The following is a 57,671-nucleotide window of genomic DNA, read 5'->3' as shown; positions in this document are numbered from 1 at the left end:
CATATATGGCAATCCACTCACAGTGACAGATGGTCGCGGGAATACCACGACTCTCACCCATGATGCCTATGATCGTCTCACGAAAACCCTCACTCCAGAAGGGATTATGAGTGAGCTCGTCTACGATGCGAATAACAACAAGACGAAGTCTACTACAACTATTGAAAGTGGGGTACAAGTAGTCGCAGATACCATCTACAATCTCCTCGACAAGCCAACTACTCTCACAGCAGATATCGATGTGAACCAGAGAGCCACGCTCACGTATGCCTATGATGCGAATGAGAATCTCCTCACGACGACCTATCCGAATGGCCAAGTAGAACAGAGAACCTATGATGCCCTGGATCGCCTCACCAAGAAGGAAGTCATCGGAAGTACAACGCATACAACTCTCTATACCTATGATGCGAATGGGAATATCATCACAGAGAATCGAGACGGACAAACATCTACTTTCACCTATGATGGATATGATCGTCTCATCACTTCTCTGGATGCGAATGGTACGAGCACGAGCATCATCTATGATCAGTGAGGTAATATCATCGAGACGAATCAGAAAAATAATACTGGGCTTCTTCTCACAAAAACCGTATATACCTATGATATTCTCGGACGTGTCACGAAGACGAGTCTCTCAGAAGATATCTCACGAGATACACTCTACACCTATGATGCAGGGGACAATCTCCTCACAGAAACTGATGCCAATGGTCATACTACCACTTCTACCTATGATGCACTCGGTCGACTGAAGCTCACGACTCTTGCGAATGGGCTCATATCTGAGAATTTCTATGATGCCAACGGCAACCTCGTAGAAACACAGATAAAAAACGGGGATAAAATCATCACGACTCGGGCAACATATGATAAAGATAATAGAAAAGTAGCGACACTCGATGCTAATGGTAATACTACGAGATATGTCTACAACAAGCTCGGACAAATAATCACTGTCACTGACCCAAGTGGTATACCAACATACTATACCTATGATTATCGTGGAAAGGTGAAAACAGAGACACGAGCAGGGAAGACTATCTCGAAGTCCTATGACACGATGGGCAATCTCACGAGTCTCACGGACGCAAACAACAATACTACAACCTACACTTACAATACCAATAACGAGCTCACACAAGAGTTTCTTCCTGATGGCAACAAGACGAGCTATACCTACGACACAAGAGGAAATATCCATACGAAGACGGATCCGAATGGTACTATCACGACCTACACCTACGACAACCTCGATCGTATCACGAGAAAGGACTATGCTCTTGCTCCAGGAGTAGGAGGAGTGACCTATGAGACTTATGTCTATGATGCGCTCGGTCACCTCACAGCGACCAACAATTCTGACAACAATCAGACGAGCTATACCTATGATACTCTCGGCAATCTCATGAGTGAAACGAGTGGCGGCAAGACAAGTACCTACACGTATGATGCGGTGGGGAACAAGTTCGGAATACATACTCCAAATGGCAGAAATCTCACATATATCTACGACAATCAGAATCGTCTCACAAGCGTACGAGAGGGAACTACTACCATAGCGAGCTATACCTACGACTCCCTCAATCTCATGAGTGAAACACTCGGCAATGGTGTCACGACCAACTATGGATATGATTCTGGCAATCGTCTGGATTCTCTCCAGTCTCCAGCACAATCCAACACTCTCACCTACGATGCCAACTCCAATATCACGAGTAAGGGGATAGAATCCTACACCTACGACTCATACAACCAACTCATCGAGGCGATGTATCGAAATACGAGATTCGGTACAGGTATCCAGGGAAATGCCTACGAATATGATCTCATGGGAAATAGACAGAATGAGCAGAATATCCGTATCATCACCAAGACCAACAAGAAAACAGGAACCACCACAGAAGTCCAGAGAAACAAGATCTGGAACTATACGACCAACTCACTAAATCAATACACAGATATCCTTGCTCAGAGTGGAACAGTTCTCATCAGTACTGGAAATACCACGAATACAGGAATAATGACAAATACTGATACCACGAATACATGAACAACAATCAACACGGGAACAACCGATACAGGAATCACCAGTACAGGAGTCACCAGTACGGGAAGCGTGGATACAGGTACAGGAAAGACATATCTGGATATCGTGAATCTCTCCGAAACAGGAATATCTCTCTCTGGAAGTACGAGTGATTCTGGTATGTCACTTGAGCCTGAGAAAGTGGTCGATACAGGATCGACACTAGCAACACTCACAAGTACAGGAGAATTCTCAACTACAGACTCTACAGATACAGGATCCACAAGTTCTGGAATCACGCTTACTCTCACCTGAGCGACAGATGGAGCTACAGATACGGGCACTATCCTCATTGCCAGTGAAGTTCTCCTCGTAGATTCTGGAACTACTACTGACACCTGAACTCTCACAGATACCTGAGCGACAGATATTCCAGTAGACACCTGAGCTCTCCAGTGACGTCTCCTCTATGACAAAAACGGCAACCTCATCGGAAATACTATCAACAACAAGAGACAATTCGAATATGTGTATGATGCACAAAATAGGCTCATAAATGTCAGTAGGTATAATGAAGTCAACCAGAAGGAAGTATTGATTAGCTTCAGTTATGATGCTCTCGGTCGCAGAACGAGCAAAAGAGTAGTAAATCAACTCACAGAATATATCTACTCAGGAAATGATGTCATAGAGGAAACTCAGAGTAACATCAATGCCACTACAGGAGCGAAGATCAAGAAAGAAAGTAGAGAATATACCTATGGTGCAAGATGAACCGATGATATAGTATCTGTACGATTCAATAAGTACACTCGACAGAATAAACAAGATGTACTCACCACTACAGGAGATTATTACTACGAGAAAGACCACCTCTGAAGCGTAGTTCGCATAACCTCAAGTACATGAGTTACTATAGATGAATATAGCTATACTGTCTTCGGTAAACCGTATCGCAAGAACCTTAACTGACTCTATAAGCCTGTAGCATGAGCAAACGATTCTCCAATAGGAAATACGAGACTCTACACAGGTAGAGAATACGACAAAGAAATCTCTCTCTACTATCTCCGTGCACGTTACTATGATGCTGGACTAGGTAGATTCGTGAGCAGAGATCCTATTGGGATGGAGGATGATGTGAATCTATATAGATATGTGAAGAATAGTCCCATTATGCATACTGACCCAAGTGGATTAACAGAAAAACCATTTCTCTTTACTGTTTGAAGTTTCTTGAGTCGCGGAAATGTTAGCGCAAACATGACGTTATCAATGGATTATATACTGAAACATAAGGAGAATGCCCTAATTATTTATAGTATTATTTATGAAGAACAATCTCACTTAATGCCACCAGTTATTGAAGATTTGTTATGAGGAAATACCTATGGACTCTCTCAAATCAGTATTCATCCAACAAAAAGTGACCGCGAACACTTTGGTTTTTCGGATCTAAATAAAGAAGATTTACTGAATCCAGAAAAACATATTGAGATTATGAATGATAGAATTAATACAATTCGATGAGTTTTGAGTGATAATAATATTGAAATCACACCAGAGTCTATATGAAATGTATGGAATGGATGATATCAATGTGCAGTTCCTGGAGGTGAATGTAGTTCACATGCAATTCAATACGGTAAGAGAGTTCAAGAATATGCAACAGATTCGGCTAGTTATATATCCTTACTAATTAATAATTATGAATAATACCACCAAACTCATAAATAAGATAATAAACTGATTACTGCCAGTCTCATCTATTTACTCATTTCTAGGCTATTTTTTATACTTGATACACTCATTCTCAAATGAATATTATCGTTATATCTATGAAGATGAACGACAATTTAGATTACTCTTCATTATTTCTTGTTTCTTTGTCATTTATTTAGTATCTAATCTATTCTATGCTATTAACGAAAGAAAATTAAATTTGATTTTTACTTTCTGATTCGTGGCTATTGTAGTCAATATTTACATGCTTCTTTATAATCCGTATTATTTTTCCAATTATACGGGATGGATATATTTTTCCTGCTATTTATTACAATTTATATTAAATGCTTGCTCATTAATATTTGTATTTTTTCATTTCAAGAAATAGTTGATTGGTAAATCTATTTTGCTCCATTCAGAGCCAGAACTTTACGACTCATCATCAGACAGATTCCTTCAGAAGGATCCTATCGGTATGAGAGATAACATCAACCTCTACACCTATGTAGCGAACTCTCCAGTGATGTATGTTGACCCATTTGGGAAGGAAAAGAAGTTTGTCCAAGCCCATGATGCTACAACTCTATTAAAGAAAGATATGATGGATATTAGGAGAGATAATTTCTTCCAAAAAGTATCTAAATCAGGATTTTTAGATGACTCATATAATCCAAAGATGAGAAGTGATTATAGGGATATAGCATTTGAACCAATTACTAAAGAAAATTGTGCATGAGAAAGCTATTCTGCAAATTGTGTTGTATATTTTGAATGACAAGAATATAAGCTTGATCAATTGGGTAATATGCTTATATGATATGGTTATACGTATTCATATATGCCAAGTACTTTAATATACTCTGCCTGATTTTCAGTTGAAGTTTTTAAAAATGATTTCAATTTAATTAAGGCAAATATAAATGAAATAGATGACAGACCTTATTATGATAAGGGCATTGAATTGGCAATTAATGAAATTACTTCAACAATTGAAGTATTGATAAAAGTTTTAAATCAAGAATATCCTATAATATTTTAATTCTTTTTATGACTTATTCAAAGAACTTGTTTTTTATATTAAAAACCGCTTTAAAATTTTCTAGCACACATGTGATTATTTTGATATTATTGTTGTGAATCTTTTATTGAATCACAGGTATCCCTTTATATTATGCATATGACTCATGATTAAAATGAATTGAGATATATCTTTTATATTTAATATACTCAGTTATTATCTTTCCGATAAATATATTTATTCTTAATAAGAAAATGAAGGAAGTCCAATACAATAAGAATGTATATCAGATTAAGATATATACAGCATATATCTTATTGTTTCCAGCATTCTTGATAATTATATTGTCTCTTTTATTCGGCATTTTAGTATAAATTAAATCTTATTCTTTTATGACTCTATTTCTAGGATTTGATCTTACCAATTTTCTTATCATATTTGATGCTGTCATTCTCAATACTATAATTAGGTTTATCTCGTATAAGTCTAAAGATAAATTAGTATAGCATGGGTGTATGGATGTAGTTTTGTATTTTATACTTCACCTTTTTCTGTTAACTTCGATAAGAAAGACTTGTTGGTATGGGGGATGTTTGAGTTGATAGTGTAATATTGGACACTATTTTCTCTCGCATCTCTTCCATCTCGTGTTTCTGGACATCGGAGAGAGAAAACTGGTGACCGCAATTCGGACAGGTGATGAGATTTTGGGAGGACATATTAGTTTCTAGGGGTTAATTCGAGAAGTTTAATAACAATTCATATAGCATTATTTATTATTTCTATCTCCTTTGGAGTTGTTCTGGGGGTATCTCATCTTTCAGTTTGTTGATGTCTGAAGTTTATAAAATCAAAAAAAGATTGTAGCCGATCATCATCAGGAATAATACCTTTATTGATTAACTGAGAAATTCTGAGAGAAATTCATCAAAATACGCTTGTTCGACATTTGTAGAGATGATAATTCGGATCTCATGGTTGTAGGATGTTTTCCGGTAATTCAGATAGATAAGCATCTCTATACTCTCTGAATCTTTCTAATTCATTTTTCATAGTTTTATGAGTTGGATGAAGTATAATAAAAAAATCCATGGCGTCCATGGATTTTGAAAAACTGCTGACCGCAATTCGGACAGGTGATGAGATTTTGATGATTAGTCATAGATTTAGTTGATTCAATGAAGTCTGAGGATATCTTCAGCTACTTTGTGGAGTTGCCGACTAGAAAGTGCGTTTGCCGGATGAATAGTATCTTCTAACAATGTCTGAACAACTTCAGGAACAGGAGCTCCATTTCAAGTCGATATTCTAGGACATTGATGTTGTTGACGAGGAAATGGATATCAAGCAACCGCTCGACCTAGAGCTTCAAAAGGTCACATATCAAAAGGTCACATATAAGAAAAGTAATAAAAATATAAACTACTTCAAGTATAACAAAAAAATCCATGGAGTCCATGGATTTTAGAATTTCAAATCTTTTCCTGGGTTCGCGAGACACCAAGCATGGACTGCCTCACATCGATCAATAACTTCTTGGATATTCCCCATATCTCATCTCATTGACGGTCTATTGGGCTGTTCTATTACTGGTAGCTTTGCTAAGATATCATGATGATATCGGCTTCATGAGATTCAAAGATTGATGGATTGATACATATGGGTAATTTTATGAGTTTGTATGAACATATTAATATGTATATATAGAATGTCAAATGCAGTTTTATGTCTTAGGATATGGGGAATGTGAGGATATTCTTTACTCATAAACTTTTTTCGCTATACTTCGTGCCAGTATGTCTCATCACCATAGCGATATCATCTCGTTCGATCTCCAGGCAGGCAAGGGAAGTATGCTCGATATTGCGAGTATGTTCCCGATTTCGAGCGTGCATGCGATTCGTTCGACGAAGCCGATTCTCGATACACTCGCGAAATGACGTGGTGTGACGCATGATTTCTCACTCTCACACAAGCTCTCTATTAAGCGATTTCGCACGATATCAACACTCGATCTCTCGACATCTGAGTTCTGGCAACCGTCCCTTCTCACGACCAAGATTCTCCAGATTCGCCCACGATTCCATACCATCGATCTCGTTCCTCCACTCGAGATTCCATTCGGTTCGCTCGATATTCGGCGCGAGATTCCGATCCTTTCTGAGCAAAAATACGGAGACATCTATCGCAGAAAACTCCCTGCTTCACTCCACTTGCGCCGCGAATGGAAGAATACGCGCACACTCCTGAAGCGAAAACGGAAATCGATCTTCGCAACTTTATTTATCCTCGTGTCACTCTCGATTCCCACGCTTCTCTATACGAAATTCCTCGTCGAGGATGGGCTCCATGAACTCGTGGCACTCAGGAATATTTCTGACAAAATAACGCTATTGCAATCGATTCATGCATCACGTGGAGATTTTGAACGTGCGAATATCCTCTTCATGCCGTTCCGATGGATTCCGCAGGATCAATTCCGACTCGCGTCGATCGCGATCGATGGCGGACTGGCGCTGACTCGTGGTATGGATGCAGTGGTGAATACGATTCCGACAGGAAGTGGCGAGACGTTTTCTGGTTCGATTATTCATGATTCCATCGACAATTCTTCTTTGCCGAGTTTTCGAGCCAAGGCACGAGATATCACACTTTTCGCGCCACTGGGTATCGATACGCCGACCGATTGGCTCACACAGAATCAAGATGCGATTCGTATTCTGACAACAGCGCTGCATGATGCGAGCATGGCTTTCGATCGCGCGAGAAATATTTCTGATAGCCGAAAAGACGAACTGATTCATATCGGAAAAACTTTCGAACAACTCGGATGAATACTCGGATTCTATGAGTCTCACGAGAAAAATATCCTCCAAATGCTCGGACATGATGAACCGCAACGATATATCATCTTCAATCAGAATCGTGATGAGATTCGCGCCAATGGTGGATTCCCTGGAAGTGTCATCACCTTCACTCTCTACAAGGGAAATGTCCTCGACTATCGCACGGATGATGTGTATTATTATGATTGGAATCTCTATCCGTACAAGGAAGTGCCACCTCCTGGTGTCGCGCTCCTCACGGATAACTATGGACTGCGTGATGTGAACTATTATCCTGATTTTCGTGACACTCTCGAAAAAGCGAATGCCTTCATCGAACGTTCGGGCGATGCGACGCTCACGACAGGAATCGCGATTCACCAAGGAATCGTCGAAGATATTTTGAAGGAAGTGTGACCAGTTACACTTTCTGGCGTGACCGAGCCATTCACGAGTGAGAATTTTTCTCCACTGATGTCGACACTCGTCGAGGCACGTCACGGGGAAGTGAATACACCGAAAGATACACTGTTCCGATTTATTTCTGCGCTGGCTGCAAAAATTAATGAGAAACGAGCCTATGATACGGTTCTCACACTGCTCGAAGAAGAACTCAGAAATGGAGAAATCCTTTTTGCTTCGCGCGATGTTCAGGTAGATGATTTTCTCTCGACTTTCCGAAAAGAACTTCCATGGCAGTGCGGATGAGCAAATAACAATGAACAATGAACAATGAACAATGAACAATGAATAATGAATAATACAGGAGCAAACGATTGTCCGCGGAACTGGGCGTATCCAGTGCTGACTTCGGTATCTGGGAACAAGAGTGATCGCTTCATGAAGCGACTCTATGAGTCTGATACTTTCCCTGTCGGCAGTTGCCAATATCAGAACAAGATGACATTCACCCACACGCATTCGTACGAGAAATCCGATAGTACAACGCTCGAGAAATATCTCGACTTTCTCGGTATCAAAGATCAGAAAATCCGTGAGAAAATGCTCTTCGTCCAAGGAAACGGAGCGAATCGAACCTATATGCGACTCTATACTCCGAAGGGTTCCGTATTGACTGGTTCTACGATTGGTATCGAGACGGTAGAGAAAGATGATAGCACTGTATTCACCTGGCTTATGGAGACTCCAGTGGGTGCGAGTGCTTCGAAAACAATTCGCTATACTACTCCGATTGCTGACTGTCAGACATTCACAGGTGGGCTCACTTGGTATCGTCAGCCAGGACTTCAGAATACGATGATGAAATAGTTTCTCCCATAATTCTTCATGCATATTTCCACTTTTTCTCATCGTCGATTTCTCATTTCTCTTTTTCTTTTGGTGATTGGACTTTTTCTCCTTGGATTCAGTCTAGGGCAAAAAGAATCAAACACAGGAAATGATACCATATGGATCGTCGATAACTCGATGAGTATGGCAGTCGAAGATATCGCGGATAGTGTACAGAATCTGAATCATAGCCGCCTCGAAGTAGCGCGTTCGCTCGTGATGAGTGGAGTCCATGAGCTCTCGGGGAATCATGGAGTGCTCATCTATGCGCGGAGTCCATGAGTGCTTGTACCACTGACCTCTGACAAGAACATTCTCGATACCAATGTTGCCAATATCGCTCCAGTCATGGACAATGGTGGAAGTGATATGAAGAGTGTTTTCGGATTGCTCGCATCACTCTATAGCACGCGCAAAACTCCCCTGAACGTGATTCTTCTCTCTGATGGTGGCGATACGGGAATTTCTGATTTTCCACCGCTTCCTGAGGGAGTCCGACTGCAGATCGTCGGAATCGGGACGGAATCTGGCTGACCCATCTCTCTCGGCTATGACGCGCTCGGACAGCGACGATACAAGATATATCAGGGCAAGGAAGTGAATGTTGCATACGAGCAATCGAATATCGAGAAACTCGCCAAGATATATAGTGCCACAGTTTCTACGATAGAAAATACACGACAAATTCCTGAAGTGCTTGAGGCTATTACACCAAAAATAGAAATACAAAAACCAGAATCACTCCTCTTCATACTCCGCATCATCGGTTCGCTTTTTATCCTCTTGGCTCTGATCTTCCCTCCGTATGTCTCACTGAGAAAGAACTAACATCACCGAAAAAAAGTGGAAAAAAATACTTCTCGAAAGTATGATTTTTCTTGGGCTTTGGTTGATATTGTTCATGGTTTTCTCATGGAGAATACTTGTCGAGAATTTCTCTCTCCTCTCAGGGATCTCTCAGGATATGCCCGAGTCACGATACAATACAGCACTCGCATTCGCGAAAGAGAAGCGATATGATGAAGCTCGTGTTATTCTCGAAAGACTCGTACAATCGAATCCAGAAATCACCGCGAGAGAACGAGTCTATGAGCTCTATGGTGATGTTCTCTATCTCTCCAGTGGTTCGAAGGATGATGTGAAGAAGCTCTACATCCTCGCTCGTGATATTCGTCCGAATGATATGCTCCTCGAGAAGATCGCATTGCTCGATGGTCAATCTTCTTCGAATTCTGAGAATGCCTCTGGAACGGTCTCGAATACAGGAAATATAGCTTTTCCTTCAGGAAGTGGTTCAGGTACGAGTTCTCTCCAGTCAGCGCTTGATTCACTCGCTAAGACGGAATCCGAAAAACAAAAATACCTCTATCCGCTCAATACTACTCCAGAAAATCTCTCAGATACACGGAAATTCCTCGATGAATGAGTCGAGCGAGTGGATTGGTAATCTCTCTTTATGATCAAAAAAACTCTCATCTTCATCGTCCGTCAATATCAGAAATACCTCTCGCCCGATCATTCTGTCTGGGCAAAGTCACTGAACCGACCGCCATATTGCAAGCATATTCCATCCTGTAGCGACTATATGATAGAATCTCTCGAAAAAAAATGAGTCATCATCTGACTCATCAAGTGAACTGGGAGAATCCTTCGGTGTAATCCGTGGTCGAAGGGCGGGTATAATCCTGTAGAGAAAAGTTCGAAGTAATTATGCGGCGAGAAGAGTATAGACTTTCTTTTCTATAGTAGACCTTTTTCCTAGAACTTGGTTGAGGAGTTTGTTGCTCAGATATTTGAGGATCTCATCTATGAAATCTCTGATATCTTCTTGTGATTCTCATGTCATTTGAATAAATCGAGATATATCGCGAATTTCTTTACTCGTTTTTTGATTGATTCCCATGCGCTCGATTTGATGGATGCCTCACTCTGATGGGTTATCCAAGTACGTGCAAATACTTATACATATTCCTCTTCCATGTTCTCTTCCTTGAGAATCATTTTCGATGATTCTATAGAAGAGCGAAGAAAGCATATTATAGATTTCTTGTTTCTCTTGAGAATATCGAATTCTCATGGCATCCGCGAGTTGAAAATCTTCCATATTCTTTTTTAAGAAGATTTGATTATAGGATATTTTTATAATAGTCAATACTTATTCTGAAAATACGAAAATTCACTCGGAAATCTTTACTTTCTCAGCCTTTTCCATACTATCAGAGCATGACTGTACCACATTTTCTCGAACATGACCGCGATGTTTGATTCATTTCTGCATTCAAGACTCCTGCAAAATCTCGATATTTTTTCGATATCACAGAACGGGATCATGTGATGTTATTGCCGATGGTTTATACATTTGCACGCGAACAGGGGATTCCGATAATGATAGTGGGTGGTGGTTCGAATTGCCTTTTCGCATTCGATGAATATGACGGCATCATCGTCCGCAATCGCTATGCAGGATACAGTGAACCGTTCGATCAACATGGGCGAACTTATGTCCGCGTACATAGTGGTGAGATGAGTACGGTTTTCGCACTTGCACTCTACCAGCACTATGGAATCTCTGTCCTTGTGCCTTGGACTGGACTGCCTGGGACAATCGGTGGTGCTTGTGTCGGCAATGCTGGATGCTTTGGTATCGAGACAGCCGATATATTCGTCGAGGCGGAAGTGCTCGAGCTCGAGAGCAGTATCATCCACACCTACACGCATGATGATATGGAATACCGATATCGTGGCAGTATCCTGAAGTGAGATGAGCGGTTTTTCGTCGTGTCGATGCTCCTCGATGTCTCTCCGTTCGAGAACAAGGATTATGGACAATTCACACCTGCAGATATTCAGGCGATTCGCAAAGTGAAGCAACCACCAGGATTCTCGTGTGGAAGTTTTTTTAAGAATCCTCCAGGAATGTCAGCAGGGAAAATGATCGACGAATCAGGACTGAAGGGGACACGAGTCGGTGGGGTGAAAGTGAGTGAACAGCATGGGAACTTCTTCATCAACGATCAGAAATGAACCTGGCAGGATGTCATATGACTTCGTGACCTCGTGAAGGATACTATCCGTGAGAAATACGGTGTCGAGCTCGAAGAAGAAGTACGAATCGTGACAAATAACAATGAACAAATAACAATGAACAAATAACAATGAACAAATAACAATGAACAAATAACAATTACCGTCATGTTTTCTTACCAGATTCTGAATCATCCCGAAAAATTCACACTCGATACATCTCGGATTCAGATGATTTTTGAACGTATCGACGAGATGGTCGATATTCCTCAGAAGGGAATCCTGGATATTGCATTTCTCTCGGATACAGAAATACAGGCACTGAACCGTGATCATCGTGGTATCGACAAGACGACGGATGTGCTCTCATTTCACTATTTCGAAGATTTCACCGATGTAGCGGATGATGATATCGCGGGAGAGATTATCCTCTCGGAGTCTCGGATTCTCACACAGGCAGAGGAGTACGGACACACTGCAGAAAAGGAATTCGAAACTCTTGTCATTCATTCGATCCTCCATATAATCGGTTTTGATCACGAGACGGACGAAGACTATGAAGCTATGTGGAGCTATGAAGAACCGCTTCGGAAAGAAATATTAATATAACTTCTTTATTATGAATGCATCATTAAAGGTAGTTGATGGATGAATAAAATCTTGAGAGTTATCTTCGCAAGAACGGATAATAAGACTAGAACAAGAATATAAAGATATACTTCAGTTGCTTATCTGACATTTGCATGCTCTCTTTCCTAATCTCAAAAAATCAAATTCTTCATATTTTCGGATGATTGAAAATGGAATGGTATGCGCGGTCTATGGTGCTATGCATATCCGATTTCCTGTCGATATAAAGCTTGAAGAAGTCAGTATTCCTGTAGAATCGATGTGAAGCTGGGAAATTACTCTTAGTAATTCTCCTTGCCAGTCAGTAGCAAATATCCTCTCATCGAAAAATAAGCACGAGAGAACCATTGGACAATCTGTTCATACCATCTCCTTGAAGAGAAAAAGTATAAAAATAGGAGAAAATGACGAGTAAAACTTGCTTTTTCAAATTTCTCCATATAATCGCACTCACTCACCACGGCGGGGTAGCTCAGTGGTAGAGCAGAGGCCTGAAAAGCCTTGTGTCGGTGGTTCAATTCCACTCCTCGCCACCATTTCAGAAACAGCAGTAAGGTTTAATTTCTCATTATGAGGAGTTAAACCTTTTTCTTTGTTCGTAGGGTCTCCATTTGGGGTATCTTCCTGATTATCACCTCATCATCACTCATCGTCCTCAAAAATATAATAAACATCTATATTGTCAGTATTGATTACAATTTTTTTGATGAGAAGATTTAGGAGATTTATTTGCTCTTCTCGTGTAAATGAATAGATATCTTTTCCTTTCATTTTTTCAGAAAATCTAAGTACTTCTTTTGAGTTTTCTATTTTATCTAGTTGGCTTTTTATAAGCTCTGATAATTCCATATTTCGTTTTTCTAATACTTCGATCCTCTCTCTGTGAGTATCGATTTTTTTTTGAATTATCTCTTTGAATGTTGGATTTCTTTCGCTGATGAGACTATCAAAAAGTTCATCGACAATACTATATATTTCTCGAATTTGTAGAGAGTTTTTCTCTTGCTCTTTCTTATATTTTTCAGCTTCATTTTTATCGATATTTTCTTTTAGATATTCCTCTATGATATTCTTTGGATTCTTGATGAATCTATCGATATGCCCGAAAGTACCCTCGATAAGCTCAGTTTCTCGGACTTGAGAATTTCGACACCGCTCATCCCCATATTTGAGTGAGTGACCATGACCACACCTATAATATACCTTATGCTCTCATGATTTGTCTCTTTCCCTATATGCCTTATAATTAGCTCAGCACACTCAGCACTTTGTGAGTCATGCGAAAAGATGACGAATAATCGGCTTATTATTGTTGTTGAATCTGTACTTATTCGTAATGAGCTTTTCTTGAGCTTTTAGGAAAAGTTTATTTTCGATGATTGGCTCCACTTCCATAAGAAGCCATTCTTCCTTCGGTCTTTCTACTTGTCTCTTTTTCTTGATTTCTTTTCCAATTTCGGGAGATATAGCTGTATATTCTTCTGTAATGGTTTTATTTACCCATAATTGACCTATATAAGCTTCACTTCATAGAATACGAGATATCTGAGCAGGAGACCATTTTCACTTTCTTCATGGGGTAATTCTTTCTTTCTTGAGCTTGGTTTCATAACTCGTTCCAATACCCCGAGAATAGAGGATTTTTCATATCTCGGATATGGATTTATTTTGATTTACATAGAGATCAAATATCTCTAGTACTACTTCTTTTTGTTCTGGATCAATCTCAAGTCTCTTTGTTTCATGATTTTTCCGATAACCATAAGGAGGATTTCCTCAGATTGCAAATATTCACTTTTTGACAGCTTCCATTTTTCAAGCTGTCATTTTCTCACTATTATTTGTTCTCTCAAGAGTAGCAATGGCACCGAGCATAGTAATAAAGAAGAGTCCATTCGCTGTTGTTGTCTCGATATTTTCATTTACTGACATGAAAACAATCCCATGTTTATTGAACTCCTCGATGAGAGATAGGAGTACTTTTGTATTACGTGCCAATCGATCTAATCGATATACGACAACTGCCTGTATTTTTCCATTCTTTATATCCTCTTTCATTTGTTTCAATCATGGTCTCTCATTCTCATCTTTGCTTCCAGATATACCAAGATCTTTATAGACAAATTCTTCATTGTATACATATCACTTATCAGAATTATATTCGATAAATTTCTTGATCTTGTCTAATTGTAAATCTTTGCCATGCCCATTCTTTTTTTGCTCTAAAGATGATATACGTATGTAACATCATATGTTGATTTTCTTTTCCATGAGATTATCGGTTTAAGAAATATTGTACAACATTCAAAATAATTGATACGATGAGAAGAAATAAGAGTATCTCAAAGATCACAAATCCTTTTTTGAGTACAATCTCTTTAAGTACTTCTGTGAGCTCTCTTTTGAGTTCCTCATTTTCTTTCTCTGTACCTTGGAGAAAGAAGTATCGAAATATTCGTTCTTTGAGTTTTTTCGGCATAATTGAAAAGAGGGGAATTATGAAATTTATAGGGAAGACTTTACTCTTCTTTATCGTTCCAATCCATATCTTGCACAAGTTCATCTATGCTTACTTCGAGTGTACGAGCAATACGAGTAAGATTCTTGATAGTTGGATTATCTGTTATTCATGCTTCAATTTTTCCATAAGTAACATAAGTAATATTCGCTTCCTTCGTAAGGGCATCTATACTCATATTCTTTTCTTGTCGAGCTATTTTGAGTCTTTCATGAAGGAGTATTTTTTTCTTGGGTCTTCCCATAAAGATTAAACTTATATTTTATATAGTATATGTAATATATTATCAACAAATACTGAAAAATCAATACGGAATAATGATTTTATAAAAAATACTCTTGCATTATTTATAAATTAGGATAGTATAGGTCGTGCCAAAATCCGTTACTATTTCTTAAAATATCCCTATTTTCTTGCATTAAAGATAGAAAGGGCGACTTATGTCGCACCGTCCTTGTTTTTAATGCTCGGATAGGTAATGGGTTTTGGCGAACACATAGCACATAAGTCGCCCTTTTTGCTTTTTGTTCGCTAAAACCTCCTAAGTAGTTATGTCATTTTGGTTATAAATCCCTATTTTATAACCATTTTTTTATGAAAAAATATAAATGGATCGTCATAGTTCTTGCTATTATTCTTGTCGGTTTGGGTGTTTACTTCTCTCAAAAAGAAGATCCTTATGTTACCATTTGAGATATTAAGACTTCTAGTGATTGAAAACATACGAGCATAATTGGTACTCGTAATGGAAAACAATTTGTTGTAACAGGAAAAAAGGAATCAAAGAAATATGATGAGATTACTGAACTGCATTACATGAATAATAAACTTATCTTCCGTTCAAACAATAACCAACCAAAAGAACGTTGAGTATTATATCGTAGAGAAGAGTATGTTACGATTGATGGAATAGAATATGGACCATATTATAGCATTAAAGAATTTGATATTTCAGAAGATTGAAACTATTCTTATATTGCTATAGCCTCATCATGAGGTACTAATGAAAAAGATACACTTATAGTTAATGGAAAAGAAATAGCGTCATATGATAAAATACAATATCATTATATATGTAATTGAAATGATGTATTCAAAGCTTCAAATAATAATGAAGAATTCATGGTAAAAAATAATATAGAATGACCACATTATAAGAAGATTGAATGATTCGATCATAATAACTGATGCCTTCCAAATGGTGATATTATTTACATAGGAGAAAAAGAAACTCCTAAATGGACAACTGGTACCGGAACAGATTCTGAATATACAGAATATAAAACTACTTTCGACTTCCTTAAAAACGATACAGTACTTGCCTCATGATATAGAAGTATGATGCATTACTGACTTGATGGAAAATGGATGGGAAATTGGTTTATAACAAAAGACAATCATTTTGTAGTTCCTTTAGAGATAGAAGATTGAATGCCTTATGAAAATAGTAAGTGGAAAATAATGATAGATTGAGTAATTTCCCCGAAAGTATATAATGCTGTTTTTGATGTACATTATACAGATGACGATACTTTGAAATATGCTATAATAGAAAACAATATGAAAGATTGGGTAACTATTCCCTTGAAAAATTAGTAATAAAACATAAGAAATCCTTCTCATTCCCGAGAGGGATTTTTCTTGCCAAGTATTGCCTTATGTAATCCAATACATATACTACCCGAAACCAATACACCAATATATACGAGATATTACACTATCTATTTGAAACCAATACACAATACAATACGACCAATACACTAATATACAGAAGCTATTACGCTCGACATGCAATATCTATATGTAGTGGCTCTATAGTCAGGAAACTGTATATTTTCTTTCTGAAAATGGTTCAAAAATGAATGATTTTTTGAAAGAAAATGAAAAAGAGCATACTTTTTACCTTCATTTCATATGCATTCTCCCTCTTCAATATTTTCAGTTCTCGGAAAACAACCTCCTGAGTTACCACCAGAATTAGAGGATATTTCTGTAGTACCCGAACCAGAAAATATAAAAGAAACTCTTCCACCTATTGAAGAACTCCCATTTCTCGAATCCTACAACAATGAAATGAAACAACACACTCTTCTTCATAGAGAAACAGGATATTCCATGATTACTGTAGGAGGATTAAAGATTTACTTATTCTGAAATGCTTCTTGTCTTGAATATAAAGAAATTGATGAAGCATGAAATGAACAAGAAGCCAGATATTCAAGAGGTGACCTCTCAAATATTCCTGAAGAAATCATGTCACGATTTGGTTTTGATGCTTCTAGTTTTGACGAATATCCAAAAGGAACACCAAGAAAGGAGGGTGCACAATATAAAAGAGCTCCAGCAAAAAGTATGAGACGATTTAGTGATAAATGGAAAGGAGGATATAAATACTCAAAATCTAAAACTGACTTTACTGATGAACTTATTAAAACACGAGAGATATGGAAAGATACGGAAGAGCTTGTTTTTAAGCTCCTCAGAGAACATAAGATAAGCTACTCAAATATGGCTCTTTTCTTTCAAGATGCCGAGAGTTCTATTCGAGAACGAGCAAAGGTAAGAGACATGAGAGAAACGAGAAAGAGGACTCAGAAAATGCAACAAGAGTCTATACAAGAATACGGTCCAAAATATGTTGAGTGGTTACGAGAGACAGGAGGGAAGATATACTAAAAAAATGAAAAATCTGAAATTGCAAAATGAGAAAATCCTTTAAATAAGAGAAGAATATCTTATTTCAATTGTAAAGAATTTACAAAGGAAAGTATAAGTACAATGATATATAAATTATGAATCTCGAAATAATTTTTTTATTTCAGATTCAGCCAAGTTTGGATATTTAGCCTCATCTTCTCTAACTGTGGTAATTATTTTCTTCGCACGACTTATTTCATCGTTAAGTTTTTGAGAGTAATTGGTAGAGGTGGTCAGCTTATCAATTATAGAAAAAAGGTAATCTTTTTGATTGGAACAATTGAAAAAATTCTGATTTATAATCCATTTTTCAAGCAAAAACGAATCAAATCCACCACCACTTTTCACATTCCAGTATTTCATAAGCCGTATCGTTGGCTTTATTAAAAATGAATTACTTGTGTTTGCTATAATTAAGTTGTTATTAAAATCATTTGGATTTGTATCTTGCCAAGCAGATGTCCTACTCGGAATTTGCAAACCACCACTCCATGTACGAATTGCAGGAACAAGGTCAAATTTGATATGATTTAATTCAAGAACAATAGTTGGACTGGACTGAAAAATTTCAGAACTACCATAACGATCTGTGGCAAATTTCTTAAGTTGATTCAAATATGTTTGGGGTGTGTATTGATTATCAGAAAAAACAATCATATAATCTATATCGGATTGGTCATCCATAAAACGTGGAAGTATTGTATCCCGAGTGGATGATCCAAAACGAAAGTGTTCTTTGATTTCACTATTAGAAAAGTGATAACCAAGTCGTGTTTTAAGTGTAGAGATAGAGGTATCAATGCTTGATTTTTCTGAGACAGAAAGAACAGCACTGCTGGCTTTATTTTGTAGATAACTAAGGACTGACATAAGTCTATTTGAATTAGTATGAAATATAGATCTGATTAACGATGTATTGGAAGATTTTTTTTAATTCATTCCCATTCTGTTGTAAGTTTAGGATTCATCTTCTCGAAGATTTTTGCAGATAATAAGATGCCACCAAGTGCTTTTCCACATTCATAATTCCCAAATGCTTCTAGTCCTCTCACTTGCATTATCTCATTTGATGGTTTTGAATGAAAAAGTGAATATGTTTTATCATAAATAGATTCTACTCGCATACGTAACCACTCCATACGAATCCATTTTACAATAATTTCTTCACTAAAAATTACTTGTGCTACAGTAGCTATTAAGTCAAGCGGAGTAGTACGATTTAGAATAAATATCATGAAAACAAATACATAAATAATCATCTTTATTCTCTCTATTTTAAGCATTGCAAGTAGTATGGATTTGCTAAAAAAGGTGTTCTCAAGAACGGTAATCATAAGCTTACTATCCACTTCGATTTCTTTATTATTGTAATAACCTACTGTTTTTTGATGTGTGATATTTACACCAGATACATACGATAAAAAGTCCGCTCGCCTAGCATCCTCTGCGCGTGTGAATAAGTAATACCTCGATATTATGCCAAGTAAAAAGAAGGCAATAACAACAAGAATGAAAGTAATCGTGGTAATTTGATAGATTTGACTATAGATCTTTTGATCCATAAAAAGAAGTGCAAACGATAAAAATGCACCCATGTAGAAAAGCCAAGATAATACTGATTCGGTATGCTCAAGTTGTTTGTAAAAGTTTTCTCGAATAGGATCTTTTCTTTTTGGCATAATTTACAATTTAATTTTTATTAGACTCAGAAATGATAGAGTTTATAACTCGAAAAATAAGGGATTAAATCAATCTGGAAAATTTTATTGGAAAAACGAAATTTGTAAATAAACTATTTATGATTTGGACTTTCTGGAAGATTTAAAGAAAAGGACGTAATCCTCTATTATAGATAATTATCACTTGTAAAACCTATGAAAAACTATCTCATCACTTATGATTTAAAAGTTCCATGACATGATTATGCTAATCTATATATTGAGATCAAAAGATATCCACACATCCATGCCCTGGAATCCGTATGGTTTGTAAAATTCAATGGAAGTGCAAGTGATATAAGTGAGCACCTTGCAAAATATGTAGATAAGAATGATCGACTTTTTATTTCAGAGATAACCGCCAATTATAATGGTTGGCTTGATCAGAATAAATGGGATTTTCTAAAAAATTAATTTTTTCTTTATATTAGTCAATACATTAAATAATCTAGAAATAATTCATATTTTCTTAGATTTTGTATTATTTTCTAGAGAATCAAATAATACATTTCCTTTCTCAAGCAGAAAATTCACTAATATTTTTTCAAGTAAATGAACTAGTTCTTTCGCTCAATCAGTATTCCTCATGCATTGCCGAGTATTATGGACCATCATATTTCTCAGACTATATAGTTGATCTCCGAATCATGCTTTATCTCTTTTCTTTGGAAGATAGTTTATAGATCGAAAAAAAGCTGAACACTCATCAATAAAAACTTCTGGGTTAGTAATTCATTCAAAAATTGAGTTAATAGCATTTGATTCTTTATTTATTTCACGTAAATCAAATATAAAATCATTTCTTGGCATATCTCACCTTAAGTAAGTATTTATTGATTCTTTTATTTTTCCATTAACATGATTAGTTATTGTATATTCTATTATTTGATATAATAGAATAAATCGAGTTATATAGCTTTCATTATGAATTCAATTTTCAATAAACAAAGTTCTTAGAAAATTATCAGAATGAATACTAAAGTTAAATTTTTTTAGTTTTATCTTTTTTCCCAGGGGTCTATCTATGTTTCTATCTATAGATATTCCTATTGGATACTTATCAAGAGAATAGTATCAAAAGTTATATAAAGCTAATAAATAGTCTTCTATATTAAATTCATCTATTGTATTTTCTTTCTCTTTTTCCCAAATAAGGATTATTGTATCTTCTGAATATAAATCAGTAATTCTAAATCCACTTGAGTTAGGGGAGTTTTCCAATGGAAGTTCCTTTTCTTTTTCTAGTAATTTTTTATATGCCTGAAATTGATAGTGTTGCAAGTGATGATTTTCCGCTTCATTATGACTATTTGATTCTAAAATAGTGATGGGGAAAATCCATCAAAGACGTCTATCATTAATTTCCACTTGAAATACGTCATTTTCTGCTTTTAGATATGGATTTATAAGTAAGTAAATTTCACAATCAATAAAGACGGTTTCACGAGGTAATCTTGGGGTATAATTAAAGATTACTTTCAGTTCTTCATTGTCTGAGGAGACACAAAAATACCCATCTTGAAATATTATATTTTTGAGATGAAATTGTTGTTTATCACCATCTCATCTTCGTATCTTAATTCACATATTTTAAACATTTCTAGAATACTGTAGTTTCGCCTCCTGGATGGATTTTTCTAAGCTTAGGTAACCATCTGAATCAACATTAAATAATGCTCTAAATAAATAGTAAAAGAACATTCTTTGATCATTACCTATTTTCTTTGCAGTAGTTTGAATGTAATCAAATTGTTTTAATAAATCATATAGATTATTATCAATGTTACCAAGATCGATTTTATTTATCATTCTCTGAATATCATCAATGTTAGAAATAGATGCATTATCGATTAGTTTTCCTATGGCAGCACCAAATCAAGTCATAGTTTGTGATTTATTGAACATGTTTAATGCATTTACCGAAAAAGGTCGTCAGTTTAGCGTTAAATATTTATCATCAAATTGCCAATTATTAGAATTATCAAAAATAAACTTTACAAATCAATGATAACTTATAAGAAACATTTTAAATAGATCAATATTCTCTTGTTCCTTAGATAATTTTTCAAGACTTTCAATGATTTCTAGAAGATCTTCTCGATCGAGGGTTAAATAATTTCGTCTTAGATATGCACTAAATCACTCTATGACATCCCTAAATTTATACTCTCATAGAAGCCTAGGTGTTTCATCGTCAATTTCTCTTATTAATTTTACTCCTATATCATCAAGTCCTTCCTCAATATAATTAGAGTATATTATTTCAATTTGATGTCTTACTGACATTTGAGTCTGTCATGTATTAAGTGTTAGCATTCTATATAGAATTCATAGTTTTTCGATGCCAACATACACTTCTATTCTAACTTTATTATTAAATAGAAATCCTGTATCATCTTCCTGTGTTTCATTTACTAAATCCTTGATTACAAAAGTCCTTTGTAATCAATCAAGTATTGATAATTTATTCTTATTTTCTTTAATATACTTGATCAAATCGTCATCAGATATATTTTCGTTGATTCTTGCAGATAGCGATAATACAATTGGTGGAATTATGCATCAAGTTTTAAGGTCAGATTTTAGTAGACTATAAACCACTGATGAGGATTTTACTTTTCATCTTTGAAAGATGTTATTATCTAATATTGATGTCGATAGATCATAATATTCTTTTATGCTTAACTCAAGCATAACATTTAATGATTTGATACGGGCATCATTGATTCTATTTAAGACTTTCATAATTTAACTAAGTTATATTTGATAAAATTATATTTAAATTGTAATAAGTTGCAATTAGCGAAGAAATCTTATTTGTAAATTTAGTTTTATAAATGACCTTCATCATTCTTTAATTATTTTTCCTATCCCATATCGAGTTGTACTTGGGGTATCAAATTTCACATTATCAAATAGATAATCTTGGAAATCCCTTAAATTATATAAATAATAGCAAAGAACATCCCCATCTTTTTTAACAAGAATTATTCATCATAAAGTCGTCAATATTCAATCCCATTCAGTATTTGGCATCATTCATAATGCCATTATTGCAATAAATTCTTTGATTTTATGTTTTACTTGATCGTTTCCATGATATTCAATTTCTGTAAGATCAGCAATTTTTGTCCCGTTTCTAGAATAATATGAGAGCATAATAGTGGCTATACTATTTGCCAGATTACTATCAATTAATCCTATATTTTTCTCAAAAGTTTCACTTTCTATATTTCTGAAAGCTATTCTAAATCCATTCTTCCTCAGTAGACATATGTTATCTTTTACATTTTTATCATGTAAAACAGGGAGATTTGTAGGAATATTTCAATCCTGATCCAAGACTTCATATATAAAGTTTGTTGCTTTTGATGCATTTAGTAGAGTGGATGCTGTTCAAAGTTGTGATTTTATACTAAATCAAAGTATTGGAGTAGGTGCTTTTGTGAGTGAGTCTAAAATAACTAAATCAATATCCTTTTTCTTTTTACTGGATGCTTTGATTCATCTTCTTTGAAGAAGTTCTAATATTGCAGATCAGCTTCCTAATGAGTATGCTCTTCAATCATTTTGAGAACTAAGGTCTGTAAAAAATTGTTTTAAATGAATTTCCAAATCTGAAATACTTATAGTTCCTAGTAAATTCCCCTGATTATATATTTCAATATCCTTTTCCAATAGAGTATATTGTAGTGTAGATTCTTTATTTTTTCATTCTAAGAAAACTTCAACAACTTTATAAAAAATTTCCTTTTTCCTATTTTGTTCCTTATCAGCACCAAAAAGGCCTCAGTATGTTAAGATAAATACTAATGCATATAATTCACTCCATTCACCAGTATTTCCAGTAATTGCACTATTTGTCATAATATTTCTTGGTTAAGGCTAGAATGATATTTTCTGCTACTGCTTGTATGGCTGGAACAGCCACCGAGTTTCCAAGTTGTTTCATTGCTTCATTTCTTGATACAGGGAACTCAAAATTCTCAGGAAATCATTGCATCTTTTTTCATTCTTTTGGACTTAGCCTTTTTACTTCCCCATCTACTAAATAGGCATCCCAATTTCTTCTGTCATTTATATCCGACCCTTTTCATCATACTCTCAAAGTAAAGCCAATTTCTTTATTACATTTTCATCCCCATACATCTGACATAGTCATTTTTAGAGGTATATTTTCAGGGAAAGAAAATTCTATATCTTTATCTCGAAAACCTACCATAAAGAGTCGTGGTCTATTTTGAGGTAATCAAAAATCAGAGGCTTTTACTATTTTATAGTGAAATGAATATCAGAGATCATTTTCAATGGTTTCCTTGATTATTGAGAAGGTTCTTCAATTATCATGATTTAAAAGTCAGCGTACATTCTCTATAAAGAATGCTTTTGGTCTCTTTTCTTTTATTATTCTTGCTATATCAAAGAATAAAGTTCATCTTGTTTCATTAAAACCCTTTTTGTGACCCGCTTGAGAAAATGGCTGACACGGAAATCCTCATGTGAGGATATCAAAATCAGGAATATTCTTTTCGTCAATTTTGGTAATATCTCACACGAAATTTCATGACTCAAACAATTCTGGGGAAACTTTCTTAAAATTTGTTTCATAGGTTTTTCTGGCGTGATCATCCCATTCAGAAGAAAATACACATTCAGCTCAGTTGTTATGAAATGCAAGGTGAAATCAGCCTATTCAGGCAAATAAATCTATGAATTTAATTTTCTTATCTTTTTTAGACATTTTTTATGAATTTATAGGAGAATTTGGAAGTAATTTACATATATAAATTGTATTACTTTTATTGTATGTTAATATAATTCAATTATTTCAGATCTTTTGCTCATTTTCAAATGAAAATAATTCTTTTAGAATAGATAGTTTTTCTTCTAGATACCTATCTTGATAACTATAAAAGTAAACTACTTTTTTAGATGATTCTGTAAGAAATTGAAATATAGTTTCCAGTCTATTTCTTAATAGTTCGTTTAAATCAATATTTCCTAAATAGCAACTATTTCTTGAAACTTCAGAAAATCAATATTCTTTTGCAATATTATTTCATTTATCACTAGGCAGAAAATAAAACTCTGATATAAAAACATGTTCAAGGTTTTCTTTATTTGGTATAAGCTTCCGCATTATTTCATATCAAGACCATAAGTTATTTTTATCTTGATAATCATAAAAATATTTTGTGAAATAATTTTTCTTATCATAAAGTTTAGATTTTTTAGAATCACGAATCGTATTGATTCTTTCTTCTAAACTTTCTTCAGGGAAAAGCCTTTCCTCATTTCATATAAACCATATATTGCTATTTTCTGGATCTCAAAAACCAAGAAAATGACTAAAAAGTATGATATCTTCTTTTTTGAGTTTTGTTTGTCAGTATATTTTGTTTGTCGATATCATTTATTTTATCTATAAATTTTTAATAAATCCTATTCTACACTTTTCCTCTATTTTTCAAACCTCTTTTTTCATTTATTAGATCTATATATAGATGATCTTGAATATATAATATCTATTTTTTACTATTAAGGTTTTAGCTTTTTTCTTTTTTGAGAGCCTTTCCTAATAAATCTCTTTTTAAAATTAAATGAATGATAACCTTATTTCTTACCGCTGTTTTCTTTGTCACCATCAAGAAAAACAAAATACTCCAAAGAGAAATCTCGGAGTATTTTTTTATCAGATTTTCCTGTGGAACAATACGGTGTACATACTCTCTATTTCATGCATGAATATATAGAAAATATATAGTGATATATGAATATATACTGTCAATGTGAAAATCACTTCATAGAGTTGGCTCAGGGAAGGTTCTACTGGAGGGTGTATGAAGAATCTTTCAGAATTTAATATTTCTGTAATAATTGGGAATTACAATCGTGCGGGAAAGTTGGTCACATTTCTTGTATTTTTCCCGAGGAAATCAAGTATGAATCGATCGAAAAAAAGAGTTGTTGCGTATATAGACGGATTCAATGTATACCATGCAATCGCCAATAATCTTCCAGAGAAATATAAGTGGCTGAATTATAGAAAGTTTGTAGAAAGCTTCCTCTGACCAGATGATATACTACAAGATATATTTTTCTTTACTGCACCGCCGAGATGGGATGAAGCAAGACTTATCCGACACAATAACTACCTCGATGTTCTCAAAAAATGACTCTGAATCAAGATAATCTCCTGAAATTATACCTCTGTAGAGAGAAAGTTTCATGCGGATAAAATGCCAGTTATCTCCCCGAAAGATGCCATAGTGAGCTCAAGAAGTTCTCCTATGGAACATACGAAGAAAAGCAAACCGACGTCAATCTCGCGCTCGCAATCTTCGAGGGATGAGTACTAGATCTCTACGACAAAGCCCTGATCCTGAGTGGAGATAGTGACATAGCACCAGCAATTCATCGGGTAAAGAGACACAAAAAAGACAAACACTTTACTTGCGTATTGCTGTACTTCTGAAAGGGGAGAGTCATGATGTCTATCTGTGACGCCTATGTCAAAACGGATCTATCGATGTTGGAGTCATCACTATTGGCAGATTGTGTCGATGTACAAGGCAAGCTCATCACGAATCCATACATATAAAAAACCCAGTCGTGAGACTGAGTTTTCGGAGGTGAGGCTGACTCACCGGGTGTACGAGCATAGTATCATAAACCTTCTGAAAGTCAAAAAAATTTCATAAAAAATCAAAACAATTTTCGGACGGAGTGGGGAAAAAGTTGGAGGAAGAACAAAATTATTTTTGTGGCAGTGTCTTGGGTAATATTGCAGGATAAGTCTTTTTTTCTAGAACCCTAACTTGATAAATATTAATCTGGCAACTTACTCATACAATAGAAATAATAGCACGCATTATTACATCGCAAGATTCATTTGTACATAACTCCCATACTGTTTGACTTTGAAGATGGGTTTTTACTCATGAAAACTCCTTCTGAAGCATTTGACTTAGATCAACGTATGTTTTTGGAGTAACATTTCTCAAATCATAAGAGAGGATATGTGTAATCTGCGGCGGTTGTTGTTTGATTTCTTTCAGAATTCACTCAAAGAGATTTAGTGGCATAATGTGTAGAATTAGATTTATAAATTTTATATTATCGACTTTCCATATACTCCTGAATTAATACTCTTGCATATATTTTACCAATTCTATCGATAAAGAACCTACTAAAGAGTAAAATCATCAAGAATACTCATAGTAATATGAGTGATGCGATAAAGATTGAAGCTTTATCTTGATAGAAGCTTAAATACGTTGTTATTGCGGAGAATATAATAGCTATAATCGAACCGCCAGATAGGTTTCTCCAAAATCAGTATTCAATATTATGTCATAAAAGTAAGTACCCATCTTTAATTCTTTTTCTTGCCAAACTCATAACTTCAGCAATTCTTTTTCTAGAATTTAGTATATCCTTTTCTTGTAATGATTTTCAAGGCAATTTTATATTAAAATCTTTCTCTAGTTTTTCATAAATATTCTTTTTGTATTCTTCGCTGTATTCAGGATTCTGGAAAAGTAGAAAATCTGTTGTTGGCATATAGATTTCTTCTTTTTCAAAAAAGACTTTAGAAATAAATCTATTTAATTGAGATGTAAAGTATAAAATAACGATTGAAATTGTAATATTTCCAGCTATTTCCATTTTTCCCAGAAACGCTAAGAAGTCGGATAGCTCTTTACTTAAAAAGCTATATTGGAAGAGTAAAACTGGTATTGCTGAAAGAATTGTAGGAAAGAATCGTGCCTTTATTGCGTATTCATTAAACATGGAATTATGATTAGTAAATTTTATTGAAAACTATTGAATAGTCTTTTTTTTAAGACTCCTTAATTTATAGAATGCTTCTAGAATTTCTTTATGGCATACCTTAATTTTCTTACCACTTCAGCATAAACAGTTACGATGTCACTTAATTCAAATATTTCTAGCAATTATTTTTTCTTGATCCCTTTTAATTAGCTCTTCTATGGAAGTTTTTCATTCATTGTACGACTCCAAATATCACAAAAATCAATGTGCTCTTTCCCCCCAAGGGAAAAATCATTTCTTTTCATAAAAACTTATTCCATACAAATATGGTATCAGAATTTCGAAGAAGAAAACCCGGAAATTAAAAATTCAATCTTCGAAATATTCTTTTTCCTCTGTATCTGTCATAAAGCAAAAAGTGTTATCTGGATTTATATGAATATCTTCCAGATTCTTGTTATATTTTTTGGATATTCGTATCAATCTCCCTCAAAGATTACTTACCTTCGGGAGGATAGAGCCCTCTCTGCTTTCCAATTTTATTAGTAAGTGAAAACTATCACTTATTTTCCCCAATTTCTCATTATTGGCAGTAAAATTGAATATGCCCTCAATTTTACTGCTAGATATAGTCAATTCGGGATAATTCTTGCTAATAAATGCTGTATCATCCTCTGTTATACTGATAACCATGGTTTTGGAGGGTTATTTCAAATAATAACAGTATTTTTTACAGACTCTTTTTTATTATTGTCAGTATTCCCTTTAATATCAAGATATTCAATCTTTATTATTCAAGTGCTGTCTATGTCAATTACCAGGCTTTTCTCCTTGTCTCATAAGTTGTATATATTCTTTTTTTCGACATATCTTTCGTAGATTTCTAAAGCGTCTGAATGAGGGTGTTCAAATTCTGATTCTTTTGGGGCACTAATAACCAAGTAAGTTGGATTAATTTTTTCTAGATGTTCTTCAAATATATCCTCATCATCTTCTCAATCCTTAAAAAATGACCTTGATCCATGATGGGCTGCACTCAAAATATCAGATTGCAGAACATCTTTATAGTATTCAGTAATATGTTCTTTCCATGCCTTTTTATCGGAGTCTCATGTAATTAAAATACTTTTATCTTTGTAAGTAAATTTAATAACTCAACATTGTTCGTGTATTCTGTTTCTTCTAGTTTCCTCAGTTTCTTCTTCTATATCATCAATTACGTATTGTGCAGGAGAGAAGACTTGAAAATCCACATCTCATATTCTTTTTTCTATCTTCGAATCCTCTTCAATATTTGAGTGAATATTATTTTTTTCATTACTTCATTTCAAGTAATATTCATTATCTTCTCATATATCATCAATTACATTCTTCATCTTCTCATATTCCTCCTTATTATCTTTATGGGGAGTATGTCAGGAATGCCAAATTTCTCATACTCATAGATTTTCATGAATTTTATCAATTCATTTTAAATGATCCTTATGAGGGTGGGTGTTAATAAATATCAATTCATTTTTTGCAATTTGTCATGACAATACATCGGAAATATCAATTGCCGCATTGTCATCTTCGATGATATTTGAGTCTATTAAAACATATTTATGACTTTCTCCATCGGGTATAATCATTAATGTTGACTCTCATTGTCAGACATATAGAAAGATTGTACGAAATACTCATTTCTCAGGGGAAAATATATTCTCCATAAATATAAAATTAAAAATTAAAACTTTCTAACTAAACCCTTAACAACTCAAACAACATTCATTTGGTTAGCCTCAATAATCTTTCAAGGATAAATCCTTTCATTTCTATATCTCAAAAGGGGATTTCAAAATTTATCTTGTCAATATTCTTTCAGAGTAAAATTACCATCTCAGTCAATTGTGGCAATAACTAAATCTCAACTATGAGGATATTTATTATTTAGATCGACTGACACTATATCTCATTCAAATATTCAGATGTCTTCCATGCTGTCTCCCTTAGTCTCCACTAATACAATTCATTCTGGGTTTCATCAAATAATATATTTATTTAAATCAATATAGTTTACTATATTTGACTCAATCTCATCTGCCGTTCAGCAGACCACACTTCAATATAGTGGCGATGCGATTAATTTATTTGTTGGAATATATCTTTTAGGACTTTCTTTCTCGATAAATCACCTCTCAAGCATCTGAGAGAAGAATCTAGAAACCAAATCCCTAGATTTTACTCAAATTAATTCTTTCATTACATCAAAAGTCGGCAGAACTCATACTTCCCAGTAATATTTTTTAAGTTTTCAAAGATAGAGTTCAAAATTGTGTTCTCGCATATTTTTTAAAGAAAAGATTATTTGTACCTGATACAATCAATATAAACCTGATTATATTCATTATGTTCTTATGTGCAAGAGATTTTTTTAAATTCTTTTTCTTGCCTTCCTCTCCATCTTCCATATACTTCACCTCGCTTACAACCGAGGTTTTCAAAACAACTTTTTTCGTGTCTAAAGAATAATACGGGTGATTTTATCACCGCCCGTTATCTTTCATTAGACACGGAAATCTCGTTGTAAGCAAACTAGAATAGGTCGATAAAGTCACCCGTTTTTGTTTGCTTACAATCAGAAAAACTCGGCAATTATTTCCTAATTGCCATTTTTTATGCCCGCACCAACAACAGAGAAGAAGGTTTCCAACAAGAATCTACACAAAGCAAAGAAGTCAAAAAATGACGAATTCTATACACAACTTTCTGATATTGAGAAAGAATTGAAACATTATAAAGAACACTTCCGAGATAAGGTGATTTTCTGTAACTGTGATGACCCAGAAGAGAGTCACTTCTGGAAATATTTTTCTGAGAATTTCGAATTCCTCGGACTGAAGCGACTCATAGCGACACACTATGAGACTGAGAAGCCATCATACAAGCTCGAGATCGTCGCAGATACCAACGGCGATGGCAGGATCAACAAGCTCGATACTATCAGAACTCCACTCATGCAGAATGGAGATTTCCGCAGTCCTGAGTGTATCGAGATACTCGAAGAGTCGGATATCGTGGTGACGAATCCACCATTTTCCCTTTTTCGTGAATATGTCGCGCAACTTTTCGAACACGATAGGAAATTCATAATAGTCGGACATCAGAACGCTATTACCTATAAGGAGATATTCAATCTCATCAAGGAAAATAGAATATGGCTTGGTTATGGATTTTCTGGTGGTGCAGCACACTTCATCAACAAGTATTATGAAGATTATGCAACTGCTGGAGACCATAGAGAAGGGATGATACGGGTATCTGGTGTGAATTGGTTCACGAATCTGGAGATACAGAAACGACATGAAGATCTCATACTCTACAAGAAATATTCCCAGGAAGAATATCCAAAATATGATAATTATGATGCAATTGAGGTCAGTAAAACGAAAGATATTCCTCTGGATTATGTTGGTGCTATGGGAGTTCCAGTAACGTTCATGGATAAATATAATCCCGACCAATTCGAGATATTAGGTTGTAGTTATGTATATGGCGAACCTATCGGATATCATATTGAAGGCAAAGGTTTCAATGTAAGTATTTCATGAAAAGAAGTGTATAAAAGGCTATTTATCCGCAACAAAAAACTCTCGTAAGATGATTTTGAAAGAGATTCTCCTTCGGGGAATGACAAAACCAAAAACAGAGCAGATTCTTCCTTGCGTCAGAATGACAGAAACGGTACATAGAAGCCATAAGCCAAAAACTCTAATTCTTAACTTTATTTTTCTATGAAAATCGAACTCCGAGAGATTGCTATCCGAGATGTAGTGGCAGGATACACGAACAACCAGGAAGATGGTGTCGTCGGGTATGCGGGCAAGCTCAATATCCGCCCGAAGTACCAGCGAGAATTCGTCTATCGAGACCGGCAACGAGACTCGGTCATCGAGACAGTGCGTCGAGGTTTTCCACTCAATGTCATGTATTGGGTGCGGAATGCGGATGACACGTATGAGGTGCTCGACGGACAACAACGCACGATCAGTATCTGTGAATATGTGGCGGGGAATTTTTCTCTGGATTTCCAGTATTTCCACAATCTCACGGATACTGAGCGAGAGCAGATTCTGGATTATCGGTTGATGGTGTATTTCTGTGAAGGAAATGATCGCGAGAAGCTCGACTGGTTCAAGACGATCAATATAGCAGGGGAGAAGCTCACGGATCAGGAGCTCCGCAATGCAGTCTACACGTGACCGTGGCTCACGGATGCGAAGCGATATTTCTCACGGACGGGTTGTCCTGCGTATGCGATCGGGAGCGACTATCTGAATGGTTCGCCGATACGACAGGATTATCTGGAGACGGCGATCGACTGGATCAGCTGGAGAACTATCGAGCAATATATGTCGGAGCACCAACACGAGCCGAATGCATTCGAGCTCTGGTCGTATTTCCAGAATGTCATCACGTGGACGAGTACGATATTCCCGAACTATCGTCGGGAGATGCGATGAGTCGCGTGGGGCAGTCTCTACAACGAGTTCTCGAGCAAGGGATTCGATGCAGAGAAGCTCGAAGCAGAGATCCAAGTGCTCATGCAGGATGAAGACGTGACTCGGAAGTCGGGAATCTATGAATATGTCCTGACGCGCAATGAGAAATACCTCAATATCCGATCATTCACCGATCGGATGAAGCGCGAAGCCTACGAGCGCCAAGAGGGAATCTGTACACATTGTCAGTGACACTTCGAACTCTCAGAAATGGAAGCAGACCATATCACGCCGTGGCACGCGGGAGGCAAGACAACGAGCGAGAATTGCCAGATGCTCTGTCGTGGTTGCAATCGGGTGAAGAGTGGGAAGTAGGATTTAAATATATAACACTATATAATTATTATTCTTATATTGACTTATTATATTATTATTTATAATGCGATATTGTAATAGTAATTATAACAATATGAATACAGCTCCTCTCTGTGTCGCACATGAAACTCCTATATTCAGTGAAATTGAAGTAACTGATAAAATGAATGATCTTCGATCTCGAGAATCTGCTCTCCAAGAAAATGCACCAGTCATCGCACTCTATAACAGAATGCTTAAGCGATGACCAGGCCGATTCGAAGTCAAGCCATCAGGAATGCCAGATATCCAAGATCTTCATGGATTGCATCCGAATTTTGCTGAAGTGATCAGTGATATCGAGTGAGATCTGAGTCTCTGTCTCTCGTCTCCAGGTGGACTCAATATACCTCCGATTCTCCTTCTCTGAGAGCCAGGAATCGGGAAAACATATTTCGCTCAGCGTGTTGCAGAAGTACTCGGAACAGGGTATAACTTCATATCTATGAACTCAGTGACAGCAGGATGGATACTCTCTGGGAGCTCGAGTCAGTGGAGATGAGCACGACCATGAAAGGTATTCCAGACACTGATCGATGGCGAATATGCGAATCCCGTCGTGGTTGTGGATGAGATAGATAAGGTATGAACTGCTAACCAATTTGACCCTCTTGCTCCTATGTATCAACTGCTCGAAGCAGATACTGCAAAGAAATTTATGGATGAATATGCTGATGTGGCAGTCGATGCAAGTAAGATCAATTGGGTTGTCACTGCAAATGACGAACATGCGATTCCTCCTGCGATTCTCTCTCGTCTGAGAGTATACGAAGTACTTGCTCCTGATGAGGAACAGGCATGGCAGATTGCAAATCTCATCTACACACAGATGAGAGATGAGAATCCGTGGGGATCAAGATTCACTGAATCTCCTTGAGATGACCTCCTCGAGAAGCTCGTAAGAATCTGACCACGTTGAATGAAAGCTGCTCTTCGAAGATGATTCGGGAATGCGAGCAAAGAACAGCGTTCTTATGTCTTGCCAGCTGACGTCAATGTGGAGGTTCGAGGAAAAAGACAGATTGGATTCTAGATATTAGAACGTTCTATCCTCTCAGTGTTGAGAGGATTTTTTCAATTTTTCTTAAAGAGAAAAGCCATCACTGGAGAATCTCCATTCGTCCATGGTTTTCGTATATCACCATTTTTGCTGATTCCAATTGATTCCCAAATTCGAGAAAACACTGGGAAAAAAGATATAATTCTTTCCAGAATGAGCCTAATATTTGACATATTATAGATAATAGGTATATACTCTTCATAAGAACGTAATATTTTTTCTATGGAAGCTTGTGAAAGAATCAAACATATTGATCCAGAAGGTCATGATGTTAATTGCAAAAAACTGCCACCAATATCAAAAGATACTGCTGATATGATGTGAGCTCTCAAAAGAGAGATGGAATTAAGTACTTCAAAAAAGGAAAATCTCGAGAAAATGATTCGTTTTATGAATCAATTTCTCACAGAATCATCAGAGATAAAGAAAGAATCACTTATCAAAGAAGTTGAAAAGATCGCCCTGGAGTATTCATGAAATCCAGACTTCATTCAGATGATGGGATTTTTCTCTCTGGAGAGATATAAGATTGAGGATAATCAAATATTCATTCTTGCTGCCGCTCATAAGGCACAAGAATTGTCTCATATGTGATTGCAATATGTAAACTTCCAGAATCATTTTTATAGTATGATGTTGATGCGATTGCAAGAATCAACGGAGGGGAATTTTTCACTTACTCAACGAATATTCGAGATTCTTGGTGATTCATTTCAGGATTGGCTTCGTGTACAATTATCAGAGAATCCAGGAATCACTGAAGAAGAAAAAATACACATCCTACAACGGTATACAAACTATCGAACAGAATAAGCATTGTAGGAGATTGACTTTCCTCGGAGAATCTATACTCTGTGGTGACAAATTCTGAGCCACTCATGAAAAAACTTCTCATATTCACTGACACATACAACGAACAGCTCAATGGTGTCACTCGATGTATCGATAATCTGTGTGCGAATCTTCCCAGAAATATTCAGGTAACTATTGTTTCTTCGGATGAATTTGTCTCGATTCCATTTCTTGGATACAAGGAGATTCGTCTTTCTTTCGCATTTCCACGTCGCATACAGAAGAGAATTCGTGAGATACAGCCAGATTATATTCATATCATGACAGAGTGACCGATTGGACTCACGGCTGCGTATGTCTGCAAGCGCAAAAAAATTCCTTATACGACGACATTTCATACGAAATTCCCTGAATATCTCCATATGCGCAATCGACTCGTGAAGGAAGAATACGTGCATCAATATCTTCACTATATTCATGACGGTGCTGAGCAGATATTCATCTCGAATGACGGACTGCATCAATATCTCGAAGAGAATGGCTATGAACGAAGAATTGTTGTTCCATTTGGTATCGATCACAGTGTTTTTTTTCCATGAGAGAAAACCTTATTTCGCGATATTCCAACTCCGATTTTGCTTTTTGTCGGTCGAATCGCCGTCGAGAAAAATATCGGAGATTTTCTCGATATGAATGCGAAATATCAGAAAGTTGTGGTCGGTGACGGTCCACTCTATCAGAAATACAAGGAGGAATATCCTGACGTTCTTTTTCTCGGAAAAAAATCTCCCAAAGAGCTCGGAGAAATATACCGAAGTGTGGATGCATTTGTCTTCCCATCGAAGACGGATACACTGGGTCTCGTGAATCTGGAGGCGATGGCATCAGGACTTCCTATCATTGCCTATGATATCGAGAATACGCGCGGTGTGATAGAAGATGGTAAGACAGGAATCCTCGTTCCAGAATGACAAAAACTCGAATCCGCAATACCAAAAATACCAAACATTCATCCGCAAGATTCCATTGATTTCGTGAAGGATTTCACATGGGAAAACTATGCACAGAAGTTCATCTCTCACCAATTTCCTATCAGCAAGAATCTATGGATCTAAATAATTATCTCAATCCACAAACCATTGCTATTCTTCAGACAGGAGGATATTTTCTGATGCTCGGACTCATGATTGTCGAGTGACCGCTGGTGACTTTTGCGGCTGCATTTCTCGCATCGCTCGGATTTTTCGATATCTGGATTGTATTTGTTCTTGGATGGCTCGGTGATATTCTCGGAGATTTGCTTTTCTATAGTATCGGACGTTACGGATTTCACATTTTCACGAAAAAAACTGCCATTGATACGCCACAAGAAGAGACTTTTATCCATAAGCTCGATCAGCTTATTCATACCAATCTCGCACTTGCGATACTGATTATCAAATTTACCCCTTATGCTCCTCCTATTGGGCTAACCTATATCGGGAAAATAAAGGTGGATATGAAAAAATATATTATCACTTCACTGATGGTATGTATACCCGTACCGCTCGTTGCTACTGCGGTCGGATTTCATCTCGGTTATCTGAATACGATATTCACGAAATTTTCAGGAATGGAACTTGTGGGAGCCCTTTTGGTGACATTTCTCGTTTTTGTTCTTGGAATTGGGAGTATGCTTTTTCTCCAGAAAAAAACAAAAAAAGTACTTGCCGCTGAAAAGGAAAACTAAGGCTGTTGTCTGTATATGTACCAAGCCTGTCGTACTATTTTCCAGAGTGGCATTGAACTCAGGATATCTTTTGGTTGTTTCCAGTAGAGTTGTTTCCATCATTTTGGCGGATTGTATACTCCAGGAAAGTAGAATGAGAGTACGGATATTTTCTTTTGATAAAGGATTTCATTGATTTTTGTTTCGAGTCAAAATCCCGTACCATCTCGGTAATACGACACATTATCGAATACGGATCTCGGAAGTACTCGGGTTCATGAGAAAGTATCGTGTTTCAAGAGTTTGCAGATGAAGAGACTATTGTTCCACATGATCATGGTAGAATCCACTCGTTCTTCCAAAACGGGTACAATAATCTGTGATAGGTATTCAGAACGGAATCAGATATAATCAGCATCAAGCATGACAATATGTGTACCGCGAGCTTCCTGAAGACCACGAAAAAACGCATTCATTTTCCCTTCGTTTTGAGGGGATTGGATTTTTCTGAGTTTTGGACTCGTTATATCTGCGAGTTCTTCCCACGTATTGTCCGTAGATCCATCATCTATGACGATAATCTCATCGAGTTCTGGACAACCAAGAGCAAGATGAACAATATTTTTGATATGAGGTCACTCGTTGTAGGCGGGGATGATGCAGGAGAATTTCATAAAATATTCTTCAAATTTTGGGAAGAGTATTTTATTTTCCTGTAAAGTCAATCTTCTTTATCTTATCGAGTAAGACGAGAAGTCTGCGAATCTCACTTGGTGAATCAAAAAACGGTCGAAGATGCATCATTTTTGTTGTATATGTTTTTCATGGAGATTGTATATTTTTGTTTCCTGGAGCCACTAGAGAAAGATCACGGCTTCCAAATACACGAGTAATTTTTGTATCTTTGTCTGGAGTGAAATCTCATAATCATTTCACAATATTCCACAATATTCGTAGCTTTCGTGATTTCTGTTCAGAAGACATATTATCAGGCATTTTTTTATCAAAAATCTCTTTCATTTTCGTCTTCGCATCAGTTGTTATTGAGTTTGGAGGATTTTTCTTTTGCAATACATCTCGTACAAGGGCGCCGATACTATCGAGAATAAAGCCAACAGGAATTTGGAATTGTTTTATGGGTGATGTCCCGAGCGAAACTGGAGATTCTGCTCGTATCTGAATCTTTGGTACTCAAGATTGTTGGTCTTGTGAATATTTTCCTGATTGCATGAGCTTTTCAGCGGTTCGGATTGCGAAATTTCCTCACATAGAAATTCCGAAAAACTCTATGTTTCCTGAGGATTTTTGTGAGTGGATGAACTCTGCATACACGTCAGCAAATGCGCTATATGGATCTTTTTCGGCATCATGAGCAAATTGTTCGGTGATATAACCTTTGGTATTTGTTGGGAATCCGAGATTTATTATCTGAGTATTTTTTACAGGTTTTCCTGACTGAATAGCCTCAATAACTGAGGGTAATAATTTTATGACCTGATGAAGAGTTTCCTCAATAAATACCATAGAATCTCATTCGGCTACTGTAAGTGAAGATCAAAAAATATATTGTGTTTTCGTCTTTCAAATAGTAATATCTCCAGTTTCTCATAGAAGTTTTTTTGCGAAACTCACAATATCTATGACAGTGTAGGGAAATTGTACGTTTGTACTGGTTGAGAAAACTTGAGAATTTTCCATAACCAATTGAGAAAACTCTTTCAAAAAATTATCTGCTCTTTTTTGATTTTCATCATCGAGAAAAGGTTTATACTGATGAAGTGCTTTTTCTGCATGGTGTATTTTCATGATTTTAGTTTAAAACAATTATTCTTTTTCTACAAATTTCTTCTACAAAATATATTCCACATAACTTCCGATTTCAACTTTTCCTTCAATGTTTTCAATTTTCACTTCATCGTATTCGTCGACTTCAGGAGCATGGAGCTCGGGACGTATCGTAACCATGAGAGATGAGTTATGAGAGATGAGATTTTTGATTTCCTCCCCATCTCTTATCCCTCATCGGTTATCTCTTATATCTACTATATATCCGAACTGCTTTTTCCCTTTGCGTTCGTCTTTTTTGCGTGTATAGATTCATTCGAGAATCGGCGTGAGCTTTTCTATGCGATTTTTCGCGATAGATTCATCCACCTTGTCTGGGAGCTTTGAACTGGTTGCGAGAGGTTCATCGTGGTATTGGAATATCCCGACTGATTCGAAGTCATATTTCGCGATGAAGCCACAGAGTTCCTGAAAGTTTTCCTCCGTTTCTCCAGGGAATCCGACGATGAAGCTCGTGCGGATGAATGAGCTTGAGAATGTCGAGCGAATCATATCGAGAAACGAGAAAATATGCTTCTGATCGTAGTGTCGTCCCATGAGTTTCAGGATATTTGCCGAGATGTGTTGGAATGGGATATCGAAATATGGGAGAAAATGCTTGAGCTTCGCGAGGCGTGCGAGGTGCTCGAGCGTGAGAATATCTGGATAGAGATAGTAGACTCGGAATTTTGCATTTTTTCCTGAGAGAGTGATGGTCTCATCGATTTTCTCGAGCAGTTCCATCAGACGCGGTTCCTCATAGAGGTCAGTTCCATATCGAGTCGTATCCTGGGAAATAATCTGGATTTCTCGGATATCGCTCTCGAGCATCTGTTCGACTTCTTTCACGACATCTTCTATCGGACGAGATTGCTGACGTCCACGAATTGTCGGGATGATACAGAAGGTACAATTGTTGTCGCATCCTTCCGCGACCTTGAGGTATTCGTAGCCAAATGGCGCATGGATATACGCGCGGACTTCGTCACCCTTCCAGACGAAGGCTTTTGCATTTTTTCCAGGCGCTTCGATAGATTCGAGGTAGCGAGTGAGAGTTTTTTCACGGGATTCCTTGTGTGCTTGTTTCGCACGGACGATAGCTCCGAGATTGAGTTTCGACTTCTTCCCGAGGACGAGTTCTTCGATGACAGAATAGCTGATAAATGGCACAACAGAGACAAGATTCTGGAGGCTCGCGAGAAAAGCATCATCCTTCACACTCACATAGCAACCCATGAGGATGAGTTTTTTCCCGAGAGAATCATAGTATGCGAGGGTCTCTTCGGATTCTGAACGAGCAGAGGAGAGGAATCCACAAGTATTCACGATGACGTATTCTACGTGTGGGTCTTCTGGGTCTTCGAGGAATTCGATAGGAGTTCTATCTGAGAACTTCAATATCTCACCGATGGCGAATTCGAGATCGACCATATTTTTCGAACATCCGAGATTGATAGCAGAAAAAGCAAACATAGGAAATAGTGGGATAGTGACTAGTGATTGGTAATGAGAATTTTGTGGAGTATAGAAAAAAACTTGCAAAAAGCAAGAAGTTGACTATACATAAAATATATGTCAAAAAGAAAATCTCTCATCGTAGTAGATATGCAAGAGGAATTTCTCTGAAGAGAGACAGAATATCCAGATTTTTACCTTTCAAGAAGACAGAAACTCATAGAAGGAGTACAAGAATATGTAGTCGCTGCAATCGAAAAGAAAAATCTAGTGATTAATATAACTTTTGGTGATTCTCCTATAGTTCCTGAACTTCGTGATGTTCTTCTTTCGAGTGAGGTAAGACAATTTTCCAAACATTCAGTTTGATTACTTCGAAAATCAGTTTTTTCTAATATACTAGAAGGGGAATATATAAGAAGAACTTTGGTGCAATCAGATAAAGCTGAATTCAGTGCAATCTTCCCTAGAAAATGAATAATGTGATATCCGATAAAAGAACTCTTGTCTCGAGGATGATCATGTGATATTGTCTGAGTATCTACAGTAGAGTGTGTTTTATCAGTTAATTTGGATCTGCAATATTTAGCAAATAGGGTAAAATCAAATGCTCATTTTAGAGTACTTTGATCTTTATGTATGACAAGTAATCCACAAATTTGTTGAGAAGAAGTATCCGAAAAGAGTATAGATGATGATTATAGATATTGGGGATTACCAGGCCCAATTTGGCATATTTAGTTTCATCTAACAAAATAGCATCTCCACGAATTCCTTCTCACTCTTTCCAGCTTTCTTCCACATTTTCGGTACGAGTGAAGCGCTCGTGAATCCAGGAATCGTATTCACTTCGAGAAAATAAAAATCCTTTCCATCGTATCGCCAATCAATTCTCACTACCCCCTTGCAATCGAGTCCTGATGCTATCATGAGACTCATGGATTCGAGGGGATTTTTTATATTTTCTTCGAGTTCTGCGAAGACTTCATTGGAACCATCGGTTTCGTATTTTTCCTCGTAGTCGAAGAATCCGTCGTTCGTACAGATTTCCACAATAGGAAGCACATGGAATCCATCCGTATCTCGGTAGACTCCGACCGTGAATTCTCGTCATTCTATGCATTCCTGGATGATGATATCATCGTCTATGATAGCTTTTTGTGCTGTGATGAGTTCTGCTACTGAAGAGACCTTCGAGGTTGCGACAGAGCTTCCACCACGATTCGGCTTCACGATGACAGGATAACAGACAAGTGGCGAACAGAGAGAATCGATAGTGTATCCACGTTCGACGAAGAATGATCGCGGGATTCGGATTCCCATCTTTTCGACGAAGATATTGGTTTTATATTTATCCATACAGAGCGCATGAACGGTGAAATCCGAATACGCATATCGATATCCAAGTGTTGTGAGAAATGCAGTCACTTGCCCATCTTCTCCATAGATTCCGTGGAACATCGGAATGACGAGGTCAAAGTCTTGATGATTTTCGAGGTATTTTCTGAGGTTTTTTGTCGGGAAATGTTTCGCAAGAGTTGTTGCCTGATGTTGCCGGAGAAATCGATGCATATCAGATGGAAAATCAAATATTTCGGTTGTGTGTCCAGATTTCTCACACCAGTCCTTCATATTCGCAGCACTCCGAAGAGCAATGATGCGTTCAGTCGAGATTCCACCAGTGAGGATTGCTATATGCATAGATTTTTCTGAAAATGAGATACTACCAATAAAATCAGGGAAATCAAGATTCTCCACTTATGTACTATATAATGAAATATATAAATATCATGTAAAGTCGAAATACATTTTTCTCGAAAAATCTTTCAAAATTTAATATTTCTGTAATATTTGGTTCATAAAATAACAAGAATTATACTTATAATAAGACGCTTTATGAGATGTTTCTTGTTATCTACTATTCTTATTTTTCTTGTTCCATTTCAGTCTTTTGCCAGTGTTTATATTTCTACACTTCTACCGAATCCGGCAGGGAAGGACGAAGAGGGAGAATATATCGAGATCCGAAATACGGGATGTGAATCGGTCGATATTTCTGGATATTCGCTTTCGGATGCGAGTGGGAAAAACTATCCGATTCCGAATGGAACAATCCTCGGACAACAGGAAAATCGGAGATTCCCATATTCCGAGACGAATATTCAGCTCAATAATTCCTGAGATGAGTCAGTCTTTCTGAAGGATCCCTGAGGAAATCTGGTCGATGAAGTGCACTATTCTGGAACACAGAAAGATGCTGTAGTGATTACTTTTTCTCTCACGGATGCGGATTGTACCGTCGTAGAAATACCAGAAAATACGTTCACGGGAGAAATAATATGAACGGGAACCACCGATTCTGGTTCGACATTTTCGGGAGAGATATTGACGAGTTCTTGAGTGCAAGATGAAGAAAATATAGGAACTGGGGAAATATCAGATGTAGAAGAAAATACAAATTCTTGAACGATTTCTGAGAGTGGAAGCAACCTCTCACAGACAGGAACTGAGATTCCTATGACTGATTCTTGAGCGATTCTCGGAGATTCTGATGATTCCAGTCAGACGAATTCGTGAAGTATAGTGTTTACAGGGAAACTCGTTGCAACTTCACTTTCCTATGGGGATATGGATGGAGATAGTTTTATTGAGACATTATTTATCACATATCCAGAAGTTCTCTCATGAAGTGTGAATACGGGTGGGATTTCACTCTATTCTGCGACGGGTTGACTCTATGAACATCGAATAAATACAGAGACAGGATATATACTTTCTGGTTCTCTTTCAGGAAATGTATTGATCTTCTCGATTATTCCATCGACGATCCAGAAATCGAAGCTCAAAATCACCAATACGACATCGAGTGAACTCAGACTCAAATCGAGTGGAGATATAGGAATTCGTTCTGTATATGGTCAGGAATTAGAATTATTTCTCCTGACGAGTTCGTTCAGTGATTATAGGAATATTATCCATCCAGAAATTCCTGCTGAAGCAGTTGTCTCATCGGAAATCGAAGGATGAAATAATACACCAACAGAAACTGGAAGTACAGAAATTATTCCTTTTCCTGATATTATTCCGACGTTCCAGAACTACACGAATGCAACTTTTTCATGAAATCTTCTCACTTGTACCACGAGTCCTTGTCGCGTGAATTTCACTTTGGAACCGATTTTTACGGGAAGTTTCATTGAGAAAGATTATACGTGTCAGATTTCGTATGGGACAGAAAACTACGACACTTGCAATCCACCACAACTGTATCTCACTGGAACAGGGAATATTGATGTGCAATTGACCCACAAAAATTCAGGACAAACAGAAAATATTTCTTTTTTGGTCGAACAAAAAATCCCTACAAGCACTTCCACTTCTTCTCAGAATACTACAATTCCTGTACAGAATGATGCGAATCCACCTATTGCTATTCTCGAATTCGATGGAAAAATAAAATCCTACATGGATCTCGTAGCGGATAATGAGATGAATTGTTATAGTTTGACGTGCGCAATCAATCTCACAGCAGAGAAATCCTATGATCCAGAGTGAGGTTCTGTACGATTTCTCTGGATATATGGAATCAATGAGATTAGTACCAAGAAAGACCCTGGAGAGCGAAAATATGGACTCGGCGACCATCGTATCGAGTTGCGCGTGATGGATAGCGCGGGGAATTATGCGTCTGTATTTTTCCAGATTCATGTGCTCTGACCGAAAATAGAAGAAGAAAAACAAAAAGAACAAAAACCCAAAAAAGAGAAAACAAAAGAAACACTGTCTGCATCAATAAAAATCACGGAAAAGACAATCAAGAAGATCAATATGCAATTTTTCTCCCCACCAGAAATTCTTCTCCAAGGAAAAACTCTGACTGGATGAGTGAATTCTTTCGAATGTCTTGCAGCGAAAACATCGTGCCAGATCAATCTGACACTCACGGGAACTGCTCGTACGGATACGTACGAATGGATTTTATCGAATGGAACAACTTTCCAGTGAAAAAATCCAAAATGATGGACTCTCCCGATCGGGAAGCATTCTGTAGAATTACGTATTTATAAAAAATGAGAAACGACGCCGTATTGGTCGCAGATATATGGACTCGAAGTGAAGAAGAAGGCTCCAACGAAAAAGAAAACTCCCAAAAAAGTAACAGTTCCAAAAACTCAAAAAGTGAAAGAAACTTCGTCATCGATTATTCCTGAGACGTATGCGAGTGATGGTACAGATTCTCAGCCAACTTCTTCATTTTGATTCCTGTTCATTTTCGGATTTTGATTTCTCTATATGCTTCGGAGGAGATTGTATCGTGTTTCAGGGAAAGATATTGGATAGTTTTTGTGTTCAATAATGGCTTACTGAAGGGAATAGAGAAGATATTTATAACACATTTCATATTTTTCGGAGAAATATTTCTCCTGAATATAGAGCCAAAAGACGAGAATTCTAAGATATCTAGATAAGAACGTCAATCGGTTTTCATTTGCAGAAAAAGAGAACTGTCTATAATACAAATACATTCTCTCTTCTCTCGTGCATCTGGTCGGTATTTTTCTCTACAATTTATACCGCTTCCTAGGGCGGGTGCCATAGTCTCCTATGGAGTCCGATCCGCTGTTATCTACCTCAGCAGTACTGAGATAGGTCTCATTGCAACCAGGGATAAAATAAGATTCATAACGGTCAAGAGAGACCCTAAAGACCTCCTATTCATTCGGATAGGAGATTTTTATTGTTCTATAGAAGTTGACAAATAAAATATTATTAATATAAGAACTAAAAGAAAAGTATATTTTAATTATTTTAATATGTCAGAAAAATATTATCCGTTATCAGATATCCAAACCTACGAAGATCTTCCGGATCAATACAAACAACAATTTTCACCATTTGGTGAGGGGTTCGTGAGACGAGAAGCATATGAGAACTATATGGATGCACAGTCAAGTCTCGTAGTTTTGTGGTGGACAATTTTTCACAAGAGATCTATTGCTATTATTGATGGTGTTCGTACGAAGCATTATGAGAACTCTTTAAATCCACATCTTCTCACTTCTGAGAAATACTAGTATCAGCTTGTTCTGATGCTTCATAGGAAAAATGAGCTTCTGTTTTTTGTTGATTTTGTTCTTGGATCTGATTTTTGAGATTGTGTGCGACACGGAATAATCGCGTCAGAATATGAATCCCTGGCACATACGCATTGAGATCTGAAGAAGCGTAGATGAATATATGAACTATCGGAAAGAGGAGAAATATGAGATATTGATTGCCTGTGCTGAGAAAGAAAATAATTCCAAGGACAGTGATGATGATTCCAGAGATGATATATTCGCGATATTCGCGATATTGTTCCATCCAGAGCGATGGAATACAGAAAATATTCCAAAGAGGAAGTCCAATGAATCCCGCCGGCATGAAATATTTCTGCGTTGGAACCCTCTTTTTTCCACGTTGGGCAATCTCATGAATATAGAATGTGTGATAGTCTTGTCTATTCTGTCCACCGAATGCAATACGAAAGAATTCTTTTGTACTCATGACACTGGCGAAGATATGTGCTTCGAGTTCTTCATAGGTGGGGATTTTCTCGAGAATTCCTGACAGGATGAATTCTCCTCGGAGAAAAATATTGACGGAAAGAATCACGAACAGAAGAACCGAAAGAATAACAGTTATCGAAAAAAGAAAACCTCCTTCACTCGAAAATAGTGAAGCAATCATGATCAAGAAGGCAAATGTCGATCCAATCACTCGTCCGCGAATGATGATCGGATGTGGATATTTTTCTGCTATGAATATCCCGAGAAATGGAATCATGCTGGCAATGACACGGATTTTATCATCTTCATGATCTATCTGGGTGGTCGTATTCTCAGAATGGAAAATATTCTCCATATGAAGATCTCGAAGTGCCTCTGCTGTCACTCCACTATATGCTCGATAGGCTCATTGAAGGAGAAAAAGTATTGTCACACTCAGAAGAATCGCGAGAAGGATATTCTGAATCTGGAATCCAAAAATCGAAAAATCCAGCCAAGAACGCAAGAGAAAAGCATACGTGAGATAGGCAAGAAATGCAATCCCAATAATCACACTTGATCGAATCGCATGCCCACGAACGTATGGATCACGAAGTGGCGTTCCTGGTTTCGCGAGGAGAAAAAGCGGTCCAAGGAAGAAATAGCTAATCATGGCATTGATGCGAGATTGTTCGTTCATGGTGGAAAATTATGACGTATATGAAGTATAACAGAACCTGGTGAAAATACAAAAAATCCTGCAAAATTGCAGGATTTCTGTTCATTAACTGTTATTTTTCTGAGTTTCCATGTATTCATACCATTCCTGACTGAGAGTAAAGTCTTCAATAAGCCTCATATCGAGACATTGTTTTTCTGAAGGTTCTTGATTGTCGAGAAATTTCCAAAATTCCAATACATCAAATTCTGAGATTTTTTCTTTTGCAATCTGAACAAAAGATGCAAAAGATATTTTTTCGTATGAATTAAATAGGTGAAAATTTTTCTCAAGAATCCCATCTGAGAGAATAGAATTGATGATATTCTGATATATCGTGTATACAGTCATCTGGTATGATTTTTCGAAAGAATCTATTTTCTCAGATTTGAGATGCTCATATCGAGAAATATCAAGTTCGATACCAGTTAGTCGATAGAGAAATATTTGATGAAAAACCAGATATAGTGTTTCGAGAAATTCGATATTTTTCTCTGTTTTACAGAGCTTGAGAAGGTTGGGGTTTTTAGAATGAAACGAATGTCTGCTCATAAATAAAGAAGTAAATTAAATGAAATATTTGATGGGAACCCCGCAGCAAGCTACGGGGGAAATTTAGATTTGGAAATAACTAAAAGGAGACAAAATCAACTATTTGAGCAACCCAGAATGCAACATTAGCGCTAAATCATTGTGCTTGTAATTGTTGTGTAATAATATTTTTCGTTGTAGCAGAATAATAATCGAAATATATTGCAACTCGTTCAAGAGTTGTTGCAAGAGGAATAGCTTTATTCGTGATTTCATTAACTATTGCGGCAGGTGCACCGATACTTTTTAAAAAGCTTCAAACACTAGAGATGGCATAACGGAGAGAATAGGCAATGGCTTGCATTGCCTTCTTTACTATCCAACTTTTGAATCCCATAGGTTGAACCAGTGTACCTGTCTTTGTTCCTACACTTTCTATGGGTGAATTACTAATAGGTCATTTTTCACTGACAGCAGCAAAAGTTGGTATAAATACCTGAGATAAAACTGCAAGCAAAGTAATAATAACGAAAATGCCCTTTTTCATAAATAAAAAAGAAAAGAAATAAAAAAATATCTTGCAAGATAACCGAATTTTCTCTCGGCGATATCGATTCTATGAACCAATTATTACAAAAACATTAAATTTTGAAAAGAAAGGTATATACATAATTCATATTTAATGAATTAAGACAGTATATTGACTCAATATCCTCTTTCCAATCGAATTTTTAAGTGTTTGGAATTTCTATAAAGATTTTTCTTGACTTCAATTATAACATTCAACTAGAAATAATCCTGCAAAATTGCAGGATTTCCGATAAGAACTCATTACTCGTGATTCCGGAAAAAGAAACTCAAGAGAAACATACAGATTCCAAAGCCAATAAAACCAATATAAACAATGAGTTGGAATGGTGCGCTTCCTAACTCACTGAGTGGATATGGTTGTTGGATAACTCTGAGATAGCTCTCATAACTTTCATGAAGTGAGAGAAATATCGTTCCTGCTGTAGAAAGTGAAACACCTCAAGTGAGAAAAAGTGTTTTTGGTATGGAGTTTCGCACAAAATAAGGAAACGATGACAAAAGCAAAACAATTCCCCATAATTCAGTTCCCCATTTTTCTGATATGAGTTCACTTTCTCTGAGTATGACGAGCATGCCAGCACCGAGAAAAAATATCCAGAGCGATACGATAAATGCAATGAATAATGATAATGCTGCGCGAGAGTTATTGTTCATTTTTTATAGAGTTACAATTTGTGTTTTCTTTCGCACAACCCACCACGTCAACACGAGCAATAATATCTGTGTCGCGAGTGTCACCCAAGCCGATCCGATGAATGAATACATCGGGATAAATATGAGATTCCCGACAATGTTGATGAGTGCGACGATAGCATTGATGTACATAATTTGTCTCTGTTCACCACGAGCGATGAGCGCATACGTATAGAGCGACGAGACGAAATATACGAGAAAAATCCAGACGACAATCCGCATCGCATCGACAGCAGTGTATCCCATGACAGCCGTATGGACGAAGGCATCGGTCGAGATAATCCGTATCACCCATGATGCGAGGAGGAAGAGGAAAATCGCAATTCCAGCGCCAGCGATCGAGAGGAGGAGAAATGCATGATGCATGAGTTTCTGTGTTTTTTCAGTATCTTTCTTCGCTATAGAATCCGTGAGAACAGGGAGAAGGGAATTGAGAAAAACCGTTCCATACATCATCCCAACCTCGACAATCTTCATCGGCAAAGAATAGAGAGCAATCGCTGTATCGGCAAGTTCAGGTTTTTCGAGCACTGAGAGGAGGATGACATCCACCTTGAAAAATATCACATTCAAGAAGAGTGCGAGGCCGTATGGAAGTGAGATGACGAGAATATGCTTGATATATGCCGTATCCCAACCAAACCGAACAGGATGCCAACGATTCGCATACCACCAAGTGAGTGCCGTCATGAGGAGATTCCCTGCAAGTCCTGCGAGCATCACGAGCATGAATTTCTCTGTATGATTCACTCCGTCGAGAAATGCTGCAGACAGGAGTATTATCCCGAGTGTGAGAAGCTTACCGCCAGTATTCGCGATGATAGAAAACTCAGTCTTCAGGATTGATTGAAGATAGCTCATCAAGGAGCTATTCATGAGTCCGAGCAGAGTGAAGAGTGAGGTGATCGCGATTCCTATCATCGCCTCCTTCGAATTGTAGCCATCGATGAAGTATCCGATTCCGAGTGAGAAGATGATAATACATGCACCAGAAAGAGTCCTGAGTGTGAGAACATTGGAGCTGATTTTTGCGACCATTTTCTCGTTGTCCTTGTGGGCTGAGAGTTCACGAACCGTGATAGTATAGAGTCCGAGATCCGCGATAACAGCAAAAATCGAGAGATAGTTGTATATCTTCGAATAGAGTCCGTATCCTGCGATATCGAGGTATCCCGTGAGGATCTTGATCATCGCGATGGATATGAGGGCTGTGAGAACTTTTCCGCCTATTTGTGCGATGGTGTTGGTGTAGATTTTCTTGGTTGGCACAGGTTCAGAAATTATTGATTATAAATTGAAATTTCCTGTCATTCCTGCGAAGGCAGGAATCTAGTTGTGATTATTGGATTCTGGCATAAAGCCAGAATGACAATGAGGGTTACGAAGAGATATTATTGAGAATGATTATATGTTTGGAAAGTCTAAGCAAAGAGGAGAGAAAGTCAAAAATACAAAAATTTGTAATTCATCGAAAGTTCACCATAATCATTACATGCCAAAATTCACTGATATTCATCATACGCTCATACTCGCTCAGAGTCATTCTCGCGGGGATTTCGCTGTCGCGATGGAACGCGAGCTCGGATACCATTGGGATGGGACTCTCGAGGGGAAGATTGCTCTGATGGATGCGTACTTCGAAAAGTGATGAGTGATGAGTGATGAGTGATGAATGGTTTCTAATTCAGCAGGAACAGTAATAGGAGAGGAATTTATCAGAAAAATGGAATCCAAGCTTCTTCCGATTCTCGCAGAGATGGAATATACGGGTGTTCGATGTGACGGCGAGAAACTCAAGAAAATCGGAGAAAGTATCCGTGAAGAGATCAAAAAACTCGAAATCGAAATCTATGAGGTGGTGGGAGAATTTTTCAATATCAATTCTCCGAAACAGATACAGGTGATTCTCTTCGAAAAGCTCGGTATCAAGCCACTTCGCAAGAATAAGACAGGATTTTCTGTCGACAATGAAGTCCTCGAAGAGATAGCAAAAAACTACGATATCGCGCGTCTGATTCTCGAATATCGTACCCTCGCAAAACTCGAGTCGACCTATATCGAGTGACTCACGAAAGCCATCAACCCCATTACGAAAAAGATTCATACCACCTACGGACAACTCGGTGCTGCGACGGGACGTATGAGTTCCAACGATCCGAATCTCCAGAATATTCCGACGGGGAAGGGCTATCCCGATATGATAAAGTCGTGTTTCGTTCCGAGTGGAGACAATATCTTCATTGTTGCGGATTATTCTCAGATCGAGCTTCGGGTGCTGGCATTTCTCTCGCAGGATCATGGGCTCCTCGAGGCATTCGAAAAAAATGAAGATATCCACATGCGGACGGCGAAATATATTTTCCTTGACCGAGATATCACGAGTGAAGAACGCCGTATTGCGAAGACGGTGAATTTCGGTGTGATCTATGGTATCACAGGTTTCGGACTCTCGAAAACGCTCGGTTGTTCTCCATTCGAGGCGAATCAATATATCGAGGCGTTCTATGCTCGATATCCGCGCGTTCGTGCCTACTATGATGAACTCCTTGCTGACGCACGCGAAGTCGGCTATGTGGAGACGTATTTTGGTCGTAGGAGAAAAATTGAGAGTATCAACGATGCGAACAAAATGCAACGATCCATCGCAGAACGTGAAGCGATGAATATGCCGATACAAGGAACCGCAGCAGATATGATAAAACTCGCGATGATCGGTATAGATGCGAAAATCCGCGAGAAGAATCTCCGTGGCTCTATGATACTCCAAGTGCATGATGAGCTTGTTTTTGATGTTCCTCGAGAAGAGGAAGAAATCTTCACAGAACTCATCCGTGAAACGATGGAAAATGTCCTCATCCATGGGCGACAATATGTCATATCTAATGCTCTCACAGAAAGCAAAAACACCCAGGTTGCCCTGAGTGTTCATGATATTCCGAGTACGATGACTTTTCCTCCGATTCGAGTTGATATCCATAGTGGTATGGATTGGACGAGTGCGAAGGGGAACTAATTGCCTATAGAATAATTCCTTCCATAACGGGTACATGTTCCATTGGTTCCAGATCCATTAAATGAATCTAGGATAGTAGCTATGTGTTTATCTGATGGATAGTTGATGTATGTCGAGAGAGAATATCTCCCCAATGTATTGTCAAAATAGTACATATATAAATCCTGAGAAGCACTTATATTGACACAGGGACTTGTATTAGATACTACAGGATTGCTCGAATACGTTGCCGGAACAATTTTGATAAATTTGCCTCATCCAGGGAGATAATGATACTCTTCGAGTCATTCAGCAATAGTTTTTGTATAAGCAGTTCCATCCTTGTAATTAACCCATCATTGAGATCCTCACATCCATCCAACTCCTGGTATTTGATATGTTTCGTGATCAGTCCAATATGCATTGATGGCTGTCGTGATATTTCTGAGTTCATTCATTTTTGCCGTGTCTTTAGCACGTTTTATATATCCTGTTACCGCTGGAAAAAGAACAGTGGCAAGAATGCCGATAATAGCTATAACGACCATAAGTTCTACGAGAGTGAATCCGGATGTTCGATGTCAGATATTTAGTATTTTTTTCATAATTTATAGAATGAAACATCTGCATTCTAGAGAGTTTTCATTTTCTACAAAATCTATTTCCTAGCGTAATTATTATTTTTATTTAAAGTGGATGAAATATTAAGAAAACCACCCAGGTTGCCCTGAGTGTTCATGATATTCCGAGTACGATGACTTTTCCTCCGATTCGTGTCGATGGTATGGAATGGACGAGTGTGAAGAACTAAATACCACTCATGCAGAGTATAACAAGAGTCCCTCCATCATAAGTAGCATTATCACCAGAATCACAATATAATGTTGCAGAATTTGATGATGAAGATATCTGTTCTAATCATCCTATGAGAGATGTTGGACATGCCATCGTTTGTATCCTGTATAACAAATCTCATGTGTTGCACGTTGCAGTAACACTCCCACCGTTTAGTCCGACGGTTTGAGTTTTTTGATAAAGGGTACTTATTTGAATTTTAGAGACATTTATTGCCGTTCCACTTGGATTAATGCCAGTTAGCCGATTATTCAAATCATTCATATTATTAATAATCCCCTGTATCAGTGTCTGTGTCACTGGTTGTCCTGCTGCTCATGATCCAGAAGATATATTAGTCCATGTTACTGCTGCATATCAGATACCAAGGATAAGTACAGCAAGAACAAAGGAGATTACCTGAACTGCTGTCCATCTGATAACACGGACAGGGAGAGAGGATTTTCTGACTCCTGAAGGTATATTTTTCTGCATAAGAAAAAAGAAAAAGGATAAAGTCGGACTTCACCATTTCTCTTTTTTTGGCAACAAAAAATGGGTAATTGTCCGAGTTCGCTAAAACTTTTTCCGACATTTCTCTTATACAACATTCGGAATCGAATAGGGTAATCAATGAAATGGGAGTGGACAATTACCCATTACTAACATTCATTACCATAAAAAACGCCCGAATCGAGATAAAAGTGGACAAAAATAGTCCAGTATGTCAGGAAAAAGTTTTAGCACGAGAATTATATGAGATTTCTTTTTTCTGTAAAATCTATTTCCCATTTTCCGCTTTCTTTTCTTTTTCCCTTGAATTCCCGAGAGCTTTTCCTATACTGGACGTATGTTCGCATTTCCACTCGTGAATCTCATTTTTCTCATCGTCCTCTATAATATTCATAGAAGGATATTTTACATCACGGCTTTTGTGGAGATTGCGACATACATCATCGGAGTGTACTACATAGAGTCATCTTTTTCTCATGCAGGGAATCAGTTTCTCTATTATCTTGCACTCACAGGTTTCGGTCTTGTTGTTGTGATTGGGGCGTTCTTCGTGGCTATCAGTCTGAATCATAAGCATCTCTATAGTGATCATCATGAATAACTTTGATTCTCTCTTTTTCCGTGGATATATCGGCGCAGACGAAGAAATACAGCAAGTGTTTCATAGACATTTTTTTGTCATCGTGGAAGATGTGGTGCTCTGGACGTTCTTCTGACTCGTGATTCCTGCATTCCTCTATGGGCAGGATCTCTTCGGAATCAGAACCAGTCTCGGGAATGAGATGTACGCATATATCTATATGCTGCTCATATATGCACTCCTAATGTACAAGTTATTCGATTGGTATGTCGATGTCTGGATAGCAACCGAGCGGACGATCGTCGATATGAAGTGGCGGTGGTTCTCATCAGATCTTCTCTATATTCCCTATGACAAGATCGAATGAGTCGAGATACGGACTCGGTCGTGGTGGGCAGCACTTCTCGGAATGTCAGATGTCGTCGTGAAGCTCAATGGTGGAGATCAATTCACGCTCTTCAGTGCGAAAAATCCAAGCGCGATTATCTCATTTCTCCAGGATGCTGCCAAGAAAAAATGACACCATATTGCGGAAGATGAACGTGAACCGTTCGATATCCTCGTCGATACGCTCTCAGACGTCGTAAAGTGACACCTCACGACTCGAGGCAAAGAATACATCACTCGTGACTATGTCGAGAAGCTCGACGATACACTCACTATCGGGAAGCCGATAGATCTCAGAACCGAAGAAGAAAAAATCGTTATCGAATCATGGAAGACAAAATACAAGAAAAAAGAAGATGCCCATGATGAAGGTGAACATCATGAAGAACACGAAGATCATCACTAGAAATAAAGATTTCTCCACTTTGTTTCACTTCGGTCGAAATAACAAAAATAGAGCTCATACCAATAATCAAAAACTAATCACTACTTAACCCATTCATTTTATGAACACAGAAATCATTCTCCATGCTGCAGATTATCCCGTTGAACGCGAAAGTGTCGAAATCATTATCCAGAACAATCTCACAGGAAAACTCGATTCATACATCCGAAAACTTCATAAGTGAGAAAATCCTGTCCGTGTCGAGCTCACTCTCAAACGTGAGAAAGACAATCAATCTACAGGAAAGCTCGTGATAACTATCGATGGAAAAGCATATCGATCGGAACGTGAGAATTTCGCGAATCTGCATGATCTGGTGAATCATCTCTTTGGTCATATCAAGGATCAGATCGCTGACTAGGCGCTAAGAGTAGAGGGGGTAGATGTCTATCTCCTCTCTCTTATTTCCTATTTTTCGTTATGGATATTGTATTTGGAATTTTGCTGACATTTTTCATTTTTCTTGTTGTCGTTCTGATTCATGAACTTGGACATTTCCTGACAGCGCGCATGACAGGGATGCGGGTACTTGAGTTCGGATTCGGTATACCGCCGAAAGTATTTCGACTCTTCACGGACAAAAAATGAACGGAATATACATTCAATGCACTTCCGATCGGAGGATTCGTGCGTATCAAGTGAGAAGATCCAGGAAGTCCAGAGTCGTCCGATGCAGATAGTTTTGCAGCGAAATCTTGGTGGGCACGCGCGCTCGTTCTCATCGCTGGAGTGACGATGAATTTTCTTCTCGCAATTGTCATCTTGTTCGGATTTTTTTTCATCGGAACAGAACCGATCGCACCGAATTTTCTCGTCGAAAAAGACTATAATTCACTCCTTCTCCCATCACCGAAGAAGGCAATTGATACAGGATATCTTGTCTACAGCGGAATCGAACTTACACCACTGACTGGCAGTGTCGCTGAGAAATCAGGGATTATTTCGGGTGATGTTGTGGTGTCAGTGAATGGCATGAAGATCACTCATCCACAGGAGCTCATCGATGCCATCAAGAAAAATACAACAGTTGCATTGGTGTTATCCTGAACTGGTGGCGAACGAAATGTGAATCTCACACCCGAAAATGGGAAAGTCGGAATGTATATCGGATATAGCAATCTCGATGTCAATAGGAATTATAAAGAGAAATATGGTGCAGTAGAATCTCTCCAGAATGCAGTTCAGGAGACATACGTGCTCTCATATATGACCGTGGATGTTCTCGGAAAAACACTGAAGAATCTCATCGTACCAAAAACTCCCGCCGATAGGGAAGAAGCGAAATGAATGATTGCCGGACCAATCGGAATGGGCGCAGGAATGGTCGAGATGGTGGATATTGGAATTACTATCAGGATGATTCTCCTCATTATCGCGATGATATCGATCAATCTCGGAGTTATCAATATTCTTCCTTTTCCAGCGCTTGATGGTGGGCGATTACTTTCGACCACGATTGCTTCACTCCTTTCTTTCTTTGTAGTAGGGAAAAATCGTATGGCTCAGATTGAAGCGTATATCCACACTTTTGGGATGATTCTTCTTCTCGGACTTTCGCTTCTGATTGCATTTTTCGATGTTTCTAAGTTCTTCTAGTATGAAAAAAGTATATCTCATGCTCATAAATCTTATACCAATACTTCTTATGGTAGGATTGATTCCTATTATTCAGAATGATTTCTTTCTGACTATTGTTTATGTTGTTATTATCGGAATTGCATTGGTTATAGGATATCAGAAAAAAGATTGGATTTTCTTTCTTTTCGGATTCTGTATAATGACGCTCTCCGAATGCTTTTTTATCTCCACAGGAGTTGAGGTATTTCAGGGAAATTCACTCTTTGGACTCATACCACTTTGGCTTCCATTTCTTTGGGCATATGGATTTGTCGCGATTCGTCACGGAAATGCCATTCTCGAAGACAATATAACAATTCATAATTCATAATTTACAATATATGTCTTACTTCGCACTCTTCTGTCTCGCTTTCGGTGGCATCATCATCGCATACCCACAATTCCTCGCATACCTCATTGGGTTTTTCTTCATTTTCGTTGGACTCAATTCTCTCTTTTTCTCGATTGCCATGATGCAGAAAAAAGCGAATGATAACGAATCACGCTGGTCTATCGGTGGTTATGAGATTATCCGAAAACGAAAATAATAAATGCTTTCTCAGATTTTTTCTCTCATCTTCTTCGTTCTCTTCGCATTCTTCCCGATATTTCTTTGGGGATATGGGATGAATATGCTTTCTCGCCACGAGTGGAATCGGGAACGCTTTTTCTATGGGATGATTGGTGGTGGATTATCAGTCGGCGTCATCTATTTTCTTCAAGACTTTCTCGAAGGTTCTCTCTTGTTGCGAATATTTGCACTTTGAGTGATATTGGCTCTATTACTTGGTTTCGTATGGATTGCGAGTGGGCGATGATCTCCCTATGTGAAGGTTTTCCTTCGAAAAATTGCATTTCTTCATGCAGGAATATTTCTCATTCTCTATATTATATTGGAAATAGGAATTGGATTTCTTCCCGATTCTCTCACGAATACTCTTCCCATGGTAGCTGGGATATCGAGTTTTCTGTTTGCTGCTTCTCTCGAAGAATCCCTCAAACATCTCTCGAGCGTCGGACTCACGGCGAAACAATTTCGATTCTCACGACGGGATTTACTTATTTTTGGATTCTTCATTACACTTGGTTTCGTCTTTCTCGAGAATATTCTCTATCTAGCGAAAGTCTATCCTCTTGGTCTCGGGAATATATTTCTCACAGGAATCACCCGTTCGATTTTTTCACTCCTTTCTCATCTGTTTGCTGCGAGTATCTGCGTGATGATGTGGTGGAAAGCACTTTCTTACGGAGTTTTCTCGTTCCGTTATATCCTGACATTTCTCATAGGCTTCCTTCTTGCGAGTTTCGCGCACCTTTTCTTCAATGAGCTCGTTGCCTCATGAAATATGATTTTTGTGGTTATTTTTTCTCTTGTCGCATATTTTTCTTTTACTCAGTGGCTGGTGCTCGACGAGTAGATATCTCGAATCTCCGACTTCCATCTTCATTCGTGGTGATGGATATTTTTTTGGTCGGAGAAATGGTTTCTCCGAGAATCTCTGGCCATTCTATGAGACAGATATTGTTCGGATTATCGATGATATCTTGACCGCCGATGAAGTAGAAATCTTCGAGCGATTCGAGTCTATAGAGATCAAAATGATAGATATTTTCTCCATATTTCTGATAATACGTATAGGTTGGACTCCGGACGATGAGGGAATCATCATGGAAATGAGAGCGGAGCAAGTGACGGATAAAAGTACTCTTGCCACTCCCGAGATCACCTATGAAAAATATTCGGTCTCCAGAATGAAGGGGAAAAGTTCTCTCAGAAAGTGTCTCTTCGAAAATATTATCATATATGTCAAGAAGAAAATTTGTATTTTTTTGCATGAACTTCATTTTTGTGTTATTCTTACACGAAGAATATTTATAATTCATTATTATGCAAATAAAACAGCCTCAAATTCTTTGAGCATCAAGCTCATTAACTCCTAGTCGTTTTCCATGGATATTCTCACTTATAGTGAGTGCTATTGTACTAATCGGAAGTGTACTACTTGGTGCTTATAATTTTTATCTCGACAAGAAAATCGCATCGACACAGCAAGAGCTGCAAGTACTCGATACACAGATACAAACAGCAAGTGAAGATAGAAAAGTGATTATCGCACAAATCCTCAGTGCAAATACTATTCGTCCTTCTCTCGATATCAACGGGCTCGTAAAAGAATTCCAACGCGCAGCGGTCGTAGCCAATGTTCGACTGAAGTGATTTAGTGTAATGAATGATACTATTTCTACGACACTCATCGCAACAGAATGAGATCCTCAGGTTCATCCAGATCCAGCGGCAACGATTATCAAGATGATGCGAGAATATGCGCGTGGTCAGCAATATTTTTCACTCGAACCAATTCTTTCGATTTCTGGAGATATGAAGTCACGAACAACATCGATTCAATTCAAGGTAGTTGGGAAAACATACTAACCCTTTACTTTTATTATTATTTTTCTATGCACAACGAAACAATCGCTCGACAAAATAGAGTTCTCACCCCTATTCTTCTTGCAGTCACGATATTTTTTCTGATTTTTATTACGAAATCCATATATCTTCAGTATATGGAAAAATCAACCACTTTCACATCAGTAGAAACCAATCGAGAATCGAAAGTGAAAATGCGAGATGAATTGCTCAAAATCCAAGCTGAATTCGCTTCAAGAGCAACGACTGATATCGCGAAAAAAGTCGAAAAAATAAATAAAAAATTCGAAGCGAGTGATATTATGGAGACAATTATGCTCAATGATTTCACAAAAACAGGAGTCGGAACAGATGCAAAAATTGCAATCGGTTCTATTTCTGTTGATAAATGAGCGAAACTTCCAAGTGGACTCTCACTCGGACATGTGAGTTTTAATGTTTCCGGCACAGATATGTATGATGTGATTGATTATATCACATATCTCACGACGAATTCATCCTATGCCTTCACGCTTGATGATATTATTCTTCCCATTGATACAGCACCTTCAGAATCATTGACAAATGGTGGGAAATTTTCTCTGTCTCTTTCGATTGGAATCTATTATTACGAATAATTTGTATGAAAATCTTTTCTTCTAGTATTTCGGTTAAGGATAAAGCGCTTTTCTATGAGAATATTGCGAATCTTCTCGAGGGATGAGTGACATTACTATCTGCACTCAAGTGACTCAGAGAACGGCTTCTCGAAGGCAAACTCAAAGAATGAGTGGATCATCTTCTTTTTTTCGTCGAAAGTGGTGATGCCATCAATATTGCTATGC

Annotated in this window: 60 protein-coding genes and 1 tRNA gene (2 of these 61 cut by a window edge); 33 read left to right on the top strand and 28 right to left on the bottom strand. The window is 37.3% G+C overall.

Annotated features, from left to right (window positions below; genetic code table 25):
* Positions 1–3,748 carry the 3' portion of a DUF6531 domain-containing protein gene (locus PHY14_00595; GenBank protein ID MDD2693412.1) on the top strand. 3,302 nt of this gene lie to the left of the window's left edge, so only the last 3,748 of its 7,050 coding nucleotides appear in the window; the start codon falls outside the window, past its left edge; it ends in the stop codon at positions 3,746–3,748.
* Positions 3,749–4,163: 415 nt separating this feature from the next.
* Complete coding sequence (locus PHY14_00590; protein MDD2693411.1) at positions 4,164–4,796, top strand: hypothetical protein; 633 nt, start codon at positions 4,164–4,166, stop codon at positions 4,794–4,796.
* A gap of 1,145 nt (positions 4,797–5,941) precedes the next feature.
* Here the strand turns inward: PHY14_00590 and PHY14_00585 are convergent.
* Positions 5,942–6,172 (bottom strand): hypothetical protein, encoded by a 231-nt coding sequence (locus PHY14_00585; GenBank protein MDD2693410.1) that lies wholly within the window; start codon positions 6,170–6,172, stop codon positions 5,942–5,944.
* Between the two features lie 67 nt (positions 6,173–6,239).
* Positions 6,240–6,464, bottom strand: coding sequence for a hypothetical protein (locus PHY14_00580; GenBank protein MDD2693409.1), 225 nt, complete (start codon positions 6,462–6,464; stop codon positions 6,240–6,242).
* 107 nt (positions 6,465–6,571) lie between these two features.
* On the opposite strand from PHY14_00580, the gene PHY14_00575 reads away from it, so the two are divergent.
* The 4 genes from PHY14_00575 to yidD are packed head-to-tail and all read left to right on the top strand — an operon-like array spanning position 6,572 to position 10,598.
* A complete protein-coding gene (locus tag PHY14_00575; GenBank protein ID MDD2693408.1) occupies positions 6,572–8,869 on the top strand; it encodes a DUF4012 domain-containing protein in 2,298 nt (765 codons plus the stop codon).
* 18 nt (positions 8,870–8,887) lie between these two features.
* The gene (locus tag PHY14_00570) at positions 8,888–9,718 is read left to right on the top strand and encodes a VWA domain-containing protein (GenBank protein MDD2693407.1); all 831 of its coding nucleotides are present in this window, start codon (positions 8,888–8,890) and stop codon (positions 9,716–9,718) included.
* Positions 9,696–10,337 (top strand): tetratricopeptide repeat protein, encoded by a 642-nt coding sequence (locus tag PHY14_00565; protein MDD2693406.1) that lies wholly within the window; start codon positions 9,696–9,698, stop codon positions 10,335–10,337. The genes PHY14_00570 and PHY14_00565 overlap by 23 nt, the downstream gene beginning before the upstream one ends.
* A 9-nt stretch (positions 10,338–10,346) precedes the next feature.
* Positions 10,347–10,598 (top strand): membrane protein insertion efficiency factor YidD, encoded by a 252-nt coding sequence (gene yidD, locus PHY14_00560; GenBank protein ID MDD2693405.1) that lies wholly within the window; start codon positions 10,347–10,349, stop codon positions 10,596–10,598.
* Here the strand turns inward: yidD and PHY14_00555 are convergent, their stop codons facing one another.
* Complete coding sequence (locus tag PHY14_00555; GenBank protein MDD2693404.1) at positions 10,599–10,994, bottom strand: hypothetical protein; 396 nt, start codon at positions 10,992–10,994, stop codon at positions 10,599–10,601.
* Between the two features lie 119 nt (positions 10,995–11,113).
* Between PHY14_00555 and murB the strand changes: the two genes are divergently transcribed.
* From murB to PHY14_00535, 4 genes are all read left to right on the top strand, one after another.
* Positions 11,114–12,043, top strand: coding sequence for a UDP-N-acetylmuramate dehydrogenase (gene murB / locus PHY14_00550; GenBank protein MDD2693403.1), 930 nt, complete (start codon positions 11,114–11,116; stop codon positions 12,041–12,043).
* Between the two features lie 39 nt (positions 12,044–12,082).
* Entirely contained in the window at positions 12,083–12,523 is a 441-nt protein-coding gene (gene ybeY / locus PHY14_00545) for an rRNA maturation RNase YbeY (protein MDD2693402.1), read from the top strand.
* 10 nt (positions 12,524–12,533) lie between these two features.
* Positions 12,534–12,959, top strand: coding sequence for a hypothetical protein (locus tag PHY14_00540; protein ID MDD2693401.1), 426 nt, complete (start codon positions 12,534–12,536; stop codon positions 12,957–12,959).
* A gap of 46 nt (positions 12,960–13,005) precedes the next feature.
* Positions 13,006–13,080, top strand: a tRNA-Phe gene (locus tag PHY14_00535).
* Between the two features lie 1,983 nt (positions 13,081–15,063).
* Here PHY14_00535 and PHY14_00530 read toward each other — a convergent pair.
* Complete coding sequence (locus PHY14_00530; GenBank protein ID MDD2693400.1) at positions 15,064–15,306, bottom strand: helix-turn-helix transcriptional regulator; 243 nt, start codon at positions 15,304–15,306, stop codon at positions 15,064–15,066.
* 350 nt (positions 15,307–15,656) lie between these two features.
* On the opposite strand from PHY14_00530, the gene PHY14_00525 reads away from it, so the two are divergent.
* Positions 15,657–16,658: a hypothetical protein gene (locus tag PHY14_00525; GenBank protein MDD2693399.1), complete on the top strand. Its 1,002-nt coding sequence runs from the start codon at positions 15,657–15,659 to the stop codon at positions 16,656–16,658.
* Positions 16,659–17,177: 519 nt separating this feature from the next.
* A complete protein-coding gene (locus PHY14_00520) occupies positions 17,178–17,738 on the top strand; it encodes a hypothetical protein (protein ID MDD2693398.1) in 561 nt (186 codons plus the stop codon).
* Positions 17,739–17,852: 114 nt separating this feature from the next.
* Here PHY14_00520 and PHY14_00515 read toward each other — a convergent pair whose 3' ends face one another.
* Positions 17,853–18,629 (bottom strand): nucleotidyltransferase, encoded by a 777-nt coding sequence (locus PHY14_00515; protein MDD2693397.1) that lies wholly within the window; start codon positions 18,627–18,629, stop codon positions 17,853–17,855.
* 35 nt (positions 18,630–18,664) lie between these two features.
* Complete coding sequence (locus tag PHY14_00510; protein ID MDD2693396.1) at positions 18,665–19,438, bottom strand: hypothetical protein; 774 nt, start codon at positions 19,436–19,438, stop codon at positions 18,665–18,667.
* Between the two features lie 195 nt (positions 19,439–19,633).
* On the opposite strand from PHY14_00510, the gene PHY14_00505 reads away from it, so the two are divergent.
* Positions 19,634–19,891: a hypothetical protein gene (locus tag PHY14_00505; GenBank protein MDD2693395.1), complete on the top strand. Its 258-nt coding sequence runs from the start codon at positions 19,634–19,636 to the stop codon at positions 19,889–19,891.
* Here PHY14_00505 and PHY14_00500 read toward each other — a convergent pair.
* Genes PHY14_00500 through PHY14_00480 form a run of 5 tightly spaced genes read right to left on the bottom strand, consistent with a single transcriptional unit; the run spans position 19,880 to position 24,890 of the window.
* Positions 19,880–21,064 carry a hypothetical protein gene (locus tag PHY14_00500; GenBank protein MDD2693394.1) on the bottom strand — a complete coding sequence of 395 codons (1,185 nt, stop codon included), beginning with the start codon at positions 21,062–21,064 and terminating at the stop codon, positions 19,880–19,882. The genes PHY14_00505 and PHY14_00500 overlap by 12 nt on opposite strands.
* Positions 21,065–21,067: 3 nt before the next feature.
* Positions 21,068–22,222 carry a hypothetical protein gene (locus PHY14_00495; protein ID MDD2693393.1) on the bottom strand — a complete coding sequence of 385 codons (1,155 nt, stop codon included), beginning with the start codon at positions 22,220–22,222 and terminating at the stop codon, positions 21,068–21,070.
* A gap of 54 nt (positions 22,223–22,276) precedes the next feature.
* Positions 22,277–23,344, bottom strand: coding sequence for an HpaII family restriction endonuclease (locus PHY14_00490; GenBank protein ID MDD2693392.1), 1,068 nt, complete (start codon positions 23,342–23,344; stop codon positions 22,277–22,279).
* Entirely contained in the window at positions 23,334–24,218 is an 885-nt protein-coding gene (locus PHY14_00485; GenBank protein ID MDD2693391.1) for a DNA cytosine methyltransferase, read from the bottom strand. The genes PHY14_00490 and PHY14_00485 overlap by 11 nt, the downstream gene beginning before the upstream one ends.
* Before the next feature lie 3 nt (positions 24,219–24,221).
* Positions 24,222–24,890 carry a hypothetical protein gene (locus tag PHY14_00480; protein MDD2693390.1) on the bottom strand — a complete coding sequence of 223 codons (669 nt, stop codon included), beginning with the start codon at positions 24,888–24,890 and terminating at the stop codon, positions 24,222–24,224.
* 529 nt (positions 24,891–25,419) lie between these two features.
* Between PHY14_00480 and PHY14_00475 the strand changes: the two genes are divergently transcribed.
* Complete coding sequence (locus PHY14_00475; protein MDD2693389.1) at positions 25,420–25,836, top strand: hypothetical protein; 417 nt, start codon at positions 25,420–25,422, stop codon at positions 25,834–25,836.
* A 148-nt stretch (positions 25,837–25,984) separates the two neighbouring features.
* On the opposite strand, the gene PHY14_00470 is transcribed toward PHY14_00475, so the two are convergent.
* From PHY14_00470 to PHY14_00455, 4 genes are all read right to left on the bottom strand, one after another.
* Positions 25,985–26,176 carry a hypothetical protein gene (locus tag PHY14_00470; protein ID MDD2693388.1) on the bottom strand — a complete coding sequence of 64 codons (192 nt, stop codon included), beginning with the start codon at positions 26,174–26,176 and terminating at the stop codon, positions 25,985–25,987.
* Positions 26,177–26,593: 417 nt separating this feature from the next.
* The gene (locus tag PHY14_00465) at positions 26,594–27,271 is read right to left on the bottom strand and encodes a hypothetical protein (protein ID MDD2693387.1); all 678 of its coding nucleotides are present in this window, start codon (positions 27,269–27,271) and stop codon (positions 26,594–26,596) included.
* 659 nt (positions 27,272–27,930) lie between these two features.
* Positions 27,931–28,962 carry a hypothetical protein gene (locus tag PHY14_00460; protein MDD2693386.1) on the bottom strand — a complete coding sequence of 344 codons (1,032 nt, stop codon included), beginning with the start codon at positions 28,960–28,962 and terminating at the stop codon, positions 27,931–27,933.
* 17 nt (positions 28,963–28,979) lie between these two features.
* A complete protein-coding gene (locus tag PHY14_00455; protein MDD2693385.1) occupies positions 28,980–29,579 on the bottom strand; it encodes a S24 family peptidase in 600 nt (199 codons plus the stop codon).
* 331 nt (positions 29,580–29,910) lie between these two features.
* Between PHY14_00455 and PHY14_00450 the strand changes: the two genes are divergently transcribed.
* The 3 genes from PHY14_00450 (at position 29,911) to PHY14_00440 (ending at position 33,181) form a co-directional block, all read left to right on the top strand.
* Positions 29,911–30,891: an adenine-specific methyltransferase EcoRI family protein gene (locus tag PHY14_00450; protein MDD2693384.1), complete on the top strand. Its 981-nt coding sequence runs from the start codon at positions 29,911–29,913 to the stop codon at positions 30,889–30,891.
* Between the two features lie 135 nt (positions 30,892–31,026).
* A complete protein-coding gene (locus PHY14_00445; GenBank protein ID MDD2693383.1) occupies positions 31,027–32,109 on the top strand; it encodes a DUF262 domain-containing protein in 1,083 nt (360 codons plus the stop codon).
* A 94-nt stretch (positions 32,110–32,203) separates the two neighbouring features.
* Positions 32,204–33,181: an AAA family ATPase gene (locus PHY14_00440; GenBank protein ID MDD2693382.1), complete on the top strand. Its 978-nt coding sequence runs from the start codon at positions 32,204–32,206 to the stop codon at positions 33,179–33,181.
* Here the strand turns inward: PHY14_00440 and PHY14_00435 are convergent.
* Positions 33,178–33,381, bottom strand: coding sequence for a hypothetical protein (locus PHY14_00435; GenBank protein ID MDD2693381.1), 204 nt, complete (start codon positions 33,379–33,381; stop codon positions 33,178–33,180). The two genes, PHY14_00440 and PHY14_00435, sit on opposite strands and share 4 nt — an antisense overlap.
* Before the next feature lie 49 nt (positions 33,382–33,430).
* Between PHY14_00435 and PHY14_00430 the strand changes: the two genes are divergently transcribed.
* The 3 genes from PHY14_00430 (at position 33,431) to PHY14_00420 (ending at position 35,729) form a co-directional block, all read left to right on the top strand.
* Positions 33,431–34,021: a hypothetical protein gene (locus tag PHY14_00430; protein ID MDD2693380.1), complete on the top strand. Its 591-nt coding sequence runs from the start codon at positions 33,431–33,433 to the stop codon at positions 34,019–34,021.
* 65 nt (positions 34,022–34,086) lie between these two features.
* Positions 34,087–35,115, top strand: a complete 1,029-nt coding sequence (locus PHY14_00425) for a glycosyltransferase family 1 protein (protein ID MDD2693379.1) — start codon at positions 34,087–34,089, stop codon at positions 35,113–35,115.
* A complete protein-coding gene (locus tag PHY14_00420; protein MDD2693378.1) occupies positions 35,106–35,729 on the top strand; it encodes a VTT domain-containing protein in 624 nt (207 codons plus the stop codon). The genes PHY14_00425 and PHY14_00420 overlap by 10 nt, the downstream gene beginning before the upstream one ends.
* Here the strand turns inward: PHY14_00420 and PHY14_00415 are convergent.
* From PHY14_00415 to PHY14_00405, 3 genes are all read right to left on the bottom strand, one after another.
* The gene (locus PHY14_00415) at positions 35,726–36,382 is read right to left on the bottom strand and encodes a glycosyltransferase family 2 protein (GenBank protein ID MDD2693377.1); all 657 of its coding nucleotides are present in this window, start codon (positions 36,380–36,382) and stop codon (positions 35,726–35,728) included. The genes PHY14_00420 and PHY14_00415 overlap by 4 nt on opposite strands.
* A gap of 31 nt (positions 36,383–36,413) precedes the next feature.
* The gene (locus PHY14_00410) at positions 36,414–37,406 is read right to left on the bottom strand and encodes a hypothetical protein (GenBank protein MDD2693376.1); all 993 of its coding nucleotides are present in this window, start codon (positions 37,404–37,406) and stop codon (positions 36,414–36,416) included.
* A 150-nt stretch (positions 37,407–37,556) separates the two neighbouring features.
* Positions 37,557–39,005: a MiaB/RimO family radical SAM methylthiotransferase gene (locus PHY14_00405; GenBank protein ID MDD2693375.1), complete on the bottom strand. Its 1,449-nt coding sequence runs from the start codon at positions 39,003–39,005 to the stop codon at positions 37,557–37,559.
* A 99-nt stretch (positions 39,006–39,104) separates the two neighbouring features.
* On the opposite strand from PHY14_00405, the gene PHY14_00400 reads away from it, so the two are divergent.
* Positions 39,105–39,728, top strand: coding sequence for a hypothetical protein (locus PHY14_00400; protein MDD2693374.1), 624 nt, complete (start codon positions 39,105–39,107; stop codon positions 39,726–39,728).
* A 6-nt stretch (positions 39,729–39,734) separates the two neighbouring features.
* Here PHY14_00400 and PHY14_00395 read toward each other — a convergent pair whose 3' ends face one another.
* Positions 39,735–40,688: an ATP-grasp domain-containing protein gene (locus PHY14_00395; GenBank protein MDD2693373.1), complete on the bottom strand. Its 954-nt coding sequence runs from the start codon at positions 40,686–40,688 to the stop codon at positions 39,735–39,737.
* Between the two features lie 207 nt (positions 40,689–40,895).
* Between PHY14_00395 and PHY14_00390 the strand changes: the two genes are divergently transcribed.
* The gene (locus PHY14_00390; protein ID MDD2693372.1) at positions 40,896–43,328 is read left to right on the top strand and encodes a lamin tail domain-containing protein; all 2,433 of its coding nucleotides are present in this window, start codon (positions 40,896–40,898) and stop codon (positions 43,326–43,328) included.
* A gap of 660 nt (positions 43,329–43,988) precedes the next feature.
* Here the strand turns inward: PHY14_00390 and PHY14_00385 are convergent.
* From PHY14_00385 to PHY14_00365, 5 genes are all read right to left on the bottom strand, one after another.
* The gene (locus PHY14_00385; GenBank protein ID MDD2693371.1) at positions 43,989–45,215 is read right to left on the bottom strand and encodes a hypothetical protein; all 1,227 of its coding nucleotides are present in this window, start codon (positions 45,213–45,215) and stop codon (positions 43,989–43,991) included.
* Positions 45,216–45,299: 84 nt separating this feature from the next.
* Positions 45,300–45,785, bottom strand: coding sequence for a hypothetical protein (locus PHY14_00380; protein MDD2693370.1), 486 nt, complete (start codon positions 45,783–45,785; stop codon positions 45,300–45,302).
* A 79-nt stretch (positions 45,786–45,864) separates the two neighbouring features.
* Positions 45,865–46,311 carry a hypothetical protein gene (locus PHY14_00375; GenBank protein MDD2693369.1) on the bottom strand — a complete coding sequence of 149 codons (447 nt, stop codon included), beginning with the start codon at positions 46,309–46,311 and terminating at the stop codon, positions 45,865–45,867.
* Positions 46,312–46,595: 284 nt separating this feature from the next.
* On the bottom strand, positions 46,596–47,009 hold the full coding sequence (locus PHY14_00370; protein ID MDD2693368.1) for a hypothetical protein: 414 nt from the start codon (positions 47,007–47,009) through the stop codon (positions 46,596–46,598).
* Positions 47,010–47,012: 3 nt separating this feature from the next.
* Positions 47,013–48,317 (bottom strand): oligosaccharide flippase family protein, encoded by a 1,305-nt coding sequence (locus PHY14_00365; protein ID MDD2693367.1) that lies wholly within the window; start codon positions 48,315–48,317, stop codon positions 47,013–47,015.
* A gap of 223 nt (positions 48,318–48,540) precedes the next feature.
* Between PHY14_00365 and PHY14_00360 the strand changes: the two genes are divergently transcribed.
* Positions 48,541–50,061, top strand: coding sequence for a DNA polymerase (locus PHY14_00360; protein ID MDD2693366.1), 1,521 nt, complete (start codon positions 48,541–48,543; stop codon positions 50,059–50,061).
* Here the strand turns inward: PHY14_00360 and PHY14_00355 are convergent.
* Positions 50,058–50,645 carry a type II secretion system protein gene (locus PHY14_00355; protein ID MDD2693365.1) on the bottom strand — a complete coding sequence of 196 codons (588 nt, stop codon included), beginning with the start codon at positions 50,643–50,645 and terminating at the stop codon, positions 50,058–50,060. The two genes, PHY14_00360 and PHY14_00355, sit on opposite strands and share 4 nt — an antisense overlap.
* 202 nt (positions 50,646–50,847) lie before the next feature.
* Complete coding sequence (locus tag PHY14_00350) at positions 50,848–51,426, bottom strand: hypothetical protein (GenBank protein ID MDD2693364.1); 579 nt, start codon at positions 51,424–51,426, stop codon at positions 50,848–50,850.
* A gap of 298 nt (positions 51,427–51,724) precedes the next feature.
* Between PHY14_00350 and PHY14_00345 the strand changes: the two genes are divergently transcribed.
* From PHY14_00345 to PHY14_00315, 7 genes are all read left to right on the top strand, one after another.
* Positions 51,725–51,988 carry a hypothetical protein gene (locus PHY14_00345; protein ID MDD2693363.1) on the top strand — a complete coding sequence of 88 codons (264 nt, stop codon included), beginning with the start codon at positions 51,725–51,727 and terminating at the stop codon, positions 51,986–51,988.
* The gene (locus PHY14_00340) at positions 51,981–52,760 is read left to right on the top strand and encodes a PH domain-containing protein (GenBank protein ID MDD2693362.1); all 780 of its coding nucleotides are present in this window, start codon (positions 51,981–51,983) and stop codon (positions 52,758–52,760) included. Before PHY14_00345 ends, PHY14_00340 begins: the two co-directional genes overlap by 8 nt.
* Before the next feature lie 100 nt (positions 52,761–52,860).
* Positions 52,861–53,160, top strand: a complete 300-nt coding sequence (locus PHY14_00335) for a hypothetical protein (protein MDD2693361.1) — start codon at positions 52,861–52,863, stop codon at positions 53,158–53,160.
* A gap of 59 nt (positions 53,161–53,219) precedes the next feature.
* On the top strand, positions 53,220–54,395 hold the full coding sequence (locus tag PHY14_00330; protein ID MDD2693360.1) for a M50 family metallopeptidase: 1,176 nt from the start codon (positions 53,220–53,222) through the stop codon (positions 54,393–54,395).
* A gap of 1 nt (position 54,396) precedes the next feature.
* Complete coding sequence (locus tag PHY14_00325; GenBank protein MDD2693359.1) at positions 54,397–54,747, top strand: DUF2878 family protein; 351 nt, start codon at positions 54,397–54,399, stop codon at positions 54,745–54,747.
* Positions 54,748–54,757: 10 nt separating this feature from the next.
* Positions 54,758–54,964: a hypothetical protein gene (locus PHY14_00320; GenBank protein ID MDD2693358.1), complete on the top strand. Its 207-nt coding sequence runs from the start codon at positions 54,758–54,760 to the stop codon at positions 54,962–54,964.
* Positions 54,965–54,967: 3 nt separating this feature from the next.
* Positions 54,968–55,834: a PrsW family glutamic-type intramembrane protease gene (locus PHY14_00315; protein MDD2693357.1), complete on the top strand. Its 867-nt coding sequence runs from the start codon at positions 54,968–54,970 to the stop codon at positions 55,832–55,834.
* Here the strand turns inward: PHY14_00315 and tsaE are convergent.
* Positions 55,806–56,252: a tRNA (adenosine(37)-N6)-threonylcarbamoyltransferase complex ATPase subunit type 1 TsaE gene (gene tsaE, locus PHY14_00310; GenBank protein ID MDD2693356.1), complete on the bottom strand. Its 447-nt coding sequence runs from the start codon at positions 56,250–56,252 to the stop codon at positions 55,806–55,808. The two genes, PHY14_00315 and tsaE, sit on opposite strands and share 29 nt — an antisense overlap.
* A 52-nt stretch (positions 56,253–56,304) precedes the next feature.
* Between tsaE and PHY14_00305 the strand changes: the two genes are divergently transcribed.
* The 3 genes in view from PHY14_00305 to PHY14_00295 are tightly spaced (at most 26 nt apart) and all read left to right on the top strand, a layout consistent with a single transcriptional unit that may run on beyond the window.
* On the top strand, positions 56,305–56,850 hold the full coding sequence (locus tag PHY14_00305; GenBank protein ID MDD2693355.1) for a hypothetical protein: 546 nt from the start codon (positions 56,305–56,307) through the stop codon (positions 56,848–56,850).
* 26 nt (positions 56,851–56,876) lie between these two features.
* A complete protein-coding gene (locus PHY14_00300; GenBank protein ID MDD2693354.1) occupies positions 56,877–57,464 on the top strand; it encodes a hypothetical protein in 588 nt (195 codons plus the stop codon).
* 5 nt (positions 57,465–57,469) lie between these two features.
* Positions 57,470–57,671: the beginning of a type II secretion system F family protein gene (locus PHY14_00295; protein MDD2693353.1), read on the top strand. 866 nt of this gene lie beyond the right edge of the window; only the first 202 of its 1,068 coding nucleotides appear in the window; its start codon is at positions 57,470–57,472; the stop codon falls past the right edge of the window.

This window comes from Candidatus Gracilibacteria bacterium (assembly GCA_028687475.1).
Classification (GTDB): Bacteria; Patescibacteriota; Gracilibacteria; order BD1-5; family UBA2023; genus STC-74.
This window is presented reverse-complemented; position numbering and strand designations above follow the sequence as displayed.